The 54,612-nt window shown below is 74.1% G+C and carries 52 protein-coding genes and 1 riboswitch (2 of these 53 only partly in view); of the genes, 20 read left to right on the top strand and 32 right to left on the bottom strand.

Annotation, left to right across the window (positions count from 1 at the left end):
- Positions 1–1,543: the 3' portion of a DNA repair helicase XPB gene (locus ACIRPH_RS18510; RefSeq protein ID WP_402915861.1), read on the top strand. 104 nt of this gene lie to the left of the window's left edge; the window shows 1,543 of its 1,647 coding nt (coding positions 105–1,647); its start codon lies off the left edge, out of view; the stop codon is at positions 1,541–1,543.
- A gap of 294 nt (positions 1,544–1,837) precedes the next feature.
- On the opposite strand, the gene ACIRPH_RS18505 is transcribed toward ACIRPH_RS18510, so the two are convergent.
- The 4 genes from ACIRPH_RS18505 to ACIRPH_RS18490 form a co-directional block, all read right to left on the bottom strand.
- Positions 1,838–4,216: an ABC transporter permease gene (locus ACIRPH_RS18505; RefSeq protein ID WP_402915859.1), complete on the bottom strand. Its 2,379-nt coding sequence runs from the start codon at positions 4,214–4,216 to the stop codon at positions 1,838–1,840.
- Complete coding sequence (locus tag ACIRPH_RS18500; RefSeq protein WP_402915857.1) at positions 4,213–4,941, bottom strand: ABC transporter ATP-binding protein; 729 nt, start codon at positions 4,939–4,941, stop codon at positions 4,213–4,215. Before ACIRPH_RS18500 ends, ACIRPH_RS18505 begins: the two co-directional genes overlap by 4 nt.
- On the bottom strand, positions 4,938–5,465 hold the full coding sequence (locus tag ACIRPH_RS18495) for a PadR family transcriptional regulator (protein WP_402915855.1): 528 nt from the start codon (positions 5,463–5,465) through the stop codon (positions 4,938–4,940). Before ACIRPH_RS18495 ends, ACIRPH_RS18500 begins: the two co-directional genes overlap by 4 nt.
- Before the next feature lie 336 nt (positions 5,466–5,801).
- Positions 5,802–6,038 carry a hypothetical protein gene (locus tag ACIRPH_RS18490; RefSeq protein ID WP_402915853.1) on the bottom strand — a complete coding sequence of 79 codons (237 nt, stop codon included), beginning with the start codon at positions 6,036–6,038 and terminating at the stop codon, positions 5,802–5,804.
- Positions 6,039–6,372: 334 nt separating this feature from the next.
- Between ACIRPH_RS18490 and ACIRPH_RS18485 the strand changes: the two genes are divergently transcribed.
- On the top strand, positions 6,373–7,377 hold the full coding sequence (locus tag ACIRPH_RS18485) for a R2-like ligand-binding oxidase (RefSeq protein WP_402915851.1): 1,005 nt from the start codon (positions 6,373–6,375) through the stop codon (positions 7,375–7,377).
- Positions 7,378–7,543: 166 nt separating this feature from the next.
- Here the strand turns inward: ACIRPH_RS18485 and ACIRPH_RS18480 are convergent, their stop codons facing one another.
- From ACIRPH_RS18480 to ACIRPH_RS18460, 5 genes are all read right to left on the bottom strand, one after another.
- Positions 7,544–7,723, bottom strand: a complete 180-nt coding sequence (locus ACIRPH_RS18480; RefSeq protein WP_402915849.1) for a BldC family transcriptional regulator — start codon at positions 7,721–7,723, stop codon at positions 7,544–7,546.
- Complete coding sequence (locus tag ACIRPH_RS18475; RefSeq protein WP_402915847.1) at positions 7,720–9,039, bottom strand: methyltransferase domain-containing protein; 1,320 nt, start codon at positions 9,037–9,039, stop codon at positions 7,720–7,722. Before ACIRPH_RS18475 ends, ACIRPH_RS18480 begins: the two co-directional genes overlap by 4 nt.
- A complete protein-coding gene (locus tag ACIRPH_RS18470; RefSeq protein ID WP_402915845.1) occupies positions 9,036–9,347 on the bottom strand; it encodes a hypothetical protein in 312 nt (103 codons plus the stop codon). The genes ACIRPH_RS18475 and ACIRPH_RS18470 overlap by 4 nt, the downstream gene beginning before the upstream one ends.
- A 21-nt stretch (positions 9,348–9,368) precedes the next feature.
- A complete protein-coding gene (locus tag ACIRPH_RS18465) occupies positions 9,369–9,509 on the bottom strand; it encodes a hypothetical protein (RefSeq protein WP_402915843.1) in 141 nt (46 codons plus the stop codon).
- A gap of 64 nt (positions 9,510–9,573) precedes the next feature.
- On the bottom strand, positions 9,574–9,924 hold the full coding sequence (locus ACIRPH_RS18460) for a hypothetical protein (RefSeq protein WP_402915841.1): 351 nt from the start codon (positions 9,922–9,924) through the stop codon (positions 9,574–9,576).
- A 512-nt stretch (positions 9,925–10,436) separates the two neighbouring features.
- Here ACIRPH_RS18460 and ACIRPH_RS18455 point away from each other — a divergent pair.
- The 3 genes from ACIRPH_RS18455 to ACIRPH_RS18445 all read left to right on the top strand — a co-directional run bounded on the left by ACIRPH_RS18455 (position 10,437) and on the right by ACIRPH_RS18445 (position 11,964).
- Positions 10,437–11,300, top strand: coding sequence for a helix-turn-helix domain-containing protein (locus ACIRPH_RS18455; RefSeq protein ID WP_402915839.1), 864 nt, complete (start codon positions 10,437–10,439; stop codon positions 11,298–11,300).
- Positions 11,297–11,482, top strand: coding sequence for a DUF397 domain-containing protein (locus ACIRPH_RS18450; RefSeq protein ID WP_402915837.1), 186 nt, complete (start codon positions 11,297–11,299; stop codon positions 11,480–11,482). Before ACIRPH_RS18455 ends, ACIRPH_RS18450 begins: the two co-directional genes overlap by 4 nt.
- Before the next feature lie 197 nt (positions 11,483–11,679).
- Positions 11,680–11,964, top strand: a complete 285-nt coding sequence (locus ACIRPH_RS18445; protein ID WP_402915835.1) for a DUF397 domain-containing protein — start codon at positions 11,680–11,682, stop codon at positions 11,962–11,964.
- A gap of 47 nt (positions 11,965–12,011) precedes the next feature.
- Here ACIRPH_RS18445 and ACIRPH_RS18440 read toward each other — a convergent pair whose 3' ends face one another.
- A complete protein-coding gene (locus tag ACIRPH_RS18440; RefSeq protein WP_402915833.1) occupies positions 12,012–13,091 on the bottom strand; it encodes a zeta toxin family protein in 1,080 nt (359 codons plus the stop codon).
- Positions 13,092–13,346: 255 nt separating this feature from the next.
- Between ACIRPH_RS18440 and ACIRPH_RS18435 the strand changes: the two genes are divergently transcribed.
- The 3 genes from ACIRPH_RS18435 to ACIRPH_RS18425 all read left to right on the top strand — a co-directional run bounded on the left by ACIRPH_RS18435 (position 13,347) and on the right by ACIRPH_RS18425 (position 17,458).
- Positions 13,347–13,778, top strand: coding sequence for an NUDIX domain-containing protein (locus tag ACIRPH_RS18435; protein WP_402915831.1), 432 nt, complete (start codon positions 13,347–13,349; stop codon positions 13,776–13,778).
- Between the two features lie 117 nt (positions 13,779–13,895).
- The gene (locus tag ACIRPH_RS18430) at positions 13,896–15,644 is read left to right on the top strand and encodes an ABC transporter ATP-binding protein (protein ID WP_402915829.1); all 1,749 of its coding nucleotides are present in this window, start codon (positions 13,896–13,898) and stop codon (positions 15,642–15,644) included.
- On the top strand, positions 15,641–17,458 hold the full coding sequence (locus ACIRPH_RS18425; protein WP_402915827.1) for an ABC transporter ATP-binding protein: 1,818 nt from the start codon (positions 15,641–15,643) through the stop codon (positions 17,456–17,458). Before ACIRPH_RS18430 ends, ACIRPH_RS18425 begins: the two co-directional genes overlap by 4 nt.
- Positions 17,459–17,661: 203 nt before the next feature.
- Here the strand turns inward: ACIRPH_RS18425 and groL are convergent, their stop codons facing one another.
- The 6 genes from groL to thrC form a co-directional block, all read right to left on the bottom strand.
- Positions 17,662–19,293, bottom strand: a complete 1,632-nt coding sequence (groL, locus tag ACIRPH_RS18420; RefSeq protein WP_402915825.1) for a chaperonin GroEL — start codon at positions 19,291–19,293, stop codon at positions 17,662–17,664.
- A gap of 439 nt (positions 19,294–19,732) precedes the next feature.
- The gene (locus tag ACIRPH_RS18415) at positions 19,733–20,533 is read right to left on the bottom strand and encodes an ABC transporter permease (protein ID WP_402915823.1); all 801 of its coding nucleotides are present in this window, start codon (positions 20,531–20,533) and stop codon (positions 19,733–19,735) included.
- Complete coding sequence (locus tag ACIRPH_RS18410; RefSeq protein WP_402915821.1) at positions 20,530–21,501, bottom strand: ATP-binding cassette domain-containing protein; 972 nt, start codon at positions 21,499–21,501, stop codon at positions 20,530–20,532. The genes ACIRPH_RS18415 and ACIRPH_RS18410 overlap by 4 nt, the downstream gene beginning before the upstream one ends.
- 519 nt (positions 21,502–22,020) lie before the next feature.
- Positions 22,021–22,620 carry a PadR family transcriptional regulator gene (locus ACIRPH_RS18405; protein ID WP_402915819.1) on the bottom strand — a complete coding sequence of 200 codons (600 nt, stop codon included), beginning with the start codon at positions 22,618–22,620 and terminating at the stop codon, positions 22,021–22,023.
- 249 nt (positions 22,621–22,869) lie between these two features.
- Positions 22,870–23,148, bottom strand: a complete 279-nt coding sequence (locus ACIRPH_RS18400) for a ubiquitin-like small modifier protein 1 (protein ID WP_267947919.1) — start codon at positions 23,146–23,148, stop codon at positions 22,870–22,872.
- An 80-nt stretch (positions 23,149–23,228) separates the two neighbouring features.
- Positions 23,229–24,488, bottom strand: coding sequence for a threonine synthase (gene thrC, locus ACIRPH_RS18395; protein ID WP_402915817.1), 1,260 nt, complete (start codon positions 24,486–24,488; stop codon positions 23,229–23,231).
- A 13-nt stretch (positions 24,489–24,501) separates the two neighbouring features.
- A riboswitch (SAM riboswitch) is annotated at positions 24,502–24,643 on the bottom strand.
- A gap of 304 nt (positions 24,644–24,947) precedes the next feature.
- On the opposite strand from thrC, the gene ACIRPH_RS18390 reads away from it, so the two are divergent.
- The gene (locus ACIRPH_RS18390; protein ID WP_402915815.1) at positions 24,948–26,390 is read left to right on the top strand and encodes a trehalose-6-phosphate synthase; all 1,443 of its coding nucleotides are present in this window, start codon (positions 24,948–24,950) and stop codon (positions 26,388–26,390) included.
- A gap of 192 nt (positions 26,391–26,582) precedes the next feature.
- Here ACIRPH_RS18390 and ACIRPH_RS18385 read toward each other — a convergent pair whose 3' ends face one another.
- Positions 26,583–27,182, bottom strand: coding sequence for a GrpB family protein (locus ACIRPH_RS18385; protein ID WP_402915813.1), 600 nt, complete (start codon positions 27,180–27,182; stop codon positions 26,583–26,585).
- A gap of 518 nt (positions 27,183–27,700) precedes the next feature.
- The gene (locus tag ACIRPH_RS18380; protein ID WP_402915811.1) at positions 27,701–28,867 is read right to left on the bottom strand and encodes a S8 family serine peptidase; all 1,167 of its coding nucleotides are present in this window, start codon (positions 28,865–28,867) and stop codon (positions 27,701–27,703) included.
- 230 nt (positions 28,868–29,097) lie between these two features.
- On the opposite strand from ACIRPH_RS18380, the gene ACIRPH_RS18375 reads away from it, so the two are divergent.
- Together ACIRPH_RS18375 and otsB are read left to right on the top strand one after the other, a co-directional pair.
- The gene (locus ACIRPH_RS18375) at positions 29,098–29,382 is read left to right on the top strand and encodes a DUF3263 domain-containing protein (protein ID WP_267947912.1); all 285 of its coding nucleotides are present in this window, start codon (positions 29,098–29,100) and stop codon (positions 29,380–29,382) included.
- 292 nt (positions 29,383–29,674) lie between these two features.
- Positions 29,675–30,502, top strand: a complete 828-nt coding sequence (otsB, locus tag ACIRPH_RS18370) for a trehalose-phosphatase (RefSeq protein WP_402915809.1) — start codon at positions 29,675–29,677, stop codon at positions 30,500–30,502.
- On the opposite strand, the gene ACIRPH_RS18365 is transcribed toward otsB, so the two are convergent.
- Positions 30,471–31,502 (bottom strand): serine hydrolase domain-containing protein, encoded by a 1,032-nt coding sequence (locus tag ACIRPH_RS18365; RefSeq protein ID WP_402915807.1) that lies wholly within the window; start codon positions 31,500–31,502, stop codon positions 30,471–30,473. The two genes, otsB and ACIRPH_RS18365, sit on opposite strands and share 32 nt — an antisense overlap.
- Before the next feature lie 210 nt (positions 31,503–31,712).
- Between ACIRPH_RS18365 and argJ the strand changes: the two genes are divergently transcribed.
- Positions 31,713–32,873 carry a bifunctional glutamate N-acetyltransferase/amino-acid acetyltransferase ArgJ gene (argJ, locus tag ACIRPH_RS18360; protein WP_402915805.1) on the top strand — a complete coding sequence of 387 codons (1,161 nt, stop codon included), beginning with the start codon at positions 31,713–31,715 and terminating at the stop codon, positions 32,871–32,873.
- A 242-nt stretch (positions 32,874–33,115) separates the two neighbouring features.
- Here the strand turns inward: argJ and ACIRPH_RS18355 are convergent, their stop codons facing one another.
- Positions 33,116–34,714 carry an MFS transporter gene (locus ACIRPH_RS18355; RefSeq protein WP_402915803.1) on the bottom strand — a complete coding sequence of 533 codons (1,599 nt, stop codon included), beginning with the start codon at positions 34,712–34,714 and terminating at the stop codon, positions 33,116–33,118.
- A 146-nt stretch (positions 34,715–34,860) separates the two neighbouring features.
- Between ACIRPH_RS18355 and ACIRPH_RS18350 the strand changes: the two genes are divergently transcribed.
- Positions 34,861–35,523, top strand: coding sequence for a TetR/AcrR family transcriptional regulator (locus tag ACIRPH_RS18350; protein ID WP_402915801.1), 663 nt, complete (start codon positions 34,861–34,863; stop codon positions 35,521–35,523).
- Positions 35,524–35,694: 171 nt separating this feature from the next.
- Here ACIRPH_RS18350 and ptsP read toward each other — a convergent pair whose 3' ends face one another.
- From ptsP to ACIRPH_RS18320, 6 genes are all read right to left on the bottom strand, one after another.
- Positions 35,695–37,395, bottom strand: a complete 1,701-nt coding sequence (gene ptsP / locus ACIRPH_RS18345; RefSeq protein ID WP_402915799.1) for a phosphoenolpyruvate--protein phosphotransferase — start codon at positions 37,393–37,395, stop codon at positions 35,695–35,697.
- A gap of 527 nt (positions 37,396–37,922) precedes the next feature.
- Positions 37,923–38,963: a zinc-dependent dehydrogenase gene (locus ACIRPH_RS18340; RefSeq protein ID WP_402915797.1), complete on the bottom strand. Its 1,041-nt coding sequence runs from the start codon at positions 38,961–38,963 to the stop codon at positions 37,923–37,925.
- Between the two features lie 110 nt (positions 38,964–39,073).
- The gene (locus ACIRPH_RS18335) at positions 39,074–39,517 is read right to left on the bottom strand and encodes a PTS sugar transporter subunit IIA (RefSeq protein WP_402915795.1); all 444 of its coding nucleotides are present in this window, start codon (positions 39,515–39,517) and stop codon (positions 39,074–39,076) included.
- A complete protein-coding gene (locus ACIRPH_RS18330) occupies positions 39,507–39,815 on the bottom strand; it encodes a PTS lactose transporter subunit IIB (RefSeq protein WP_267947903.1) in 309 nt (102 codons plus the stop codon). The genes ACIRPH_RS18335 and ACIRPH_RS18330 overlap by 11 nt, the downstream gene beginning before the upstream one ends.
- Positions 39,812–40,921 (bottom strand): mannitol-specific PTS transporter subunit IIC, encoded by a 1,110-nt coding sequence (mtlA, locus tag ACIRPH_RS18325; RefSeq protein WP_402915793.1) that lies wholly within the window; start codon positions 40,919–40,921, stop codon positions 39,812–39,814. Before mtlA ends, ACIRPH_RS18330 begins: the two co-directional genes overlap by 4 nt.
- A gap of 145 nt (positions 40,922–41,066) precedes the next feature.
- Positions 41,067–41,828 (bottom strand): DeoR/GlpR family DNA-binding transcription regulator, encoded by a 762-nt coding sequence (locus ACIRPH_RS18320; protein WP_267947901.1) that lies wholly within the window; start codon positions 41,826–41,828, stop codon positions 41,067–41,069.
- A 335-nt stretch (positions 41,829–42,163) separates the two neighbouring features.
- Here ACIRPH_RS18320 and pfkB point away from each other — a divergent pair, with 335 nt between their 5' ends.
- The 3 genes from pfkB to ACIRPH_RS18305 all read left to right on the top strand — a co-directional run bounded on the left by pfkB (position 42,164) and on the right by ACIRPH_RS18305 (position 43,796).
- Positions 42,164–43,105, top strand: a complete 942-nt coding sequence (gene pfkB / locus ACIRPH_RS18315; protein ID WP_402915790.1) for a 1-phosphofructokinase — start codon at positions 42,164–42,166, stop codon at positions 43,103–43,105.
- 63 nt (positions 43,106–43,168) lie between these two features.
- Positions 43,169–43,438 carry an HPr family phosphocarrier protein gene (locus ACIRPH_RS18310; protein ID WP_267947899.1) on the top strand — a complete coding sequence of 90 codons (270 nt, stop codon included), beginning with the start codon at positions 43,169–43,171 and terminating at the stop codon, positions 43,436–43,438.
- 157 nt (positions 43,439–43,595) lie between these two features.
- Positions 43,596–43,796, top strand: a complete 201-nt coding sequence (locus ACIRPH_RS18305) for a hypothetical protein (protein WP_402915788.1) — start codon at positions 43,596–43,598, stop codon at positions 43,794–43,796.
- Between the two features lie 33 nt (positions 43,797–43,829).
- Here ACIRPH_RS18305 and ACIRPH_RS18300 read toward each other — a convergent pair whose 3' ends face one another.
- From ACIRPH_RS18300 to ACIRPH_RS18285, 4 genes are all read right to left on the bottom strand, one after another.
- A complete protein-coding gene (locus ACIRPH_RS18300) occupies positions 43,830–44,939 on the bottom strand; it encodes a protein-L-isoaspartate(D-aspartate) O-methyltransferase (protein WP_402915786.1) in 1,110 nt (369 codons plus the stop codon).
- Between the two features lie 436 nt (positions 44,940–45,375).
- Positions 45,376–45,840, bottom strand: a complete 465-nt coding sequence (locus ACIRPH_RS18295) for a MarR family transcriptional regulator (protein ID WP_402915784.1) — start codon at positions 45,838–45,840, stop codon at positions 45,376–45,378.
- 133 nt (positions 45,841–45,973) lie between these two features.
- Positions 45,974–46,729 (bottom strand): SDR family NAD(P)-dependent oxidoreductase, encoded by a 756-nt coding sequence (locus ACIRPH_RS18290; RefSeq protein WP_402915782.1) that lies wholly within the window; start codon positions 46,727–46,729, stop codon positions 45,974–45,976.
- 166 nt (positions 46,730–46,895) lie between these two features.
- Positions 46,896–48,152, bottom strand: a complete 1,257-nt coding sequence (locus tag ACIRPH_RS18285) for an MFS transporter (protein WP_402915780.1) — start codon at positions 48,150–48,152, stop codon at positions 46,896–46,898.
- 143 nt (positions 48,153–48,295) lie between these two features.
- Between ACIRPH_RS18285 and ACIRPH_RS18280 the strand changes: the two genes are divergently transcribed.
- The 3 genes from ACIRPH_RS18280 (at position 48,296) to ACIRPH_RS18270 (ending at position 51,841) form a co-directional block, all read left to right on the top strand.
- A complete protein-coding gene (locus ACIRPH_RS18280; RefSeq protein WP_402915778.1) occupies positions 48,296–49,222 on the top strand; it encodes a LysR family transcriptional regulator in 927 nt (308 codons plus the stop codon).
- A 73-nt stretch (positions 49,223–49,295) separates the two neighbouring features.
- A complete protein-coding gene (locus ACIRPH_RS18275) occupies positions 49,296–50,549 on the top strand; it encodes an MFS transporter (RefSeq protein WP_402915777.1) in 1,254 nt (417 codons plus the stop codon).
- A 257-nt stretch (positions 50,550–50,806) separates the two neighbouring features.
- A complete protein-coding gene (locus tag ACIRPH_RS18270) occupies positions 50,807–51,841 on the top strand; it encodes a nitronate monooxygenase (protein ID WP_402915775.1) in 1,035 nt (344 codons plus the stop codon).
- Positions 51,842–52,034: 193 nt separating this feature from the next.
- Here ACIRPH_RS18270 and fes read toward each other — a convergent pair whose 3' ends face one another.
- Together fes and ACIRPH_RS18260 are read right to left on the bottom strand one after the other, a co-directional pair.
- On the bottom strand, positions 52,035–53,408 hold the full coding sequence (fes, locus tag ACIRPH_RS18265) for an enterochelin esterase (protein ID WP_402915773.1): 1,374 nt from the start codon (positions 53,406–53,408) through the stop codon (positions 52,035–52,037).
- A 153-nt stretch (positions 53,409–53,561) separates the two neighbouring features.
- Positions 53,562–54,032, bottom strand: a complete 471-nt coding sequence (locus ACIRPH_RS18260) for a MarR family winged helix-turn-helix transcriptional regulator (RefSeq protein WP_402915771.1) — start codon at positions 54,030–54,032, stop codon at positions 53,562–53,564.
- 58 nt (positions 54,033–54,090) lie between these two features.
- Here ACIRPH_RS18260 and fepB point away from each other — a divergent pair, with 58 nt between their 5' ends.
- Positions 54,091–54,612 carry the 5' portion of a Fe2+-enterobactin ABC transporter substrate-binding protein gene (fepB, locus tag ACIRPH_RS18255; protein WP_402915769.1) on the top strand. Its footprint extends 468 nt past the window's final position, so 522 of the gene's 990 nt are visible here — the first part of the coding sequence; its start codon is at positions 54,091–54,093; its stop codon lies beyond the right edge, outside the window.

Raw genomic sequence — 54,612 nt, 5'->3', positions numbered from 1 at the left:
GCGCGCGCCCGAGCACGTGCACACCTACCGGATCACTCCGCTGGCGCTGTGGAACTCGCGCGCCGCCGGACACGACGCCGAGCAGGTCGTGGACGCGCTGATCCGCTTCTCCAGGTTCCCGGTGCCGCACTCCCTGCTGGTGGACATCGCCGAGACCATGCAGCGCTACGGGCGCCTGCGCATCGTCGGCGACCCCGTGCGCGGGCTGGTCCTGGAGTCCTCGGACAGGGCCGTCCTGGAGGAGGTCGTCCGGGCCAAGAAGCTCAAGGGCATGCTCGGCGAGCGGCTGGACGAGGACTCGGTGGCCGTGCACCCCAGCGAGCGCGGCAACCTCAAGCAGGCGCTGCTGAAGATCGGCTGGCCCGCGGAGGACCTGGCCGGGTACGTGGACGGCGAGGCGCACGCCATCGGCCTGGACCAGGACGGCTGGGAGCTGCGCGGCTACCAGAAGGAGGCCGCGGAGAGCTTCCACGCGGGCGGCTCCGGCGTCGTCGTGCTGCCGTGCGGCGCGGGCAAGACCGTGGTGGGCGCGGCGGCGATGGCGCTCACCGGGGCGACCACCCTCATCCTCGTGACGAACACCGTCTCGGTCCACCAGTGGAAGACGGAGCTGCTGAGGCGCACGTCCCTCACCGAGGACGAGATCGGCGAGTACTCGGGGACGCGCAAGGAGATCCGGCCGGTCACGATCGCGACCTACCAGGTGATGGCCGCCAGGCGCAAGGGCGTGTACACGCACCTGGAGCTGTTCGACGCCCGCGACTGGGGGCTCGTGGTCTACGACGAGGTCCACCTGCTGCCGGCGCCGATCTTCCGGATGACGGCGGGCCTCCAGGCCCGGCGCCGCCTGGGGCTCACCGCGACGCTGGTGCGGGAGGACGGCCGGGAGGGCGACGTGTTCTCGCTCATCGGCCCCAAGCGCTACGACGCCCCGTGGAAGGACATGGAGAACCAGGGGTGGATCGCCCCCGCGGACTGCGTGGAGGTCCGGGTGGACCTGTCGGAGTCCGAGCGCCTGGCCTACGCGACCGCCGAGCCCGAGGACCGCTACCGGTTCTGCGCCTCCTCCGAGACGAAGACCTCGGTGGTGCGGCAGATCGTGGAGCGCCACCCGGAGGAGCAGGTGCTGGTCATCGGCTCCTACATCGACCAGCTGGACGAGCTGGGCGCCTCCCTGGGCGCCCCCGTGATCAAGGGCGAGACCAGGAACAAGGAGCGCGAGAGGCTGTTCGACGCCTTCCGCTCCGGCGAGCTGCGCACGCTGGTGGTGTCCAAGGTCGCGAACTTCTCCATCGACCTGCCCGAGGCGGGCGTGGCGGTGCAGGTGTCCGGCTCCTTCGGGTCCCGGCAGGAGGAGGCCCAGCGCCTGGGACGGGTCCTGCGGCCCAAGACCGACGGACGCGCGGCGCGCTTCTACGCGGTGGTCGCCAGGGACACCCTCGACCAGGACTACGCCGCGCACCGCCAGCGCTTCCTGGCCGAGCAGGGGTACGCGTACCGGATCACCGATGCGTCGGACCTGCTGTCCGGCGAGGAGATCTAGGGGAGGGGCCGGGGCCGGACGGGCCCTCCGCCGATGACGTGGGCCCACCCCCGGTGGCAGTGAGCGCCCCTGCCCCCGGTGAGCTCGTACCCATAGCCGGTCCCGACGCCGAACCCCGCCAGGAGTACGGAATCACGGCAGAGGGGGGCGGGAGGGGCCCTCGCCTCCGGGGACGGGAGGGGCCCTCGCCTCCGGGGGCGGGAGGGGACCCGCCCCCGGGAGCAGGGGCCGGGCCCGGGCGGCGGGCCCCGGTCCTCCGTCACCGGGGACCCGCGGCGCCCGGCCGGGCCCCGCTCACTCCGAGCGCAGGCCCTCCGGGCGCATGGTCCGCAGCAGCGCGGGCACCGCGAGCAGGGTGGTCAGGGCCGCCACGCCCACGCCGGCGCCCGCGATGACGAGGGTCTCCACCGGGATGAAGCGCACGGGGAGCCCGGCCACCCTCTGGACCATGACCCCGAGGGCGGTCCCGGCCGCCGTGGCCAGCACGATGCCCAGGAGCACGGGCAGCGTGGTCTGCCACACCACCGAGGCCACCAGCGTCCTCCGCCGGGTGCCGAACGCGGTGAGCACCGCGTGCACCCGCCGGCGCTCCCGGACCTGCTCGACCGTGCCCACCACCAGCCCGGCGGCGATCACCGTCAGGCAGGCCAGGGCTCCGGCCACGAGCGCGTCACGGATGTCGGCCATGGCCGGGTTGACCACGGTGGTGATCGGGACGTCCAGGCGCGAGGTCGGGTCCAGGTACCCGACGGTGTGCCTGAGGCCCTCCTCCATGCCGGGGACGGCCGGGTCGGCCCTGATCCAGACCGTGCTCCGGACGGCGATCCCCTCGGGCGCCGCGGCGGCCTCCGGGGTGGCGAGGACGACGTCCCGCGCCGTCAGCCCTAGCGCGCTCCAGGGGTGTTCGACCAGATCCCCCTCGAAACCGGAGACCGGGGGCAGCACCCAGGGGGTCTCCGTCGCGTCCTCCCTCGGGCGGACCATGAGGGTGTCGCCGGCCTCCAGCCCGGGCAGCGCGCTGAAGACGTCCCCGGGGGAGCAGGCGGGCAGGTCGGCCATCTGCCGCAGGACCTCGCAGTCGGCGATCCGGACCGTGACGCCGGTACCGTCGCCGGTGGCGCCCCACACCGTACGGAAGGCCGCGGTCTCCTCCACGCCGGGCACCCGCGCCACGGTCCCGGCGGGGTCGTCGTCGGCGGGGGGCATCCACAGGTCCGCCTGGAGCTGGAACCGGGACGGACCGAACTCGCTCTCCTCGTACGCCTCCTGGGCGGTGTCCGCGAGGGTCACCGACGCATCGGCCCAGGCGTTCGCGAACAGGCTCTGCAGCGCGATGGCCCCCGCGACGGTCACCACGATGCCGCTGACCGCCCGGGTGGGACCGCCGCCCGCCGCGGCCAGCCGGCGCTGCGCGAGCTGGAGCGAGAGGGGGCCGCCCGAGGCGCGTCGGAACAGCCGGTCCACCAGCCAGGGCAGCACGGCGGTCGTGCCGAACAGCGCGGCCAGGAGCCCGATCGCCGTCATCGGCAGTCCCCCGACCCCGTCCAGGCCCAGGCGCTCCGCCGTCTGCAGGTCCATGCTCAGCCAGATCAGGGCCACGCCGAGCACCAGGAGCAGCAGACGCCACCACACCCTGGGGCGCGGCCGTTCGGCGCGGCGCACGGTGCCGAGCGGTTCGACCACGACCCCGCGCAGGGAGGCGAGCACCACCCACAGGGCGAGCAGCGGAACCCCGCCGAACACCAGCGCGCCGAGCACGGGGTGCGGTGCCACGTCCCCGGCGTACAGACCGGGCCCCACCCCCACCGCCTCCACGATCGGACGCCCGGCGAGGAAGAGCACCGCCCCGAGCACCAGGCCGAGCCCGACACCGGGAAGGGTCTCCCCGGCCGCGACGCGCCGGACGGCCCGGCGGTCGGCCCCCATGAGCCGCAGCGCGGCCAGGCGGCGCTCACGCCGTTCACCGCCGAAGCGCACCGCCGCGCCGAGGAAGACCACGACGGGGGTGAGCATGACGACCACGCCCACCATGCCGAGGAGCACGACGACCGGCCCCCGCACGACGGGGCCCGGCTCCCCTCCGAACTCGGTGATCCGGATGCCGGCGTTCTCCACGGCCAGGTCCTCGCTGCCGAGGTAGTAGGCCAGTTCGTGCGGTCCCCGAAGCCCTTCGGGGCCGATCTCCCCGACGACGGGGTGGTCGAACCGGCTCCGGAGGGCCTCTGTGCCCGGGGCGTCGAGCAGGTCGGCCAGCGCGGGGGAGAGGAGGAGCTCGCCCGGCCCGGGGATCTCGGCCACGCCGGGCGGGAGCGGGGGATCGGACCCCTCGGCCCGGAGGAGCCTCCCGTGGACCTCCTGCCCCTCGTGGACGGTGGTGGCGATGCCGATCAGCAGGGTGTCGTCGCCCGCCGGGGGCGCGGGGTGGGGGGCCACCTGGTGGTCCATGCGGGCCGCGTTCCGCTCGGACAGGTGGTCCAGGGCGGTCGGCAGCCCGGCGGCCAGGAGCAGCCCGGCGGTGGCCGCGCCGACCCCGATCGCGGTGAGGACGGTCCGGAGGACGACCTCCCGGCCGCCGCGCAGGGCGAGCTGCGCGCCCAGCAGGAGTTCGCCGAGGGGGGACGGGCGGTCGCGTTCCGGACCGGTTCCGGCGGGGGCTCGGTCCCGGGGGCTCATCCCGGCCCCCCGACGTCGAGGGTGCGGCCGTCCCGGCAGACGACCTCGCGGTCGGCGTAGGCGGCCACCCGGGCCTCGTGCGTCACCACGACCACGGCGGCCCCGGACTCCCGGGCCGCCTCGGTGAGCATGCGGATCACCCGTTCCCCGTTCAGGGAGTCGAGGGCGCCCGTGGGTTCGTCGGCGAACACCACCCGGGGGCGGGTGACGAGGGCGCGGGCCACCGCGACCCTCTGGCCCTGGCCGCCCGAGCACTCGCCGGGGGTCTTGTGCGCGAGTTCGCCCACGTCCAGCCGGTCCAGCCACTCGGCTGCGTCGTGCTCGGCCCGGCGGCGGGACCGCCCGCCGAGCCGCAGGGGGAGCGCGACGTTCTCCAGGCAGGAGAGTTCGGGGACGAGCTGGCCGAACTGGAACAGGAAGCCGAACTCCGAGCGGCGCAGCGCGCTGAGCCGGGTGTCCGAGGCGGCGGCCAGGTCCTGGCCGTCGTACTCGATGGACCCGGCGTCCGGCCGCACCACGCCGGCGAGGCAGTGCAGGAGGGTGGACTTCCCCGAGCCGGAGGGGCCCATGACGGCGACGACCTCGCCGGGGTACAGGACGAGGGAGGCGTCCTCCAGGGCCCGGGTGAGGCCGAAGGACTTGCGCAGGCCGGAGCCGGTGAGCAGGGGGGCGCCGGGGTCCTCGGGGAGGCGGCCGGGAAGGGCGCGGGAGGCGGGTCGGCTCATCTGCCGCGCACCTCGTCGGCGAGGTCGTTCAGCCGGGCGGCGGTCAGTTCCAGCCACCGCAGGTCGGCTTCCAGGTGGAACAGGGCGTGGTCGCAGATGAGCTGGTCGGACAGGTCTCCGCCGGTCTTGCGGCGGGTGAGTTCGCGCATCCGGCGCAGGTGCTCGGCGCGCTGGACGTCGAGGATCCCGTCGGCCGAACGGCCGGTGAGCAGGGCGAGCACGACCTTGGTGTACAGGGTGCTCTGGAGGTAGGGATCGGGGTTCTCCGGTGTGGCGAGCCACTGTTCGACGTCGGTGACCCCGGAGTCGGTCACGGTGTAGCGCTTGCGCTCGGGGCCCGCGCCGGCTTCGACCGCCTCCACCTCCACCAGCCCGTGCTTGAGCAGGCGGGAGAGGGTGGCGTACACCTGCCCGTAGGCGAGCGGCCGTTGGCCGGCGAAGCGCTCGTCGTAGGCCCGTTTGAGGTCGTATCCGTGCTGGGAGCGTGTTTCGAGCAGCCCCAGGAATGTCTGGCCGAGAGTCATGCCGGCGACTATACACGCCGCGTATACTCGCTTTGTATAGCTGGGCCGCCAGACAGGTCGGCGGGAGCGGGCGGCGCCCACCCCCGATGATCTTGTCCTTGTGGCCGATCCCGACGCCGAACCCCGCCAGGAGTACGGGGTCACGGCGGAGGGGCGAATGGGGAGGTTGGGGAGGGCGGGGAGGGGCGCGGTCCCTCGCCTCCGGGGACGGGAGGGGACCCGCCCCCCGGGAGCAGGGGCCGGGCCCGGGCGGCGGGCCCCCGGTCCTCCGTCACCGGGAACCCGCGGCGCCCGGCCGGGCGCGCCTTCTCCGGGCGCGGCGCCGGGCCCCGGCCGTCAGACGGAGGGCAGCCCGCCCATGACGTAGGTGCCCGCCGCGATGCCCCACGCCACCAGGGAGTAGCTGAGGGTGCGGGTGCGCAGGATCCGGTCCCCGCGGACCGACGGGGCGGTGAAGGCCGCCACGAGGAGCACCATCCCGAGGAGCGCGGGGATGGCGGAGGCCAGCGCGAAGAGCTGGGTCTGGGCGGCGCAGGCGGCGTAACCGGCGGTGCCGGGATCACCACAGAACACGTCGTCCCCCGATCGGATCGTTCAGTGCGGGCGGTACTCCCCGACCGTACCGTTTCGGCGGGGGGCGGCTCGCCGTGATGCCGACCGGGCCGCCGCACGGGGGCGCGTCGCCGCACGGGAAGCGGACCGCCGCACGGGGGCGCACCGCCACCCGGAGGGGCGCGTCGCCGCACGGGGAAGCGGATTGCCGCACGGGGGCGGACCGCCGCACGGGGGACCACCCTTCCAACCGAACCGAATTCGGTTTTCGCGGGGCGGATGCCGCCGAAGCCCTTTACACGAGAGCCTTCCGTGTCCAATCATGAGGGGCAGTCCACCCCCTGGAGGTCCTCCCGTGCCCGACGAGCCCGCCCCCGCCACCGGAACGCCGACCCCCTCCCCCTCCGGACATCGGACGGGGTTCCACTCCCTCCGCAACGGCGGCCTGAACTGGGACTCCCTGCCCCTCAGGCTGTTCGCCAAGGGCAACGCCCGCTTCTGGAACCCGGCGGACGTCGACCTCTCCCGGGACGCCGAGGACTGGAAGGGCCTCGGCGGGGAGGCGCGCGAGCGCATCCTCAGGCTGTGCGCGTTCTTCGTGGCGGGCGAGGAGGCCGTGACCGAGGACCTCCAGCCGTTCCTGCGGGCGATGGCGGCGGAGGGCCGGCTCGGGGACGAGATGTACCTGACCCAGTTCGCCTTCGAGGAGGCCAAGCACGTGCAGGCGTTCCGGCTGTGGCTGGACGCCCTCGGGGTGCAGGAGGACCTGCACGGGTACGTGGACGACAACCCCGGCTACCGGGCGCTGTTCTACGAGGAGCTGCCAGGTTCGCTGGAGGCGCTCCTGGAGGACCCCGGCCCGCGCAACCAGGTGCGGGCGTCGGTGACCTACAACCACGTCATCGAGGGCTCGCTCGCGCTCACCGGCTACTACGCGTGGAACCACGTGTGCACCGTCCGGAACCTGTTCCCGGGGATGCGGGAGATCGTGCGGCGGATCGGTGACGACGAGCGCCGCCACATGGCGTGGGGCACCTTCACGTGCCGCAGGCACGTCGCGGCCGACGACGCCAACTGGGACGTGGTGCGGGAGCGGCTGGACGAGCTGCTGCCGCACGTGATGTCCACGGTGGAGCGGGGCGAGGAGTTCCCGGGGTCCTCGGGGACGCGGCGCTACGAGCTGCCGCCGGGCGAGCTGCTGAGGTACGCCGGGGACCGGGCGCTGCGGCGGCTCGGCGCGATCGAGTCCGCGCGCGGGGTCCCGCTGTCCCGGATCGACGTGGACGCCGCCCCGGAGGAGCTGGAGGAGAGGTTCGGCGAGGAGGACCGGCAGGCCATGGCCGGGCTGGCCGGGGGGTAGGGGCGGGCCCGCGCCCGCCGTCCGCCTCCCGGCGGGGCCGCCCCCGGCCGCCCCCGCCCGGCTCCGCGAGGGGGCGGTGGGACAGGGGGCGGACGGCGGGAGGCGGGAGGCGGCGCGGTGGCGGTCCCGTGCGCCCCGCCCCGGTCGGAGCCGGGCGCACGGGGGTTCACCTGCGGTCGAGCAGTCGCCTGACCTCGCTCTCGTGGTAGCGCCGGTGTCCGCCCAGGGTCTTGACCGAGGTGAGGTGTCCGGTCCTGGCCCACTTGGCGACGGTCTTGGGGTCCACCCGGAACAGCCGCGCCACCTCGGCGGGGGTGAGCAGTTCCCCGAACTCGGTCGCGCTCACCGGGGCTCCCCCGATCGGTCGGAGCGGTCCGGGTGGCCGGGGTGGTCGGGGTGGACCTGGCGGCCCGAGCGGTCCGGTTGGTCGGGGTGGTCGGGGTGGACCAGAGGGCCGGGGTGGTCCGAGCGGTCCGGGTGGACCGGAGGGCCGGGCCGGTCCGGGCGGCCGGGCCGGTGGGCGGTCCACAGGACGGCCTCCGGCTCGTGCAGCCACACGGACCGGCTCCCGCTCTCGTCGTCCACCGTCAGTCCGAACTCCGCGACGCCCGGCTCCCCCTGCTCTCGCCACCGGGTGAGCGCCTCCTCGAACTCGTCCACCAGGCGCCGGGTCCCTCCGCCCTGTTCCACGCACCCGTCCGGGTGCAGCCGCGCCCACGCCCCGCAGCGGGTGGACACCACCCACATGAACAGGTCGGATGCGCCCGGCTCCCGGCCCATGCCGTGCGCCCAGTCGGGCACGAGCAGCGCCAGGAGGAGGCCGCCCTCGCCGTCGAGGAGGTAGCGGGGGTCCCCCTCCGCCCGGGTGGTGCGGTCGGGGACCGCGTCCGCGTCCGGGATCCGCCCGCCGGGCCTGCTCTGGCCGCGCGCCCACATGAACGCGAGGCTCCCCTCGAAGCGGCCCTCGGCCGGAAGCCCCCCGCCGCGCTTCTCCAGGACCGCGAGCGCGCCGGACGGCGCGCCCGGGGTGGGCGCCCACGGGGTGACGAGCAGACCGCGCGGGTGGAGCTGGGCGAGCCACCCCGCCGGGACGTCCGCCACCTGGCACGTGGCGACGACCCGGTGGAACGCCGGGGCAGCGGACAGGCGGGCGTGCTCCGCGTCGGCGTGCACGGCCTCCGGCGCGTACCCGGCGGCGTGCAGCGCCGAGCGGGCCGAGGCGGAGACGGCCGGGTCGACCTCCATCGTGGCCACGCGCTCGTCCCCGACCAGTTCGCACAGCAGCGCGGCGTTGAACCCGGTCCCCGTGCCGATCTCCAGCACCGAGTGCGCGGGTTCGATCCGGGCGGCGGCGAGCATGCGCGCCATGATCGTCGGCGCGGAGCTGGAGGAGGTGGGCAGGCCCATGCCGCCCTCGCGGCCCCCGTCGCGCTGGGTGGTGAGCGCCTGGTCGGTGTAGGCCGCGCGGAGCCAGGCGGCGGGGTCCTCGGCGCGGTCGTAGCGGGTGCGGTCCTCGCCCCACACCACATCGGGCAGGAACTCGTGCCGGGGCACCCGGAGGAACAGCGACGCGATGTGCTCCGGTGCGCCGTCCGCGCGGAGCCGGTCGGCCAGGGCCCGGGCGAGGGGGAGGTGGTCCGTGCTGTGGGTCCTGGACGTCACTTGTCCCGCACCTTCCCCGTGCCGTTGCAGCCCGTGCAGGGAACCCAGTCGTCGAGCGCCTCGCGCGGGGACCGGCCGTCGGTCGTGACGAACTTTCCGCCGATCCCGCTGCACATCGAGCAGTCCTGCTCGGCGGTCGGGCCCCACCGGTCGGACGCGGGGGCCGGGACGGCGGGCGCGGGGGTCGAGACGGCCGGCGCGGGAGTCGGGACGGCGGGCGGGACGGCTGCGGCCGGGGTTGGGGTCGGGGGTGGAATCGTCGCTGTGGTCGTGCCCGTGATGGTCATGGTGGCTGTGGCTGTGGTCATGCTGACCTGCTCTCTGTTCGGTCACCCTCGGGTGACGGTGACGGCGTCGCCGCAGTGGCGGCACCGCATGGTCCGGATGTCGGGGTAGCGCGGATCGGCCGGGTCCGCGATGTAGTCGTGCTGGCCGCTGGTGGTCTTCTCGCACCTGGTCCTGCCGTCCACGCCGTGCTCCTCGGGGGAGGTGTGGAAGGGCGCGCCCCGGCCCCCGCTCAGGGCGCGCCCGGTCTCAGAGGACGGGGACGGCGCGGATCGCCGCCGCCCACACGGCGCGCAGGCCCCTGGCCGGGACGCCGGGGTCGCCGGACGGGTCCGAGCTGCCGGACGGAGCAGAGTTGCCGGACCAGGCTGCGGGGACTCGGCCTGCTGCCCCGGCCACCGTCGTCGGGGTGTCGGCGGGAAGGTTCTCCAGTGGAGACTGCCAGGTCAGCGGGTGCGGGTGGGGGTCCGGGCCGGGAACGGTCACCACTCGCGTGACCGGCCCCCGGCGGGCCGCGTAGACCGCGTGGCCCTGGAGGTCGGGGCCCAGGTAGGTGACGGCCGCCCCGTGGGCGGTGGCCCACGCGGAGAGAGCGGCCATGGTCGGAAGCTCGCGGAGGTCGCACACCCGGGTCATGCCGCCGCCCCCTGAGCCTCGTCCTGCCGAGCGATCGCGATCAGCACGACCAGGCCGCGCTGCGAGGCGTCGACACGGCGACGCCTCGCGGACAGGGGGATCACAGGAGCGAGGCCGCCCACACGCGGACGCTCCGGTGGGGGCGTCGACGCCTGAAGCTCGGTTCGGCTGTTCGGCCAGACGATCGGGATGGGCCCGGTGACCACATGCGGGCGGGGCGGCTGAGAGATGTGCCGGTCGATGTAGCGGCGGCCCCGGGTTCCGCGCCGACGCACAGCGTGCGCGAGGACACGGACTGCAAGCCCCGACACAGACATGAGGGGCACCAGAAGGCACACAAATATGGACATAGGGATGCTCTCGCTTCTCTTCGTGTTAACGAGATCACTGCAGGTGATTCGATAGTGCACGAGAATCAGACTCTTCACAAGAGAATCTGCGAGATTCTCTTAAAATTACGGCGCTAGCATTGCCCCATGCGATCCCCTACCTACTCGCCGACCGTGCGCCGACGACGGCTCGGAATGCAGCTCAGACGTATGCGCGAGGCCGCTGGCCTGACCGGTTCCGAGGCTGGGGAGCGTGCCGGGATCTCCCGTGCCGCTCTCGGGAAGATCGAGACAGCTGAGACTCGACGAGTGCCCGCTCGTCAGGTCGCCGCGCTCGCAGAGGTCTACGGAGCCACTCCGGCCGAGACGGACGCGCTCCGCGAGCTAGCTGCGGACGCTGGCGAGCGCGGCTGGTGGTGGAAGTACCGCGACGTGTTCGGCCACGACTCCCTACCGGACTTCGAGGCCGAGGCATCCCAGATTCATACCTACGAGACCGCTACCATTCCGGGTCTCCTCCAGATTCCCGAGTACGCCGACGCAATCTTTCGAGGCGGGCCACTCACTGACCTTGAGCACATCCAGCGTCAGGTTGAAGCACGCATGGCGCGTCGCGAGATCTTGCACAGGCACGAGCGCCCAACGCACCTGTGGGCAATCATCGATGAGGCGGCGCTCCGGCGTCCGATCGGTGGTCCTCAGGTGATGCGCGCCCAGCTGGAGTACCTGGAACGCATCGGGCAGTATCCGAACATTGACATCCAGGTACTCCCGTTCAGCGTTGGCGCACACCCTGCTCTCGGCATCCCGTACACAGTTTTGGAATTCCCGGAACCCTTGGATCCCACGATCGTGTACACAGACGCGATCGGCAGTGGACTGTTCGAGGAGGACCCCGCCGAAGTTGCCCGCTACTCGACAACCTTCCGCCACCTACAGGCAAGTGCATCGAATACCGTCGAGTCTGCCCAGATCATCGCGGGCATACGAGAAGAGAGCACGGCAGCATGACCACCACACCTGAGTTCCGCAAGTCGAGCTACAGCAACCACAACCAGAACTGCATTGAGGTCGCAGACCTCCCCGGCAAGCACCTGGTTCGCGACACCCAGAATCGCGACCTTGGGCACCTCGGGTTCACCGGGCCGGAGTGGGCGGCGGCCCTCGGTGTCATCCGCACCGACAAGGTCTGACACATCCCACAACGCAAGCAGGCCCCCCGCCCGGGTCCGGGCGAGGGGCCTGTTGCACCTGAGTGCTCTCGCAATAGAGCATCCGAACCGAGTCTATCCGGGACAGACCCGCCCGTTAGGGTTCGGAGGAAATCACTCCCAGGGCCCTGACCGCATCTGGCCACCGACGCCACCACGTCAGCGGGTACACCCAGGAGATGAGCGAACTCGCGCCCTTCCGGTCCGGTCACAGCGAAGCCACCCCGCAGAAGCTCGTGGACATCACCTTCCACAAGTCCAGCTACAGCGACCGCAGCGACTGCGTCGAGGTCGCCTTCCGCAAGAGCAGTTACTCCGGTGCCCGCGACCAGAACTGTGTCGAGGTCGCAGACGTGCACGGCGCGAGCCTGGTCCGCGACACCCAGCACAGGGAACTCGGCCATCTCGCCTTCCCCTCCTCCGAGTGGCGGGCACTGCTCGGCACCGCCCGGCGCGAGAAGTAGCCCACGGCGCGGAGCCCCCACCCGCACCGGCGAGGGCTTCCGTATGTTCATCCCGTGACGTCGCGCCACAGCTCACGCCGGCCGCGCTCGGCCTCCAGGGCGATCCGGCCGAAGGGCTCGGTGCGCCAGTCGCCGTCCCGCAGGTGGTTGGCGTAGAGCACCTCGCCGTCCCGGGAGAGCACGTAGAGGGAGTCCACCAGCCGGTGGGTCTCCAGGAACTCCACCGTGTTGGGCACGCCCAGGTAGAAGCGGTCATGGTGAGACTCCGGCATGACCCGGCCGAAGCCCTGGTGGGCGCGGGCCCGCGCGTGGCGGTCCGCGATCGCGAAGCGGCTGTTGGAGGAGTGGGTGGCCACGAACGCCACCTCGACCCGGTACCCGGCCTCGCGGAACCCCTCCACCCAGGAGGCCGCCCAGTCGGCGCGGCCGAGGGGGTGGCTGCACACGACGTCCGTCCGCCCCGACCGCACGTGCTCCAGGGCGAGCCCGTGCAGACCGGCGACCTGGCGTGCCAGCGAATCCGAGGCGGCCGCGTCGTCGGCGGCCATCGCCCACTCGTAGTCGGGCGCGAGCCTCAGCAGGTCGTCGCCGTCGTAGCTGACGGTGCCCTCCGGCAGGGCGGGCAGGAGCAAGCGTTGCAGGGTCGACTTGCCCGCCCCCGGCTGGCCACCGAGGAGCAGCAGCCGAGGGTGCTCCCGCGCGCCACCCGTGAGGCGGTCGCGCAGGGCCAGGTCGAACAGCGCGCCCAGGTCCGCGTCGTCCAGGACGCGGCCGGGGTCCCGGGGCGTGGCCCCGTCCGGAACCGGCACGGGCTCGGCGCGCAGCGCGGCGACCACGGCGGGCAGTTCCGCGTTGACGGCGTCGATTCGGTCCGGGAGGAGGAACGGCAGGCGCGCCTCCTCCGTCAGGAGCGCGGCGGCCCTCCCCCTCAGCTCGGGCCGGGTGTCCGCGCGGCTCAGGCAGGCCCCGACCGCCGCGCTGTACAGGTTGTACGCCTGTTCGCGGGCCTCCCGGCAGGCGTCGGACTGCGGGGGTATCCCGCCGCCCGCGGCGACCCCCGCGAGGAGGGGTCCTGCGGTCGCTCCCGCGGTCCCCGCCGGGGCCGTTCCTCGGGTCCGCGTCTCCATGCCGTCCGCCCCTCCCGGGCCCCGGGGCCCGCGCCGTCCGCCGCTGACTGGATGCTAGTGCGTCACGTCACCCCCGGGGCGCGGGTTCGGCGGTTCCTCCCCCGCTGCGCGTCCCCCTCCCCCGCCCTCCCCTACGCACAGCCCTCCCCCACACCACGGCCCCCTTCGCCCCGCCGTCCCCCTCCGTCCCGCAGTCGCCCTCCGCCCCGCCGTCCCCCTTCGTCGCGCAGTCCCCCTTCGCCCTACAGTGGGCCCATGACCTCGACTCCGCCGGCGCAGCCCGGCACCCCCGCCGTGATCGACGCCCTGGCCTGGGTACACGTGAGGGACGGACGTCTGCTGTGCGTCCGTACCGAGGGCGTCGACCGGTTCTACCTCCCGGGCGGCAAGCGCGAGCCCGGCGAGAGCGACGAGGAGGCCGTGGCGCGCGAGACCGACGAGGAGGTCGGCGTGGTGCTCCGCCCCGGAACCTTCCGCCTCGTCACCGTCATCGACGAACTGGCCTACGACAAGGCGCCGGGAACGCGGGTGCGGCTGTCCTGCTACTCCGCCGAGCACGACGGCGAACCCGCGCCCGCCAACGAGATCGCCGAGCTGGCGTGGATCGGCTTCGACGAGCGCGACCGGTGCGCCCCGGCGGTGCGCCGCCTGGTCGAGCTGCTGCACGGGCAGGGCTCCGTCAGGTGACCCCGGCGGGTACGTACGCCCGGCGATGAGACCCCTTCCGACCAGGGACGATACCCCTGACCTGGCCCGGAAAAATGAGTGGACCCGCCCAGGTTCTCTGGTTACAGTCCGAGAACTGTGCGCGTACTTCCTCAGCCTCCGGGCATCCCCGACCACCGTTCGGCCAACCGCTTCCTGCTGTGGCTCGCCCGATCGGAGTGGCGCCCGCTCGCGTGGGCGGGGGGCGTGGACAGCCTCTACCGGCTCTGCGGCGTCCTCATGTCCGCGGCGATCGGCGCCACCCTGGACTCCGGCGTGGCCGAGGGCGACCCGGCCTCGCTCCTGGCCTGGTTCGGCGTCCTCACCGGGCTGACCCTGCTGAGCACGGCCCTGGTGCCGGTCGGCATCCGGGCGATGGCGTTCAACTGGTACACGTCCGCGTACCGTACCGTGCAGGTCGTCATCGAGCGGTCGGTCGCCCTGGGCCCCACCCTCACCCGGCGGCTCCCGTCCGGCGAGGTGGTCGCGGTCGGCACGGACGACATCGACCGGGTGGGCGACTTCTACGAGAACTCCGCGCTCGTCCCCGCCTCGGTGGTGACGATCGGCGCGGTGAGCGTTCTCATGCTGTCGTCGCACGTCACGTTCGGCCTGATCGTGCTCGTCGCGGTGCCGGTCATGGTGGTCGGCATGGTGCCGCTGCTGCGCCCGTTCTCCGAGCGCCAGGAGCACCACCGCACCAGGCAGGCCGAGCTGACCACGAGGGCCACCGACCTGGTCGCCGGGCTGCGGGTCCTGCGGGGCGTGGGCGGGGAGCGCACCGTCGGCGACCGCTACCGCGAGGAGTCCCAGCGCGTGCGCGCCGCCGGCGTGCGGGTGGGGTGGATGGACGCCGCCCTCCAGGCCGTCCGCGAGCTGTACCCGGGCCTGCTGCTGGTGGGCATCGTCTGGTACGGCGCCCGGCTGGCCCTGGCCGGGGACATCACCGTGGGCCAGCTCGTCGCCTTCTACGGGTACACGGGCAACCTGGCGGTGGCGATCCGGTACCTGATGCACGCCTCCTCCCTGTTCATCTCCGCCCGGGTGGCGGCGGACCACGTGGTCCGCGTGCTCTCCCTGGAGCACGACCACCCCGACCCCGAGCACCCCGCCGAGGCCCCGGCCGCCCCGTGCGACCTGCGCGACCCCGTCAGCGGGGTCGTGGTGGCCGCCGGGCGCACCACCGGCGTGGTGTGCTCCGACGCGGCAGGGGCGACCGCCCTGGCCGAGCGCCTGGGCCGGTACCGCGAGGACGAGGCGGACGGCGCGGACGCCCTGCTCGTCGAAGCGGCGACCGGCCGCGAGGTGCGCCTGCGCGACCTGCCGCTGCGCGACGTGCGCCGCCGCGTGCTGGTCGCGTCCAACAGCGCCCACCTGTTCTCCGGGCGGCTCCGCGAGGAGCTGTCCCCGGACGGCGGGCTGTCCGACGACCGCCTCGCGGCGGTCGTCCGGGCCGCGTACGCCGACGACGTGGTGCGCCAGTCCCCGGCGGGGTTCGACGCGCTCCTCACCGAGCGCGGCCGCGAGTACTCCGGCGGACAGCAGCAGCGGCTCCGGCTGGCGAGGGCGTTCGGGCTGGACCCCGAGATCCTGGTCCTGGTCGAACCCGCCTCCGCCGTCGACGCCCACTCCGAGGCGGCCATCGGCGCGCGGCTGGCCGCCGAGCGGAAGGGGCGCACCACCGCCCTGTTCACCACCAGCCCCCTCCTGCTCGACCACACCGACCACGTGCTGTTCGTGGACGGCGGGCGCGTCGTCGCCGAGGGCTCCCACCGGGACCTGCTCGCGAGCGCCCCCGGCTACGCCGACACCGTCCTGCGCACCGTCTCCACGAGTGGAAAGCCATGACCCGGACCACCGAACCCTCACCCGCCCTCTCCGACGGCTTCGGGCTCCCGCTACCGCCGTCGCAGACCTCGGCCCTGCCCGTGGCACCCGTGTCCATGGTCTGGGCACGGCTCCGCCGGGCCGGTCGCGACCACGGCGGGCGGCTGCTCGCCGTCGTGGTCCTGTACGGGATGGCGGCGCTGGCCGCGCTCGTCGCCCCGTGGGTGCTCGGCATGGTCATCGACGCGGTCCGCGGCGGGGCCGACCCCGGCCGGATCGACCTGCTGGCCGTGGTGATCGTCGTCGGCCTGCTGTTCCACGCCGGGTTCACGCTCGTGTCGGTGGCCCAGTCGATCCGCTTCGGGGAGGGGGTGCTGGCCGAGCTGCGCGAGGAGTTCGTGCGCGCGGTCCTGCGCCTGCCGCTCGGAACGGTGGAGAGCGCCGGGACCGGAGACCTGGTGGCCAGGTCGGGCCGCGACATCGGGCACCTGAGCTACACGGTGCGCCGCTCGGTGCCGGTGATGGCGGTGAGCACCGTGACGGTGGCCGTCATCGTCACCGCGATCAGCCTGCTGCACCCCGCGCTGCTCCTGGCCTGGGCGCCGTCCCTGCTGATCATCTGGGTGTCCACCCGGTGGTACGCCCGCCGCGCCCCGGACGGCTACATCCAGGAGCTGGCGACCTACTCCGACCTGACGCAGAGCGTCACGGACACCGTGGAGGGGGCGCACACCCTGGAGGCGCTGGGACGCCAGCTCCGCCAGACCGAGCGGGCCGAGGCCAAGATCCGCCGCACCTACCGGGCCGAGCGGTACACGCTGTGGCTGCAGAGCATGTGGTACCCGCCGCTGGAGTTCGCGTACCTGTTCGCGACCGCGTGCACGTTCCTGGTGGCGGGGTACCTGCACGCCGTCGGCGTGCTGACCGTCGGCCAGATCGCCACGGCCGTGTTCCTGTCCGTGCAGATGGCCCGGCCCGTGGAACAGCTGGTGGACCAGGTGGACAGCCTGATGATGGGTTTCACGAGCCTGCGGCGCCTGCTGGGCGTGCGGCTCGCCGAGGAGCGGCCGGGGCTCTCCGAGGCGGACGCCGGCCACGTGCCCGGAACGGTGGAGGTGCGCGGCGCGCGGTTCGGCTACACCGACACGGAGGTCCTGCACGGGGTGGACCTGGTCCTGCGCCCCGGCGAGCGGCTGGCGGTGGTCGGGCCGAGCGGCGCGGGCAAGTCGACCCTCGGCAAGCTGATCGCGGGCGTGCACGGGCCGACCGCCGGGAGCGTGCGCGTCGGCGGGGTGGACATGGCGGGGCTGTCACCGGAGCTGCGGCGCGAGCGGGCGATCATGCTGAGCCAGGAGAGCCACGTGTTCCGGGGCACCGTGGCCGAGAACCTGGCGCTGGCCCTGGACGCCGCCGAGGCGGACCGGGACCGGCTGTGGGCGGCCCTGGCCGCCGTGGACGCCGACGCCTGGGTCCGGTCGCTGCCGGACGGGCTGGACACGCGGGTGGGGTCGGGCGACCTCGCGCTGGACCCGGCCCACGTGCAGCAGCTCGCGCTGGCCCGGGTGGTGCTGGCCGACCCGGAGGTGCTGGTGCTGGACGAGGCGACGTCGCTGATGGACCCGGGTTCGGCCCGCCACCTGGAGAGGTCCCTGGCCGGGGTGCTGTCGGGGCGGACCGTGGTGGCGATCGCGCACCGGCTCCACACGGCGCACGACGCCGACCGGATCGCCGTGGTGGAGGACGGCCGCGTCAGCGAGCTGGGCAGCCACGACGAGCTGCTGGCACGCGGTGGCTCGTACGCCGACCTGTGGCGCGCCTGGCACGGGGCGGTCTGAGCCCGCGTACACGGCTACAGCCGTCCGGGGCCCGGACCCGGGCCCGTTCCCGGGTCCGGGCCCGTGCCGACGCCGCCCGACGGTCCCCGGAGGCTCCGGCCCCCGTCGTCCGGCCCCGGACACAGCGAAACCGGGCGGCCCCGAAGGGCCGCCCGGTCGTCGCGGGCGAGGTCGCGTACCGGACCCCAGAACTCCAGGAGGTCCTAGAAGTCCATGCCGCCCATGCCACCGGTCGGGTCGCCGGCCGGAGCCGCCGCCTTCTCCGGCTTCTCGGCGATGACGGCCTCGGTGGTCAGGAACAGACCGGCGATGGAGGCCGCGTTCTGCAGAGCGGAGCGGGTGACCTTGGTCGGGTCGATGACGCCGTCCTTGAACAGGTCGGTGTACTCACCGGTGGCGGCGTTGAGGCCGAAACCGGGCTCCAGGTTGCGGACCTTCTCCGCCACGACGCCGCCCTCGAGGCCGGCGTTGATGGCGATCTGCTTGAGCGGCTCCGCGATGGCGCGGCGCACGATGTCGGCGCCGATGGCCTCGTCGCCGTCCAGGTCGAGCTTGGCGAACGCGGGGACGCTGGCCTGCAGCAGCGCGACGCCACCACCGGGCAGGATGCCCTCCTCGACCGCGGCCTTGGCGTTGCGGACGGCGTCCTCGATGCGGTGCTTGCGCTCCTTGAGCTCCACCTCGGTCGCGGCGCCGGCCTTGATGACGGCCACGCCGCCGGCCAGGCGGGCGAGACGCTCCTGGAGCTTCTCGCGGTCGTAGTCGGAGTCGGTGCGCTCGATCTCGTTGCGGATCTCGTTCACGCGACCGGCGATCGCGGTGGCGTCACCGGCGCCGTCCACGATGGTGGTCTCGTCCTTGGTGACGACGACCTTGCGGGCGCGGCCGAGCATGTCGAGCTCGGTGTTCTCCAGCTTGAGGCCGACCTCCTCGGTGATGACCTGGCCGCCGGTCAGCACGGCGATGTCGCCGAGCTGGGCCTTGCGGCGGTCACCGAAGCCCGGGGCCTTGACGGCGACGGACTTGAAGGTGCCGCGGATCTTGTTGACGATCAGCGTCTGGAGGGCGCCGCCCTCCAGGTCCTCGGCGATGACGACGAGCGGACGACCGGCCTGGAGGACCTTCTCGACGACCGGCAGGAACTCGTTGTTGTTCGAGATCTTGGAGTTGACGATGAGGATGTAGGGGTCCTCGAGGACCGTCTCCATGCGCTCGAGGTCGGTGGCGAAGTAGGGCGAGATGTAGCCCTTGTCGAAGCGCATGCCCTCGGCGAGCTCCAGCTCGAGCCCGAAGGTCTGCCCCTCCTCGACGGTGATGACGCCTTCCTTGCCGACCTTGTCCATCGCCTCGGCGATGGTCTCGCCGATCTGCGGGTCGCCGGCGGAGATCGAGGCGGTGGAGGCGATCTGCTCCTTGGTCTCGATGTCCTTGGAGAGGTTGCCGAGCTCCTCGTTGATGCGGGAGACGGCGGCCTCGATGCCGCGCTTGAGGCTGATCGGGTTGGCGCCGGCGGCGACGTTGCGCAGCCCCTCGCGGACGAGGGCCTGGGCGAGCACGGTGGCGGTGGTGGTGCCGTCACCCGCGACGTCGTCGGTCTTCTTGGCGACCTCCTTGACCAGCTCGGCCCCGATCTTCTCCCACGGGTCCTCGAGCTCGATCTCCTTGGCGATGGAGACACCGTCGTTGGTGATCGTGGGGGCGCCCCACTTCTTCTCCAGGACGACGTTGCGACCCTTCGGGCCGAGCGTGACCTTGACGGCGTCCGCGAGCTGGTTCATGCCGCGCTCGAGGCCGCGACGGGCCTCCTCGTCGAACGCGATCAGTTTGGCTGCCATTGGATTCTTGTCCTCCCGTGACCGGGCTGATACGCGATGGGACGAGGCATGCGCCCGCGACGGACGACCGGAGCGCTCCGACAACCCTGCTGTCGGGAACCGCGGTCTCGCAGCCTCGATCCGGTTAGCACTCAAGGAAGGCGAGTGCTAACCAGGTCCCTTTTTAGCACTCGACCATGGAGAGTGCAAACGATGTGGTCACGATTTCCCCTCCCCTCCTACCAGCCCCTACCTGCGCATACACCCCGTGAAGAGCGGATTTCCGCGCTCAGCGGACAGGCTCCGCCACCGTCCGTGCCTGCGCGAACGGCCCGCTTCGGCCCGGGGCCCGTGCGGATCGAAGCCCGGTGCGGGCCCCGGACCGAAGCGGGGCGGAGGCCCGGAACAGGCACCCGGGCACGGTCCGAAGCGAAGCGGAGGCCCGGAACAGGCACGGCCCTCAGGAGCCGAGCCTGCGCATCGCCCGCGATCCGAACGCCAGCGCGGCGGCCGCCAGCGCGACCGCGACGGCCCAGCCGATCCCGACCGACAGGCCCCAGTCGCCCGCGAACAGGGCCCGTTCGGCGTCCACGACGTAGGCCACCGGGTTGACCCGGGACAGGCCGTACAGCCAGGACGGCGCCAGCTCCATCGGCAGCAGCACGCCGGACAGCAGCATGAGCGGCATGATCACCGTCTGGAGCACCGGAGCGAACACGTACGTCTGCTTCACCGCCAGGGCCGTCAGGTACGACAGGGTGGACAGGCCGATCCCCAGGACGGCGAGCAGGAGCAGGCCGACCACCGCGCCCGCCACGGAGACCCGGAACCCGAACGGGATCACCAGAACGATGATGAGCACCATCTGCGCCATCATCTGCGCCACGTCCCGCAGCACCCGGCCGAGCAGCAGCGACACCCGGCTCGCCGGGGTGGCCAGCATCCGCTCGTGCGCGCCGGAGGCCATCTCCGGGAGCAGGCCGAACCCGGCGAACCCGGCGGTGAACAGGGCGAGCATGACCAGCAGGCCGGGCACGAACCACTGCCAGGGGTTCTCGCCCTCGGCCCCCGCCAGCCCGGTGAGCAGGGGCGCGAACAGCACCAGGTACAGGACCGGCTGGAGCATCCCGAAGCCCAGGAGCAGGGGCCGGTGCAGCAGCGGGCGCATCTGGCGGACGAACACGGTCCAGGTGTCGCGCGCCACGCCCGACCCGCGCGCCGGGGCCGCCCCGGCCGTCCTCGGCAGTCCGCTCACGCTCATGCCTCCTCCTCGCGCAGGCTGCGCCCGGTCAGGGTCAGGAACACGTCGTCCAGGGTGGGCCGCTGCACCCGCACGGAGAGCAGCGCGACCCCGGCCGCGTCGAGGGTGCGCAGCAGTTCGGGCAGGACGCCGTCGCCGCGCTCCACGCGGAAGCGCACCTCCGGGTCCCGGCCCACGGCGGCGACCACCTCGGCGGGTCCGGCGGAGGGCACCCGTTCGGCGATCCCGGCGCCCGTGCGCGCGTCCTCCCCGCTCCCCACGGAGAAGGTGACCAGGTCCCCGGACACCTTGCCCTTGAGCTCGTCGGCGGTGCCGTCGGCGATGACGCGTCCGTGGTCGATGACCAGGACCCGCTCGGCCACGTCGTCGGCCTCGTCGAGGTAGTGCGTGGTCAGCACGACCGTGGTGCCGAGCCGTTCGCGCAGCCGGGCCACGTGCTCCCACAGGTTGGCGCGGCTGTGCGGGTCGAGGCCGGTGGAGGGCTCGTCCAGGAACAGCAGGCCGGGCTCGTGGACGAGCCCCATGGCGATGTCGAGCCTGCGGCGCTGGCCGCCGGAGAGCTTGCCCGCCTCCCGGTCGGAGGCGCCCCCCAGGTCCAGCAGGTCGAGCAGCTCGTCGGCGCGGCGGCGAGCGGTGCGGCGGTCGAGCCCGTACAGGAGTCCCTGCGTGCGCAGCTCCTCCCCGACCCGCTGGTCGCCGCCGGCCCCGTTCCCCTGGCCGACGAACCCGATCCGGCGGCGCACCTCGGCGGGCTCGGTGCGGATGTCGCGCCCGGCGACCGTGGCGGTCCCCGAGGTGGGCTCCAGCAGTGTGGTGAGCATGCGCAGCGTGGTGGACTTACCGGCCCCGTTGGGCCCGAGGATCGCGACGAGTTCGCCCTCCTCGACGTCGATGTCGACGCCGCGCACGGCCTCGACGACGTCCTTGCCGACCCGGAACGTCCGGGCCAGCTCGTGCGTGTGGATCATCCCGCCTCCTTATTCAAACTTGAATGCGGCGACGAGTCTGCCCCATCTCCGGCGGATGTTCAAACTTGAATATCAACATCGACGACTGTCCCTGCTCAGACGCGCGGACGGCACAGGGAGCGGTGACGGGGCAGTGCGAGAGGACGGCTCGGAGGCGGGTTCCGCCGGGCCGGGCACGGAGGGCACGCGGAAGGACGCCCGGGAAGGGCGAGGGGCGTCCAGGTCACGGGAAGCGCGGAAAGCACGGGAAACGCGAGAGGCGCGGGGGCGAAGTCGCGCCGCGGGGCGGCCGTGCCGAAGGGGCCGGGGAGCCGGGACCGGGCGCCCCCCGGGACGGTGACCCGGCCCGGGGGCGGCCCCCCGGGGGCAGGCCCGGCCACCCCGGGTCCCGGTGGCGGGGCACGGCCGGGCACGGTGAGCGGAAGGCACGGAGGCACGACGGCCACGGAACGTCCGGGCACGGTCGGCCACGGGAACGGCGCGCGAGCGGGTCGGCGTACGGGGCCGGGCGGCCGGGGGTCAGACGTCGTCGCGTACCGGCGGCAGCCCGAAGGCGCGGGGGCTGTCGTCGGCCATCGTGTACTTCCCGGCCTCCAGCGAGGCGATCAGCCGACGGGTCCACTCCGCGCCGGCGTCCATGGTGAGCCGCCACAGCGTGAACAGCTCGCGCACGTGCGGCGGCTTGCCCCACTCGGCGTCCGTGGCCCGGACCGCGTCGCCCAGCCCCGGGGACGCCTCCTCCAGGGCGGTGAGCCGCTCCTTGAGCAGCCCGACCGCCTCCGCGCGCGGCAGCGAGGTCATCAGGGTGATCCCGGCGCACAGCAGGCCGTGGTCGTCACCGGTGTGGCGCAGGGCCTCGCCCATCAGCCGGCGGAGTTCGGCCTCCCCCTCGTCGGTGAGCGCGTAGGAGGTGCGGCCCACCTCCTCGTCGCCGGGGGCGGTGAACTCCCGCAGCCTTCCCTCGGAGGTGAGCTTGTTGAGCGCGTGGTAGATGGACCCCCACTTGACGTTGGCCCAGTCCTTGGCGCCCCAGGACATGAGTTCGCGGCCCACCCGGTACCCGTGGGTCCCCCCGTGGATCCGCACCGCGCCCAGCACCAGCAGCCTCGTCGCCGACATCGCCGTCCTCACTCGTCTCCCTGCCCCCAGAATACGAGGCGGGGCGCGCCCGGCCCCTCCCGGTGCTCCCGCCCCGGCGGACGGACCGGGCGCGGGCGCGGGGCACGAACGGCCGACCGCGACCGGCGGGCGCAGGGAGGACCCGGACACGCCGCGAGGGGGCGGCCCCTCCCCCGCGCGTCACGGCGGGACGGGCCGCCCCCTCGCGGGCGGTGGCGGGCGGCGCCGGGACGGCGCCCGGCGGACCGGTCAGCAGCCCCCGGCGACGGCCGGGATGATGGAGACCTTGGCGCCGTCGGCGATCTCGGTCTGGAGGCCCTTCTCGAAGCGCACGTCCTCGTCGCCGACGTACACGTTGACGAAGCGGCGCACCTTGCCGTTGTCGTCGAGGATGCGGGCGCGGATGCCCGGGTAGTTGGCCTCCAGGTCGTCCAGGAGTTCGGCGAGGGTGCTGCCCTTCGCCTCGACCTCGGAGGCGTCGTCGGTGTAGGTGCGCAGGATGGTGGGGACACGGACGCTGGCGCTCATGGCGGTGTTCTTCCTTCTGGTGTGGGTCGGCGGGCCGTCGTACGGCCCCGCCGGGAGGGACTGTGCTCGCGGGGCGGCGGTCAGGCGAGGCCCGCGTCGGCGAACGCGCTCAGGGACGGCTTGATCGTGGCCGTCACGCCGGCGTCCACCGCGTTGAGGGTCTTGAGCCCGTCCCCGGTGTTGAGCACCACGGTCCGCGCCTTCGGGTCGAGCCTGCCCTCGCGCACCAGCTTGCGGAGCACGCCCGTGGTGACGCCGCCCGCCGTCTCGGCGAAGACGCCCTCGGTGCGGGCGAGGAGCTTGATGGCGTCGACGATCTCGTCGTCGCCCACGTGCTCCACGGAGCCGCCGGTGCGCTGGGCGATGTCGAGCACGTACGGGCCGTCCGCCGGGTTGCCGATCGCCAGCGACTTGGCGATGGTGTCGGGCTTGACCGGCTGGATGACGTCGATGCCCTTCTCCCAGGCCTGCGCGACCGGGGAGCAGCCCGTGGCCTGGGCGCCGAAGATCCGGTACGGGCGGTCCTCGACCAGGCCGAGCCCGATCAGCTCCTGGAAGCCCTTGTCGATCTTGGTGAGCTGGGAGCCGGAGGCGATCGGGACGACGATCTGCTCCGGCAGCTGCCAGCCGAGCTGCTCGGCGATCTCGTAGGCCAGCGTCTTGGAGCCCTCGCCGTAGTAGGGGCGCAGGTTGACGTTGACGAACCCCCAGCCCTCGCCGGCCGGGTCTCCGATGAGCTCGGAGCAGAAGCGGTTGACGTCGTCGTAGTTGCCGTCGATGGCGACGACCTTGCCCCCGTAGACGGCGGCCATGACGACCTTGGCCTCCTCCAGCCCCGCGGGGATGAACACGCAGGACTCGAACCCGGCGCGCGCGGCGGCGGCGCCGACCGCGCCGGCCAGGTTGCCCGTGGAGGAGCAGGACAGGGTGGTGAAGCCGAAGGTGCGCGCCGCCTCGACCGCGATGGCGACCACGCGGTCCTTGAAGGAGTGCGTGGGGTTGCCGGAGTCGTCCTTGACGTACAGGGAGTCGATGCCCAGCTCGGCGGCGAGGCGGTCGGCCTTCACCAGCGGGGTCAGGCCGGGGGCCATGTTGGGCAGCTCGGCCACGTTGTCCGGGACCGGGAGGAGGGAGCGGTAGCGCCAGATGCTGTTGGGGCCGCTCTCGATGTCGGCGCGGGTGACGTCCCCGAACTCGTAGGCCACCTCCAGGGGGCCGAAGCAGAACTCGCAGGCGAACTTGGGGGTGAGTTCGTAGCGCCGGCCGCATTCGCGACAGGAGAGCGCGGTTCCGGGGCCGAAGGCGCGGACGGAGGTGGGTTCGGCGGCAGTGATCGCCATAGCGAGGCGTCTCCCCTCATCTTCCCTGGCGGACACCTTGTCCCCAGGCCGGAGTTGGCACCTGCCCCAGCCGCCTCACGGGTTCGTGAGTAGTGCGTGCTGGGATGGTTGCCGGGGCTTCGCAGGGCCGGTCCCTCCACCCCTCTGGATGAGCAATATGAAGTTGTGGGCGGTCCTGTCGGATCCGCACGGTCACTGTAACGGACTCGTCGTCCGGTTTTCCACGGCTGGTGATCCGGGTAACACGAACCCGCTCACATGCTGAGACGCCGCCGGTCGGCGCTCCGGGGGCGCGCGTGCCGTGTTTCGGGGGCGTGACGCCCGGCACCGTCGGGCCCCGAGGGGTTTGGGGCGGCTGTCGACCGGCGAGACATAGGGTGCGATCCGCTTCCGCGCAGGCCGCGTCCGACCGCCCCGTCGGCGGCGACGGCCCATCCGCACCTTCGAGAGGACGACCACGTGGACAAGGACAAGGCCCAGATCCTCATCGCCTCCAACCGGGGGCCGGTGTCCTTCTCCACCGGCGACGACGGTTCGCTGGAACAGCGCCGGGGCGGGGGAGGTCTCGTGTCCGGCATGATCTCCGTCGCCACGGAGATCGACAGCCTCTGGGTGTGCGCCGCCCTGTCCGACACCGACAGGAGGGCGGCCGAGGAGGCGCCCGGGGCCCGGCTGGACCGCGCGCACGACCTCGACGGCATGCGGGTCCACATGCTGGACATCCCCGAGCGGACCTTCCAGGGCGCCTACACCGGGGTCGCCAACTCGACCCTGTGGTTCGTGCAGCACATGCTGTACGACATCCCGAACAAGCCCTCGTTCGGCTCGGAGTTCCGGCGGCAGTGGGACGACTACACCGCCTACAACAACGCGTTCGCCGAGGCCCTGGTCTCCGGCGCCGCGGACGGCGCCCGCGTGGCCGTGCAGGACTACCACCTGGCGCTGGTGCCGCGCATCCTGCGCGCCCGCCGCCCCGACCTGCGCATCGCGCACTTCTCCCACACGCCGTGGGCGCCGCCGGAGTACTTCCGGATGCTGCCCGAGCACGTCGCCCGCGAGCTGCTGGAGGGCATGCTCGGCGCGGACCGGCTCGGTTTCCTGAGCCCCCGCTGGGCGGACGCGTTCCTGCGCTGCTGCGCGGAGATCCTGCGCGCGGAGGTGGACTTCGCGCGGCGCACCGTGGAGTACGGCGGCCGGCTGGTCGGCGTGGGCGTGCACGCGCTCGGCGCGGACGAGGAGGGGCTGCGCGCGAGCGCCGCCGAGCCGGCCGTGGCCGCGCGCGGCGAGACCCTGCGGGAGGCCGTCGGCGACACCCGGCTCATCGTGCGGGTGGACCGCACCGAGCTGTCCAAGAACATCGTGCGCGGGCTGGAGGCGTACCGGGAGCTGCTGACCTCCCACCCGGAGTGGCGCGGCCGGGTGACGCACCTGGCGTTCGCCTACCCGAGCCGCGGGGACGTGCCCGAGTACCGCGAGTACACCGACGCGGTGCTGCGGACCGCCAAGGAGATCAACGAGGAGTTCGCGACCCCCGAGTGGACGCCCCTGGTGCTGGAGGTCAACGACGACTACCCGCGGTCGCTGGCGTCGTTCCGTATGGCCGACGTCCTGCTGGTCAACCCGACCCGGGACGGCATGAACCTGGTGGCCAAGGAGGGGCCGGTGCTGTCGGAGCGCGACGCGGTGCTGGTGCTCTCGCGCGAGGCGGGCGCCGCCGACGAGCTGGGGCGGCACGCCCTGCTGGTCAACCCCTACGACACGCTGGAGACCGCGGAGGCGCTGCACCGCGCCCTGTCGATGCCCGAGGAGGAGCGCCGCAAGCGCCGGGAGGGGCTGGTGGAGGCCGCCGTGGCCCTGCCGCCGCGCCGGTGGTTCCAGGACCAGCTGCGGTCCCTGGACTGACCGGGGGCGGCGGGCGGGCCGACCGCCCCGGGCCGGACGGCGCGGGTCCCGGGGCGCGGATGCCCGACGGGGCCCGCCGGACGCCCGCGCCGGAACCCGTCGTCGGGTCCCCGGGGCAGACCGGAGGGGGCCGGGCCCACCGGAGGGGCCGGCGGGGCGCCCCGCACGGGTGCGCGCCCCGCGTCGCGCGGATCAGTCGACCGGGGACGCCGTCCGCCGCGCCCGCGCCTCGGCGAGGAGCTGCTCCACGACGGCGGTCTTGGCGTCGGAGTAGTCCTGGATGCGGTCCCAGGTGCGCTCGGCCAGCTCGCGCTTGACGGCGGTGTAGCGCTCGCGCGCGTCGGCGTCGGCGACGAGGTGGTCCCGGAAGAGGCGCATCCGCTCCACCTCCTCGCAGCCCTCCCCGAACACGTGCAGGTTGAGGTTGATGTCCGGCCCCTTGAGGACCCGGTGCTCGTACCAGTCGGGCTCCCTGATCACCACGGAGTAGCCGGCGGCCAGCAGGTCGGGCAGGTAGGAGGGCTCGTCGGCGGGGTCCGCGACGACCAGCAGCAGGTCGACGCACGGCTTCGCGGCCATGCCGGGGACCGCGGTCGATCCGACGTGCTCGAAGAGGAGCACGCGGTCGCCGAGGGCCGCGCGGACCTTCTCCGACTCGCGTTTGAACAGGTAGGGCCATTTGGCGTCGTACTGGGAGATGTGGACGCGGCCGTTGACGAGGTTGCGGGAGTCGGGGGATGCGACCGGCGGAGCACCTCGTGAGGGCAACGGCGATGCTTCGAGGGGAGACATTCTCCAAAGCCTTGTCCCCCTGGGAGCCCGCGTCAAGAGCGTCCGAGCGTGCTTACATATGCACGCGCAGACGTCACATCACGGGCTGTGGGCCGGGTGTGACGAGACGCGACGCTTCTCGTCCCCGGAGGGCCGGAAGGGCCTTCCGGCAAGGCTTCGCGGGGGCCGATCGCGGGCCCGGGACCCGGATCCGGCACGGCCCTTCGCGCACCGCCCGGCGGGGGGCGGCGGCGGGCGGAGGACGGCGTCCACCGGTCCGTGCGGGGTCGCGCGGCCCGGGGGCGCACCGCACGGCGGACCGCGCCCGTGCACTCACGGAGGCCGCCTCCCGCCTCCCGGGGGGGGCGCACCGCACAACGGACACCGCACGTGCGCTCACGGAGGCCGCCTCCCGCCACGGGGACGCACCGCACGGCGGGCACCGCCGCCCGCCCCGGGGGCGCGTCACGCGCGAACGGAGCCGCACACAGCGGCGCCCGCCCCCGTGCGGGGGCGGGCGCGGCGGGCGGCGGCCCGGATCAGTTGCCGCGCGTCTTGCGGCGGCGGCCGCCCCTCGGCTTGCGGCGACTCGCGGGACCGGCCTCGGCGGCCCGCTCGGCGGCGATCTGCTCGTCCTCCTCGCGGCGCTCGGCCTCCACCCCGTAGGGGTCGGCCGTGCTGCGGCGGATCCACACGACCAGCAGGACGATCCCGAGGATCACGACGGCGCCGACGGTGACGAACCACGCCCAGACGGGCACGCCCCCGGACCGCTCCCCCTCGTTCACGAGGTCCTCGTCGATGAGGGGGATGTCCTGCGCGGTCCCGGCCGCCTGCGTCTGCGCGCTGGGCAGGTGCAGGGCGGGCAGCCCTCCGGGCCCCTGCTGGGCGCCCTCGACCATGGCCTCGCGGACCTGTTCGGGGCGCAGCTGCGGGAAGTCCGCGCGCAGGAGCGCGGCCGCGCCGGCCGCCATGGCGGCGGCGTACGGGGTACCGGTCACCTGGACCTGTCCCATGTCGGGCCCGGCGGTCTCCAGGTCGGCCCCGGGGGCCGTCAGCCCGACGCCCGCGGCCTCCGGCGAGCCCGGGATGAGCTCGCCGCTCTCGGCGGTGCCGGCGACCGTGAGGACGTTCGCGTCGTCACGGCCCCCGGCCGGGCCCACGACCAGGGCGCCGTTGCGGACCGCGTCCTGGGTGGCGCCGGTCAGGTCCACCGACTCGTCGGTCTCCGGGAGCAGGATGACCTGGGCGCCCTCCTCCGCGGCGAAGCGGATGGCGGCGGGCAGCTCGTTCCCGGTGGGCAGCACCAGGAGCTCGGCGGCGGGCGCCACCCCCAGCACGCCGCCGTCGGCGTCCATGCCGTGGCCGTGCCCCGCGACCAGGGCGGCGGCGCCGCTGCCCGCGTCCTGGTCGCCGCCTTCCCCGAATTGCGTGTCGACCGTGACGTTGTCCACCAGGTCGGGGTGGTCCTCGTAGACGGCGATCCCGGGCAGCGCCACGGTGATGCCCTGGCCCTGGGTCTCCTCCCAGAGCTCCTGGGCCCCGATCGCCTGGAGGCCCCACTGCTCCGGGCTCAGGTCCGGTTGGCCCTCGGCCGCGGCGGGGACCGCCGTCAGGCCGAGGACGGCGACGGCCGCGCAGGCCGCGGCGGTCCCACCAAGAACATGGCGTGTGTGTGTCCTGTCACGACTGTTGCCCCCGAGCACGTCTGGCTCCCTCGAACGATGCGGTCGACGTTCCACCCGGCCCTCCCCGGACCTCCCCAATCCTGTCATGGGCACAGGATTCAGGCGTGGACAAGTGACCTCAGGGGTAGAGAACGTAACTGTATCCCTGCTGCCAGTCCTGCGTTTTCGGGTCCGCATACGGCATGTCGAGTCGCTAGCATGAGTCGCGCCGATCCGGACAAACCAATTTCCCGTCCAGGGGGTGTCCCATGCCGAATATCGGTCCGACCGGAGACGGTCAGTCGGCCCTCGCCGAACGCGAACAGCGCATCCTCGCCTTTGAACGCCAGTGGTGGAAGTTCGAGGGCTCCAAGGAGCAGGCGATCCGTGACGAGTTCGGGTTCTCAGCGACCCGTTACTACCAACTGCTGAACGGGCTGGTGGAGCGTCCCGAGGCCCTGGCGTTCGACCCGATGACGGTCAAGCGCCTGCGCCGGCTGCGCGCCGACCGCCGCCGGCAGCGCAACGCACGCCAGCTGGGCATCCAGCTCTGACCCCCTTCCGCCCTCTCTTTTCGGTCGCGTGAACGCGGTACCCGCCCGGGGCGACGATCTCACCCCGCGGACGGCGTTCTCCACCGGATCCCCCGGGCGTGTCGCGCGGGCCGACCCCGGCGCGCCGCCCCTCCCCTATCGGGGACGCCGACCGCCGCCGGGGACCCCGCCGCAGGGCGGGCGCCCGTCCGCGCGGCCCCGGTCGGGACGGAGCGCACGGGCGGTCCGGCGCTCCACCCGCCATGACCCGCCCGCCCCGCCCTGGTGCGCGGCCCCACCGGAAAGGCCCTCCATGACCCTGCCCCGACCGAGCACGGACGCCGGACGCGCCGCGCTCGACGCCCTCGTCGCCGACCCCGCACGCGCCCTGGCCGCCTTCGACTTCGACGGCACGCTCTCACCGATCGTGGACGATCCGCGCGAGTCCGCGCCCTACCCGGGGATCGTGGACACGCTCGCCGACCTGGCCGGGCTGATCGGCTCGGTCGCGATCATCACCGGGCGGCCCGCCGCCGCGGCGGTCGCCATGGGCGGGCTGGAACAGGTTCCCGGCATCACCGTGCTCGGCCACTACGGGGCCGAGCGCTGGGAGGGCGGAGAGGTCCTGGCCGCCGACCCGCCGCCCGGCGTGGCCCTCGTCCGGGAGGAGCTTCCCGGCCTGCTCGCACGGGTGGGCGCGCCGGAGGGCACCTGGATCGAGGACAAGGGCCGGTCGTTGAGCGTGCACACGCGGCGCACCGCCGACCCCGACGGCGCGCTCGCCCTGGTCGCCCCCGCCCTGGCGGAGCTGGCCGAGCGGGCGGACCTCCGGCTGGAGCCGGGGCGGATGGTGGTCGAGCTCCGTCCACAGGGTGTGGACAAGGGCGCGACGCTCACCGCGCTGGTCGAGGAGACCGGTGCGGGCACGGTGCTCTACGCCGGGGACGACCTCGGCGACCTGCCCGCCTTCGCGGCCGTGGCCGCCCTGCGCGGGAAGGGCCTGCCCGGCCTGACCGTGTGCTCCTCCTCGGACGAGGTGACCGCGGTGGCCGAGGCCGCCGACCTGGTCGTGCCCGGTCCCGCCGGACTGGCCGAGCTCCTCGGGGAGCTCACGGCGGCGATCCGTGGGCCTGGGGCGTGAGCGCCGAGCGCGCCGCCGAGCGCAGGTCCCCCAGCCCGACCCGGTCGCGCCCGTAGTGCACGGCGTTGGTGAGCACGCCCACGTACCGGCCGCTCTCCGGGTGCAGGAACAGGCTCGTCCCCGTGAACCCGTTGTGGTGGACCACCCCCTCCGGGGTGATCAGCCAGCCGAGCCCGCGCCACAGGCGCTGGCCGGCGTCGACGTGCGGCTGCCAGCTCTCCCGCACGAACGCCGAGGGCACGGGGCCGGGCCCGCCCCCGTGGAGCCGCAGCACCTCCCGGGCGTACGCGCCCAGGTCGATGGCGGTCGAGAACACGCCCGCGTGCCCCGCCACACCGCCCATCAGCGCCGCCGCCTCGTCGTGCACCACGCCCCAGGCGGGCGCGGCGCCCGGCAGCCGGCGCTCGGTCGGCGCCACGGCCGGTGACCTCGCCAGCGGCCCGTAGGCGGTCGAGCGCATCCCCAGCTCGTCCCACAGGTCGCCGGCGAGCCGGTCCAGGCCGGTGTCGTGGAGGCGTTCCAGGAGCAGGCCGAGCAGGATGAACCCCCGGTCGACGTAGCGGTACCCGGGCTCCTCCAGCGGATCGGCGAGGATGGCCTCGGCCAGGTCCTGGCCGGCGCCCACGTAGCGCTCCAGCCACGTCACCGGGTTGAGCCTGGCCGTGTGGGTGAGGATCTGGCGCGTGGTCACCGCAGCGCCCGGCAGCCCCTCCGCGTCCAGGTATTCGGACATGGGGGCGTCCAGGTCCAGCACCCCCTCGGCGACCGCCCGGCCGACCAGGGGCCAGGTCGCCATCACCTTCGTCAGGCTCGCCACGTCGTAGGCGACGTCCGGAGCGGTGTCGCTCTCGCCGTCGGTCCGCCCCACCGCGACGAACTCCCACATGCCGCCGGTGCCGATGACGGCGGCGCCGCCGGGCAGCCACCCGGCGTCCACCATCACCTTCAGCACTCCGCGGATCCGCGCCCCGGTCTCCGTGAGCCAGTCACCATCACGCACAACACGTCTCCCCCCGGTGTTCTCCCCCTCGGCGGATACCCCGTTATCCGGTCGTTGTCACACGGCCGCCCAAGGGGCACAGGACGAAACCCCTGCAGGTCAGGACCGTAATGCGGTCCCGTGTCCGCGGGGGCGCGGACCGGGGCACGGGGCGCGTCCGACCGCGTCGCCGCGGAGTAGTGTGGCGCCGGAGAAGCCCCGAGGAGGACCATGAGCAGCCAGACCCCCGTACCCGCCGGTTTCCGCGGCGTGGCCGGAAACATCGGGATCAAGGACCCGAAGGACGACTTCTTCGCGGTTGTGTCGGAGGTCCCCGCGAACGTGTCGGCCGTGTTCACCAGGTCCCGGTTCGCCGGGCCGAGCGTGCTGCTCAGCCGAAGGACGGCCGCGGACGGCCGGGCGCGCGGCGTCACCGTGATCGCCCGCAACGCGAACGTGGCCACCGGCCGGGTCGGCGACGACCACGCCCGCGAGCTGCAGGAGGGCGTGGCCCGCGCCGCCGGGGTCGCCCCGGAGGACATCCTGGTCGCGTCGACCGGTGTGATCGGGCGCCCCTACCCGATGGAGAAGGTGCGCGCGCACATCGCGGGGCTGCCCGCGGAGTTCCCCCCGGCGGACCTGGACCGCGCGGCGGGCGCGATGATGACCACCGACACCCACCCCAAGGCCGCCTCCGCCCGGGTGGGCGGCGCCACCGTCACGGGCATCGCCAAGGGCGTCGGCATGATCGAGCCGAACATGGCGACCATGCTGGCCTGGTTCTTCACGGACGCCGAGCTGGAGCAGCCGGTGCTCGACGGGGTGTTCCGCCGGGTGGTGGACCGGACGTTCAACGCGCTGAGCATCGACACCGACACCTCCACCAGCGACTCGGCGGCGGTGTTCGCGAACGGGCTGGCGGGCCCGGTGGACACCGCCGAGTTCGAGGCCGCCCTGTACGGGGTGGCCCTGAAGCTGGTGCGCATGATCGCCTCGGACGGCGAGGGCGCGGGCAAGCTCCTGGAGGTGCGCGTCACCGGTGCGCGCGACGACGCGCAGGCCAAGGTCGTCGCCAAGGCCGTCGTGAACTCGCCCCTGGTCAAGACCGCCGTGCACGGCGCCGACCCGAACTGGGGCCGGGTGGCGATGGCCGTCGGCAAGTGCGAGGAGGAGACCGACATCCTGCCGGAGAACGTGCGGATCGTCTTCGGCGACGTGGAGACCTACCCCGCCGAGCCCTCGGACGAGGTCCTGGAGCGCGCCTCGCAGCACATGAAGGGCGACGAGGTCCTGATCGGCGTCGACCTGGGGATCGGCGGCGGGGAGTTCACCGCCTACGGCTGCGACCTGACCGAGGGCTACATCCGGATCAACGCCGACTACACCACCTGAGCCGGCGGGGCCGGGGGACCGCCCTCCCGGCCCGGCCCGCCAGGGGCACGCACCGCAGGGGCGGGGCACCACAGGGGCGGGGCACCGCAGGCCGGGCCCGGGGGACCGCAGGGGCGGAGCCCCACCGGCCGGGCCCGGGGGACCGCGGTCCCGGCACGCACCGCGGGGCCGGCGCCCGGCGGAGGTCCCGCCGGGCGCCCGCCGTCCCGTGCGCGGCGGGGCCGGGGCCCCGTCGGCCGGGCTCAGATGTGCACGGCCGGGCCGTCGGTCATCCTCCCCGAGCGCATGAGGAGCGACAGCGCCGCCGCCGCCAGCATGACCGCGGCGGCGATGGTGAACGCCAGGTGCAGACCGTCCATGAAGGCGAGGTTGCTGGCCCGGGTGAGGGCGGCCGCGACCTCCGGGGCGGCCCCCTCCGGCAGGACCGCGCCGCCCTGGGCCACGACGCTCTGCATGTCGGCGAGGTCGTCGGCGGAGGGCTCGGCGAGCCCCGCGCCCGCGAAGTGGCCGGGCAGGGTGGAGACGATGGTCGCCGACATGACCGCGCCGAGCACCGCGGTGCCGAGGGAGCCGCCGAGCTGCATGGCGGCCTGCTGCACCGCCGAGGCGACCCCCGCCAGGCGCACGGGCGCGTTGCCGATGATCGCGGCGGTGGCGCCGGTCATGATCAGGCTCAGTCCCGTGCCGAGCAGGACGAAGGCGGCCGACATGTACACCACGCCGGTGTCGGTCTCCAGCCGGGACAGCATGAACATGCCCGCCGAGGCCAGCAGCAGGCCGACCGTCGTGGGCGGACGGGCCCCGACGCGGTCCAGGACCCGTCCGGCGACGGGCGAGGTGACCGCCATGAGCGCGGTCATGGAGATGAGCTGGAGCCCGGTCCGGGCGGGGCTCATGCCCTGGATGCCCTGGAGGTAGAAGGTGATGAAGAACAGCGACCCCATCAGGCTCAGCGCCATGGCCACCGTGAGGAGCGTTCCGATGGAGACCGACGGGTTGGCGAACAGCGCGAGGGGCAGGAGCGGCTGTTCCGGTCTGCGCTCCCAGAGCAGGAAGGCGCCGCCGAAGAGGACCGCGACGGCGAGCGAGGCCAGCGTGACCGGGTGGCCCCAGCCCGCGGCGGGCGCCTCGACGAGGGCCCAGACCAGGGCGAAGATGGCGACGCTGATCAGCACGATGCCCGGGACGTCCATGCGGCTGCCGGGGTCGGTCGCGCGGTTGGCGGCGAGCAGCCACAGGCCGAGGGCCAGGGCGGCGGCGCCGACCGGGACGTTGATGTAGAAGACGGCCTCCCAGCCGAAGGCGTCCACGAGGACGCCGCCGAGGATCGGGCCGCCGGCCGTGGCCGCCCCGATGAGGCTGCCGAAGACGCCGAAGGCCCGGCCCAGCTTGCTGGGCGGGAACCCGGAGCGCAGCAGGCCCATCGCCGAGGGCAGGAGCAGGGCTCCGAAGATCCCTTGCAGGACCCGGAAGACGATGAGCATGGCGACACCCGCGGACAGCGCGATCGCCACGGAGCTGAGCACGAAGCCGACCACGCCCACCAGGTAGGTGTTGCGGTGGCCGAACCGGTCCCCGATCTTGCCCGCGGTGATCAGGAAGACCGCCAGTCCGAGCAGGTAGCCGTGGGTCACCCACTGGAGCTCGGCGAGCGAGGCCCCCAGGCTCGCGCCGATGGCGGGGTTGGCGACGGCCACGATGGTGCCGTCCAGCGCCACCATCATCACCCCGAAGGCGATGGCGACCAGGGTCGCCCAGGGGCTCTCCCGGAGCCGCCCCCGCGGAGCGGGCGGACCCGCGCCCTCCGCTCCCGTCGTCGCCGGTTCCGTCGCCGCCGTCATGTGGCCCCCCGCTCGTCGTCCGTGTGCGAGCGTGATTATGGCAGCGGCTGACAGATTACAGCAACTGCTTTTTGTCAGCGACTGACGTAATCTGGTTCACTGCTGTATCCTCGTGGCGAAGCAACCGACACGCGGGAGGCCGCTCCATGGCCGCGACGAGCGCCGAGCCGTGCCAGACCCCGGCGGAGACCGGGCTGCGCGAGCGCAAGAAGGCCCGGATGCGGGAGTCCCTGCTCGACGCGGGACTGCGGCTCTTCCACGAGCACGGCTACCAGGGGACCACCACGGAGGAGATCGCGGCCTGCGCCGGGGTCTCCCAGCGCACGTTCTTCCGCTACTTCGCCTCCAAGGAGGACGTCGTCCTGGAGGCGGTCGAGGGCGTGGACGAGTACCTGTACAGCGCCCTGCGCTCCCGGCCCGCCGACGAGCCCCCGTTCACGGCCCTGCGCAACGCGATGCACGAGCACTGGGGCTACCTCGACCGCGAGTCCCTGCACATCCAGGGCAGCGCGATGGGCGTCATCACCGGCAACCCCGAGCTGATCGACCTCAACGCGCGCTACTGCCTGAGCAGGCAGCTGCGGCTGGCCGGGGTGATCGGCGAGCGCACCGGCACGGACCCGGACACCGACCCGCGCCCGGGCGTGCTCGCCGCCGTGTTCCTCTCCGTCATCACCAGCGCCCACCAGGCGTGGTGCGGCTCCGGGTCCAAGGACACCGACGACCTGGCCGAGGCGATCCGCGACCGGCTCGCCCTGGTGCCCGAGGTGGTCTGCGGAGCCTGGGAGCCCGACGCCACCGCGACCTGACCCCTCGGCGGCGCCGGGCGCGGCCCGGACACGGGGGCACCGGGCGGCGGATTCCGGCAGGGGCCCGGACCCGGCACGCGGGACCCGGGGCCGTCCGGCCCGGCGGCACACGAGAGCGCCCACGTCCCGGCGGGACGTGGGCGCGTGGGGCTCCGGACCGGTGTCAGCGGGTCAGTCCACGGTCTCCGGGTGGGCGGCCGAACGCACCGCCTCGCGCGCCCGCTCGGCGCTGGAGGCGGCCGTCGCCAGCTCGGCCAGACGGCGGCACTCCCCCTGGCTGTGGCGGGCCAGGGCGTGGCGCACCGCGGGGAGCGCGGGGGCCGACATCGACAGGCTGGTCGCCCCCAGTCCCACCAGCACCAGGGCGAGGAGCGGGTCGGCGGCGGCCTCGCCGCACACGCCCACCGGCCGCCCCGACCTCTCGCCCGCCGCGCCCACGGCGCCGACCAGCGCCAGGAGGGCGGGCTGCCACGGGTCGAGCAGGTCGGGCAGGGTGCCCAGGGTGCGGTCGGCGGCCATCGTGTACTGGGCGAGGTCGTTGGTGCCGATCGACACGAAGTCCACGCGGCTCATCAGCCGGTCGGCGAGCAGCGCCGCACCCGGGACCTCGATCATCACCCCGGCCTCGCGGATCCCGGCCTCGCGCGCCAGCGCCACGAAGTCGGATGCCTCGTCGGGCGTCGACACCATCGGCGCCATCACCCGCACCCGCGCGCCCGTCTCCCGGGACGCGGCGGCGATCGCGGCGAGCTGGTCGGTCAGGAGGCCGGGGTGCACGCGGGAGGTCCGGAACCCCCGCACGCCCAGGGCCGGGTTGTCCTCGTGGCCGGTCTCCACGAACGCCAGAGGCTTGTCCGAGCCCGCGTCCAGGGTCCGCACCGTGACGGTCCGCCCCGAGAACTCCTCGAACAGCCGCGTGTAGGTGTCGGTCTGGGCGGCCACCGTCGGCGGGTCGGCGCGGTCCAGGAACAGGAACTCGGTGCGCAGCAGGCCCACGCCCTCGCTGTCGTGCGCGCCCGCCTCCTTGGGGTCGCCCTCCCCCGCGTTGAGCAGCAGGGCGACGGGGACCCCGTCCTCGGTGCGGCCGGGGCCCGTGGACTCCGCGAGCAGGGCGCGCCGGCGCTCGGTGCGCCGCAGCATCCGGTCGGCCGTCTCGGCGTCGGGCTCGGGCTCGACGGTTCCCGCGTCGCCGTCCAGCGCCACCGGGACCCCGTCGCGCAGGGTCTCGGCCCCGGAGCAGCCGACCACGGCGGGGATGCCGAGCGCGCGGGCCAGGATCACGGTGTGGCTGGTGGGTCCGCCGAGGCGTGTGACGATCCCGAGCACCTGCTCGGGGTCGAGCCGGACGGTGTCGGCGGGGGCGAGGTCATCGGCGACCAGCACGTGCGCGACACCGGGGTCGGGCAGGCCGGGCATCGGAAGGCCGAGGAGCAGGGCGGTCGCGCGGTCGCGGATGTCGGCGAGGTCGGCGGCGCGCTCCGCCAGGTAGCCGCCGGCGGCGAGCATCAGCTCCTGGTAGGCGCCGCACGCGGAGTGCACCGCCCACGCGGCGGGCTCGCCGGCCCCGGCGCGCTCCTCGACCCGCCGCCCCAGCTCGGGGTCGCGTGCCATGAGCGCCAGCGCGCCCAGCACCGCGGCGGCCTCGCCGGTGAGCTGCGCGGCCTGCGCGTCGAGCAGGTCGGCGACCTTCTCCAGGGCCCCGCGGGCGGTGGACGCCTCGGTCCCGGGGTCGCCGGGCTCGGGCCGCTCCGCGGGGAGGGCGGGCGGGTCGGCCATCCGGGCGACCGGCCCGACGGCGACGCCGGGGCTGGCCGGGATGCCCGACAGCCGGGTGGCACCGGCGGTGGGCGAGGGGTGTTCGGTCTGCGCCATGGTCGCTCCGTACGTCGGTGGGCGGTGGGCGGCCCGGGAGGGGGACGGGCCGAGGGATCTGTGCCCCGTATCGCGCCGCGGGACTCCTGAACGGGTGCGGTCGGAGGGCGGGGCGGGTGCGGGCCGGGTCGGGGTGGCTTGGGCCGGGTTGAGGCGGCTTGGGCCGGGCTGGGCTGGTGGGGGTCGGTCGGGGTGGTGCGGGTCGGGTCGGCTGGTCCGGGCGGTGCGGGCCGGACTGGCTGGTTGGGGCGGTGCGGGCCGGCCGGGCCGGTGCGGGGTCAGGGCACCGGAGGGGCCGGGGAGGAGGTCGGGGATCGGGGGCCGGGGGCCGGGGCGCTCCGCCGGGGCGGCGGCTGCCGGGCAGCACGGCGCCGGACGGGCCTTCGGCCCCCCTGTATCAAGCAAACCCCGGAACGGCCGCGCCCGGTAGGGGCTGTGGACAACCCCGCCGGGGCGGCGCCCGGCGGCCCGGCCCCGGGGCGGAGGCCCGTCACCGCCTCCGTCCCGGGTCCGCGCCCGTACACGGCCTACGGCTGGATGGTGACCTTGATGGCGGTGCCGGAGGCGACCGTCTCGATGGCCTTGTGCACGTCCGACAGGGCCATGCGCTCGGTGATCAGGTCGGCCACGGGGACGGCGCCGGACGAGATCAGCTCCAGGGCGCGGCGGTTGTGCTCCGGGCTGGAGCCGTTGGCCCCGAAGATGGAGATCTCCCGGTAGTGCACCAGGTTGGAGTCCAGCTGGATGATCGGCGCGTCCTTGGGCAGGCCGCCGAAGAAGCTGATCCGGCCGCTGCGCGACACCATGCGCAGGGCGTCCTCCTGGGCGCGCCCGGAGGCGGCGGCGGTGATGACCACGTCGGCGCCCCGGCCCCCGGTCAGTTCGAGGACCGTCTCGACCGCGTCGACCTCCTCGCCGCAGATGGTGGCGTCCGGCTGGACGATGTTCGCGGACATGTCGAGGCGGCCGCGGTTGATGTCCACGAGGAACACCTTCGCGGCGCCCTTGGCGCGGGCCAGCCGGACGTGCAGGCAGCCGATCGGGCCGGCGCCCATGACGACGACCGTGTCGCCCTCGCCGACCCCGGCGATCTCCTGGCCGTTGAGCACGCAGGCGAGCGGCTCGGCGACGGAGGCCTCCGCGAGGTCGATGTTCTCGGGCACCCGGTTGACCCCGTCCACGGCCAGGACCGACTCGGGGATGATCATGTACTCGGCGAAGCCGCCGTCGTAGTGGTAGCCCATCGACTCCTGGTTGGAGCACACCGTGAAGCGGCCGTCGGCGCACTCGACGCAGGTCCCGCAGGGGATGGCCGCGATGACCTGGACGCGGTCGCCCTCGGCCCAGCCGCTGACGCCCTCGCCCACCTCCACGATGCGCCCGGCGATCTCGTGGCCGATCACGCGGGGCGGACGGATGTGGTGGTGGCCGTGCCTGGAGATCTTCACGTCCGTGCCGCAGGTGGAGCAGTTGGCGACGGCGATCTTGAGCTGTCCGGGTCCGGCGGTCGGCTCGGGGGCCTGCTCCAGTCGGATGTCACCGGGCGCGTAGAAGCGGGCGACGAGCATGTTCGGGCCTTTCTGGTGGTGCCCCGCCGGGCCGGGTCGCGGCCCGGCGGGTGAAGTGGTGGACTGACCGGCCGGTGGGCCGGCGCGGGGGGCCTCGTGGGTGGGGCCGCTCAACCGCTCCGGCCGGGGCCGAGCAGGTCGATGACCTCGTCCGGGGTGGCGGCGGAGCGCAGGCGCGCCGCCTTCTCCGGGTCGGTGAGGACCCCCGCCAGGGACGAGAGCACACCCAGGTGCTCCTCCCCGGAGGCGGCGATGCCGATGGCCACGTACACGGTGGGCCCGTCCCAGTCGACCCCGTCGGGGAACTGGAGGACGGCCAGCGCGGTCTCCTTGACCAGGGCCCGCCCGGCGTCGGTGCCGTGCGGGATCGCCACGCCCTCGCCCACGAAGGTGGGGACGGACGCCTCGCGTTCGTGCATGGCGGCCACGTAGCCCGGTTCGACGGAGCCCAGCTCGACCAGGAGCGCACCGCACTGGTCGATGGCGTCGGCCTTGTCGGCGGCGACACGGCCCAGGCTCACCGCGTCGGCGGTCAGGGCGAGGTCAGTCGGCAAGGGTCTCCCCGTTCCGGATGGCCTGCTCCAGACGCGCGAAGGCGGGGTCGCCCAGGAACATCTGGAAGCCGACCACGACGGTGTCGGGCACCCGGGTCTTCGCACGCGCGACCAGGCCCGCCTGGCACAGGACGACGTCGGCGGTGTCCGGGATGCGGTCCACCGCGGAGTGCTCGACGGTCACGCCGTGGGGCGAGAGGGTCTTCTTCAGCTGGGAGGTCAGCAGGACGCTGCTCCCCATGCCGGCGTCGCAGGCGACGACGACCTTCTTGATGTCCGACCCCTGGATGCTGCTCATGCTGTGGTCTCCTGGTTCTCTGCAGCGGCCTGCTTGGCCTTCTCCTCCTTCTCCGCCTTCCGCTCGGAGCGGCCGAAGCCGAGCAGGAGCGAGGCGAGGACGAACGAGACGATGGTGGCGGCGACGACACCGGCGAGGACGCCGAGGTGGCCTCCGGGCGGGGTGACGGCCATGAGGGCGATGATGCTGCCGGGCGACGCGGCCGAGACGAGCCCGGCGTCCATGACCATGAAGGTCGCGACACCGGACATGCCGCCGCCGATCACGGCGAGGATCAGCTTCGGCTGGGCGAGGATGTACGGGAAGTAGATCTCGTGGATGCCGCCGAAGAGGTGGATGACGATCGCGCCGGGCGCGGTGGCGCGGCTGACCTTCGGGCCGAAGAGCATGCAGGCCAGGAGGATGCCCAGACCGGGGCCGGGGTTGGCCTCGATGAGGAACTCGATGGCGCTGCCCTCGGCGAGCGCGCGGGCCGAGCCCAGCGGGGTGAAGACGCCGTGGTTGATGGCGTTGTTGAGGAAGAGGACCTTGGCGGGCTCGACGATGATCGACACCAGCGGCAGCAGGCTCATGTCGATGAGGAACTGCACGCCCGCGCCCAGGGCGTCGGCGATGGTGCGGACGACCGGGCCGATGACGTAGGCGCCGAGGATCGCCAGGAGCGCGGCGAGGATGCCCGCGCTGAAGTTGTTGACCAGCATCTCGAAGCCGGCCTTGATGCGCGGCTGGACGACCCGGTCGAACTGCTTCATGAGGAAGGCGGCGAGCGGGCCCATGGCCATCGCGCCCAGGAACATGGGGATGTCGGCGGAGACGATGACGCCCATGGTGGCGGCCGCGCCGACGACGCCGCCCCGCTGCGCGTACACCAGGGTTCCACCGGTGTAGGCGATCAGCAGCGGGAGCAGGAACTTGATCATCGGGTCGACGAGCTGGCCCAGGTACTCGTTGGGCAGCCAGCCGTCGGGGATGAACAGGGCGGTGATGATGCCCCAGGCGATGAACGCGCCGATGTTGGGCATCACCATGCTGGCAAGGAACCCGCCGAAGCGCTGGACGCCGGAGCGCACCGCGGTGAGTCTGCCGCTGCTCTGCTGTGTGGACATGGGGGACCTCCTGGGAGGTTCGACGGGCGGTCTGCCGCGCCGGTGTGGGGAGAAGGTGACGGGGTGGGGCGCCCGGGAGGGGCGGGGCTGCCGGTTCAGGACGGTGAACCGTCGTCCCCGGCGCCTTGCCGGGCGCCCGGTCTGGTCAGACCACCTGGACGCGGGGTCCGGAGGCCTCCAGTTCTTCGGCGAGCCCTGTGGCGAGCCCGGTGTCGGTGATGACCAGGTCGAGGTCCTCGACCGCGGCGAAGCGGGCGAAGTGGTCGTTGCCGACCTTGGTGTGGTCGGCGAGGAGCACCGAGCGCCGTGCGGACTTGATCATGGCGCGCTTGACCTCGGCCTCCGCGGGATCGGGAGTGGTGAGCCCGCGTTCGACGGAGACGCCGTTGCTGGCGATGAAGGCCACGTCCACGTAGGACTCGGCGAGGGACCTCAGTGCCCAGGCGTCGACGGTCGCCTGCGTGCGTGTGCGCAGTCGGCCGCCGAGCAGCATGAGGTTGATGTTGGTGCGCGGAGTGAGCGTCAGCGCTATGGACAGGGAGTTGGTGACGACGGTGAGCTCCCGGTCGGCGGGAAGCTGTTCGGCGAGGCGTCCCGTGGTGGAGCCGGCGTCGAGCAGGATCGCGCCCTCGTCGGGGAGTTCGGCCAGGGCGGCCTTGGCGATGCGCTCCTTCTCCTCTGTCATCACGGAGTCGCGCACATTGAGCGTGGGCTCGAAGCCCAGCCGCTCGACGGGGATCGCGCCACCGTGGACCCTGCGCAGCACACCGTGGCGCTCCAGCGCCGTGAGGTCGCGACGGATGGTCTCGTAGGTCACGTCGAACTCCGCGGCGAGCCCCGTCACGTCGACCCGGCCGTCACGGCGGGCGCGCTCGAGGATCACCTTCTGGCGCTCTTCCGCGTACATGTTGGATCACCTGTGTTTCGGTGTGGTTTTCGTTGAGTTTAATCGTGTTGCCTGGGACACACAAGGGGTACCCCTACCCAATATCCCAGCAATCTCGCCGAAGACCCCTGCCCGGAGCGCGCCGATCGGGCAGCCTGACCAGGGAGAGCGGAGCGTGAACATCTGAGCACCCCCGGAGGCGCCCGGCCCGCGAACCACACATCGGACCCCACGCCCCCGCCTCCGAACCGGAAACCCGGACACAATAGTGTTGACATACACAGACAAACACACATAATCAAAGGCAGTCCCACATCCGGGCCGGGCTGGGCGCGGACACCTCGAAGAGAGAACCGATGATCCTGACCCTCACCCCCAATCCGAGCGTGGACCACACCCTGGAGGTCGAGCGCCTCATACGCGGCGAGGTCCTGCGGGTGTCCGCCACCCGTGCACAGGCGGGCGGCAAGGGCGTCAACGTCGCACGGGCCCTGCGCGTGGCGGGCGTCCCCACGAGGGCCGTCCTCCCCGTGGGCGGAGGCGGCGGCGCCGAACTCGTCACCCTGCTCGGCGACCTGCCCTGCGTCACCGTCCCCATCGCCGGGGAGACCCGGGCCAACGTCGCCGTGACCGAGACCGACGGCACCACCACCAAGCTCAACGCCCCCGGCCCCACCCTGACCCCCGGTGAGACCGACGCGCTCCTGGCCGCCCTGGAGGACGAGCTGTCCGCCGGTCCGGAGTGGGTGGTGGCGAGCGGAAGCCTCCCGGCCGGCGCGCCCGACGACCTGTACGTGCGCGTGGCCGAACTCGCCGCCTCCTACGGGGTGGCGCTGGCCCTGGACACCTCGGGCAAGCCCCTGGAGGCGGCGGCCCGCGCCGGGTCGGTGGCGCTGCTCAAACCCAACCACGAGGAGCTGGCCGGGCTCATCGGGCGGGAGCTGCCGACGGTCGGCGACGTCGTCGGCGCCGCACGCGAGGTCCTGGAGTGGGGCAACCGCTCCGCCCTGGTGACGCTGGGGGGCCACGGTGCGATACTCGTGGACCCCGAGAACACGTGGTGGGCGCGCGGCCCCGAGGTCCGCACGCGCAGCACGGTCGGCGCGGGCGACTGCTCCCTCGCCGGGTTCCTGGGCGCGGGCGGCTCCCCCGTCGAGCGGCTGCGGCACGCCGTGGCCTGGGGCACCGCCGCGGTGTCCCTGCCCGGAACGACCGTCCCCTCCCCCGGGGACGTGGCCTCCGACTCGATCACCGTGGTCGCCGACCCCGACCCCCTGTCGCCCGTCGACCAGCTCTGACGTTCCGAAACCGTGAACAGGCCGGGCCCTCCCCCGGCCGACGACTACTCCCCGAGGACTGACATGCCCCAGCGCACCGTGGCCATCGGCTCGCCCCAAGGCCTGCACGCACGCCCGGCCTCCCTGTTCGTCCAGGCCGTCAACGCGTCCGGCCTGCCCGTCACCGTCGCCCGCGAGGGCGGCGACCCGGTGGACGCGCGCAGCGTGCTCGCGGTGATGGCGATGGGCGCGAAGCACGGCGAGACCGTGACCCTCGCCGCCGAGGAGTCCGAGACCTCCGACAAGGTCCTGGACGAACTGGTGGAGATGCTGGCCACCGACCTGGACGCCTGACCCGGGTCGGGAACCCGGAGCCCGGCACCGTCGCGAGGCGGTGCCGGGCTCCGGCCTGTCCGGGGTGTCCGGGATGCCCCCGGGTGTCCGGCGGTGCCGCGCCGGAGAGGGCCGGTTCGCCCTGGCCGCGCCCTTCCGCCGGGGCTACGGTTGCGCCATGGACTCCTCGCGTGACGACACCGCCCTCCGCCCCTCCGGGATCTGTCGGCGTGGGCACCACGACTGGAAGCACGACGCCCCCGGGGCGAAGCGGAAGATCTGCACCCGGTGCCGTTCCATGTCGATGACCAACTACTGCGACTGCGCCGAGTGCCAGGCCGCCGACCCGGACGCCGCCGCCGTCGGCCCCGTCTTCTGACCTGGCCCCCGCCCGCGTCCCGGTCGGACTCCGTCAGGGCGCGACGGGGTGGTCCCAGTGGCGGCCGACCGCCTCGCACGACACCCGGTGGAAGTCCCGTCCGGCGTCGGCGTCCAGGGTGAAGGCGTCCAACGGGGGAAGACCGGCTTCCCGGAGCCGCCGGTAGGCGTCCGCCAGTTCTGCGCCCAGGTCGCGGTCGCCGCCGCCGGTCACGGTGCCGTCCGGCCACACGTACGCCCACGCCGGTCCGGCGCCCGTCCACACGATCCGGCCGTGGCCGCCCCGGAAGGGGCGTACCCCGGTGCCCAGGCGCACGCCGGGCAGCATGAGCATGAGCCGGGTCAGCGTTCCCGAGCCGATGAGCTCACCCGAACCGACCGGGAAGCCGGGGGCCTGTGCCGGCGGTCGCCCGAGTCCGGGGAAGGGGAGGTCGCCCGGACGCTGCGTGCGGTCGCGCATGAACGCCGCCTCGCGCACGAACGGCCCCGCCCCGCGCCGCCCGCGCACCGTCAGGGCGGCGATCGGTGTGCTGTGCGCGGCCGGGTGCGGGCTCCAGGGGAGCACGAGCACCGCCCCGTCGGCGGCGGCGGTGAGCCAGGATTGCGGTATGCGGGTCGCCGCGCAGGTGGCGACGACCGCGTCGTAGACCTCGCCCGTGGGCGGCTCGGCGCCGGTGCGCACGGTGACTCCGGTCCCGGTGAGCCGTTCCCTCGCCAGGGCGGCGACCCCGGGGTCGATCTCGACGCTGGTCACCGCGCCCTTCTCCCCCACCAGGGAGGAGAGGATCGCGGCGTTCCAGCCGGTGCCGGTGCCGATCTCCAGTACCCGCGCCCCCTCGCCCACTCCGGCGGCGGTGAGCATGTCCGCCATGACCTGGGGTGCGGAGGAGGACGAGGTCGGTTCGTTGCGCGGGCCGCCCCCGCCGTCGTTGGCCTGGGTGGTGACCGCGTCGGTGCCGTAGACCAGTCGCGCCCACCTGTCGGGGTCCGCGGTCCGGTACAGGGGGAGGCCGGTCGCGTCGGGCCAGACCATGTCGGGGATGAAGCGGTGCCGGGGGTGGGCGGCGAACGCGGCGCGGATCGCCTCGGGGGTGTCGAGGCGTTCCACCAGGGCGGAGTGGAGGGCGTCGAGGTCAGCTGTCACTTCTCTCCCGTTCCCTTGCAGCCGGTGTCCCATCCCCGCGTGGCGGGGAGCACTGCTCCGTGCTGGCGTGCGATCAGCTGGAGCCTGGTCCATCCCGCGTGCGCGGGGAGCACATGCTCGCGCTCGAAGAGGACAACAGCAAGGCGGGTCCATCCCCGCGTGCGCGGGGAGCACGCCGACGTCCTGGACGGCAAGGAATCGCTGCCGGGTCCATCCCCGCGTGCGCGGGGAGCACAGTCGATGACCTGGCGTCCCATCTGCGGCGAGCAGCCATTTCTCCGACTTGTCGGGAGTCGGACACCGAACTCGAAAAGCCTCGAACGGCGAAGAACAGCATGACGTCGGCGGAAGCCTCGGGCCCGGCCGGCCCACGGAATCCGATGATGCCCCATCGCCCCGCCGGGCGCACCAGGGACGGCACGGTGGAACCCGGGGGTCAGACCTCGCCCCCGGTGTTGCGGATCATCCGCCGGAGCACCTTGAGCGCGGTGACGTAGTCGGCGTCGTCGATGCCTTCGTGGATCGCGTCGCGGATCGCCGGGGCGTTCCGCTTGAGGCCGACGCGGGCCTCCTCCCCCGCCTCCGTGATCCACAGCCGCCCCTCGCCGTCGCGGGTCAGCCAGCCGCGCCCGAGCAGCGGCTCCGACTCCGCCGCGAGATCGTCCTCGGGCCTGAGGTAGGAGGCCATGGCCTCGCGCAGCTCGGGAACGGTCCTCCCCCGTCCGTCGGGCGACAGGTCGTTCTCCGACAGGTTGCGCAGCAGCCAGAACTGGGGCTGGGTGTAGCCGAGTTCGGCCTGGCGCGCGCGGGTGAACGCGATGAGGGACTCGTAGGCGACCCCCGTCCAGTACGCGGCCGGCTGGGCGGCGAGTCCGGCGTCGGAGGGGTTCTGCGTCGTCATGGCGGGGGCCTTCCGAGGAGGATCGGGCGAGGCCCCCACCGTAGAACCTCAACATTGGTTGACATCAAGGCCCCGGCCCGGCCCCGCTGCGGCCCGGCCTCCTGACGGGGGACGGACCGCAGCGGTCGCCGGGTCAGCCCTTCACACGGTGGACCTTGTGCTGGGCTGCCTGGGCACGGGGGCGCACCACCATGAGGTCGATGTTCACGTGCGGGGGCCGGGTGATCGCCCACACGATGGTGTCCGCGACGTCCTCCGCGCTGAGCGGGTCGGGCACGCCCTCGTAGACCGCCGCGGCCCTGTCTGCGTCCCCCCGCAGCCGGTTGAGGGAGAACTCCTCGGTCATGACCATCCCGGGGGCGACCTCCAGCACCCGGACCGGCTCCCCGCACAGCTCCAGCCGCAGCGTGGCGGCGACGGAGTGGGCCCCGTGCTTGGCCGCCACGTACCCGCCGCCGCCCTCGTAGGCCACGTGCCCGGCCACCGAGGACACCACCAGAACGGTCCCGTCGCCACCGGCGATGAGCTTGGGCAGCAGCGCCTGCGTCATGTTGAGGACGCCGATGACGTTGACCTCGTACATGGTCCGCCAGTCGGCGGGGTCTGCGGTCGCGACGGTCTCGGTCCCGATGGCGCCGCCCGCGTTGTTCACCAGCACGTCGCACGAGTCCAGGGACTCCGCGAAGGCGTCCACCGCCGGGCGGTCGGTGACGTCGAGGACGTGGGCGCGGGCGCTGTGGCCCTCCTTGACCAGTTCGTCGGCCAGCGCCTCGACGCGGTCCGCGCGGCGGGCCACGAGGACCACCTCGTAGCCCTCCGCCGCCAGTCCGCGCGCGGTGGCGGCCCCGATCCCGCTGCTGGCTCCGGTGACGACGGCGGTCGCTGTCATGGTGGTTCCCTCCCGGCGAAACTGCTTGTCGCGCCGAGCGTATCCGGTGGCCTCCCCGGGTGGTCCCGGCAGGTCGGACCGGCCGGGCCGGGACCCCGTGGCCGAGGGCCCGCGACCGAGGAGCCCGGGGCCCCGGGCGGCCCCCGGCGGGGCCGGGCCCCGCCTCTCAGCCGGGGTTCGACGGCGCCCGGCCAGCCAGGGCGGCCACCAGGGCTCCCAGGGCCAGGGCCCCGGCCAGCCAGGTCACCGGCGCGGTCCCGGCCGCGTCGAGGACGCGCCCGCCCGCGAACGCGCCCAGCGCGATGCTCGCGTTGAAGACCCCGACGAAGACCCCGGAGGCGGTCTCGCGCTCCCCCTGCGCCGAGGCCATCAGCCAGGACTGGACGCTCACCGACACTCCCCCGTAGGCCAGCCCCCACACGGCCACCAGCGCACCGGCCGCCATGACGCCCCCGCCGAGGAGCGGCACGAGCAGCACCGATCCGGCCAGCAGGGCCGCGATCACCGCGACGGTGGCACGGGGCGACCGTGCGGCCCGGGGACCCGCCGCGAAGTTGCCGAGCACGCCGGCGACCCCGTAGACGAGCAGCATCGTGCCGACGAGCCCGGCTCCGAGGCCCGCCGTGTCGGCCAGGACCGGCCGGACGTAGGTGTAGGCGGCGAAGTGGCCGGTCACCAGCAACCCGGTGACCAGGAGAGCGGTGACCACACGGGGGTCGCGGAACAGGCCCGCCGCGCCCCCGGACCTCGCCGCCCCCTCCGGGGGGAGCGCGGGGAGGAGGAGCGCCAGGGCGACCGCCACCAGCAGGGCCAGGCCCGCGAACGCCGCGAAGGCCGCCCGCCACCCGGCCAGGGCGCCGACGAACGCGCCGACGGGCACCCCCAGGACGGACGCGACCGCGATACCGGCGAAGATCACGGTCGTGGCCGCGCCGACCGACCCGCCGGGCACCAGCCGCGGGGCGAGCGGCGCGGCCAGCGCCCAGACCCCGCCCATGCCGACGCCCACCAGGACCCTGGCGGCGACCATCACCGCGAAGTCCGGCGCGAGGGCGGACACCAGGTTCGCGGCGCAGAGCAGCAGCAGGAACCCCACGAGCGCCGTGCGGCGGTCAGCGCGGGCGACCGCCGCCGGGACGAAGGGGGCGGAGGCCGCCGCCACCAGGCCGGTGATCGTCAGGGTGAGCCCCGCGGTGCCTCCGGTGACGCCCAGGGAGTCCCCCATCGGCGTCAGCAGGCCCACCGGCAGCATCTCGGAGGTGACGACGGTGAAGGTCGCGGCGGCCACGGCGGCGACCGCCGCCCACCCCCGGGCCGGGGAGGCCGGAGGCGGGGGCGCCGGGCGGCCCCGGTCGGACGGGACGGGTGGTGAGGGCTCGTGACGCTGCCCCTCGGGGTTGTCCCCGGTACGCGCGGTGCTCATGGGCACCAGCCAAGACCCGGGAGGCGGCCGGAACAACGGCGAACCGCTCATGCTTCCATGAGGGGGGTTCATCGATCCCGGTGCGCGGCCCCGGGACGTGACCGGCGCCACGGCGGCGCGCACACGAGCGGGGGCGGGGCCGGTTGAAGGGCATCGAGATCCGGGAGCTGGAGTGCTTCCTGGTCCTGGCCGAGGAGCTGCACTTCGGCCACGCGGGCGAGCGGCTGTTCGTGTCACAGAGCAGGGTGAGCCAGTTGCTGCGCTCGCTGGAGAACCGGGTCGGCGCGCCCCTGGTCGACCGGACGAGCCGCCGCGTGTCGCTCACGCCGTTCGGCGAGGAGTTCCTCGCCGCGCTGGGGCCCGCCTACCGCACCCTCGCGGCGGTGGTGGACGGGGCCCGCGAGCGCGCCCGGGACGGGCGGCGCCGGTTGCGCCTCGGCTTCCAGGGCTCGGTGAACGGTCCGGTGGCCACGGCCGTCCGGGTGTTCGAGGAGCGGGACCCCGACTCCCGGGTGGACATCGTGGAGATCACGCTCTCCGACCCGTTCGGGCCGCTGCGCGAGGGCGAGGTCGACGCCGCCGTCGTGCTCCTCCCCGTGCGCGAGAGGGACCTGGTGGTGGGGCCGGAGTTCTCCCGGCAGCCGCAGCGGCTCGTGCTCCCCGCGGACCACCAGCTGGCCTCGCGGTCCCGGGTGGGCGTGGAGGACATGGCGCGGGTGCCGCTCGTCCCGGTCCGGAACGCGCCCGACTACTGGCTGCGCGTGCACTCCCCGACCGTCACCCCGCTCGGGCGGACGATCCGGCACGAGTCCGGGGTGGACACGCTCCAGGAGGGGTTGTCGCTGGTCGCCGCCGGCCGGGGCGCGATGCTGCTGTGCGGGTCCACCGCACGGCACCACGGCCGGGAGGACATCGTGTTCGTGCCGGTCAGCGGGCTCCCCGAGTCGTCGATGGGGCTGGTGTGGCCGCGCGGGAGCACGCACCCGGGCGTCCCGGTCCTGGCGGGGGCCCTCTCGGACGCTCTGGCCGGTTTCCCACAGGAAAAGGCTGCGGATAAAACAACTGGCTGACGTGGTGGACGCGTGTTAGTTTGACCGGAATTCACGCACGGGAACGACTCACCCCGCCAGGAAAGCACCTTCCATGACCGCCGCGCCGTTACGGGAGAACTCCCTCCTCCGCCGTTTCTCCTTTTTCGTCCTGGCCGCGGCCGTGGCCGATTTCCTTTTCGGCGCGGTCTTCGTCACGGTCCTCCTGGAGCGCGGGGTGGAGCCGTGGCTCCTGGGCTCGGTGCTCGCCGCGGCGCACCTGGTCGGCCTGGTCGTCGAGGCGCCGAGCGGGGCGCTCGGCGACCGCTACGGGCACCGCCGGCTCATGGTGGCGGGACTGGCCCTGTGGGGTGCGGGGTTCGCGGCGTTCGGACTCGCCGACGCGCTCGCCACGACGGCGCTGGGCCTGGGCCTGTGGGCGCTCGGGTACCACCTGTACTCGGGGACGCCCACCGCTCTCGTGGTCAACCGGATCGGCGGCCGGGACCGGGCCGCCCGGATCGCGCGGACGGTCCGGTACGAACAGGTGGCGAGGCGGAGCGGCGCGGTCCTGGGGTCCGCCTCGGTCATGGTGGCGGGCGCCTGGCTGCCCGCCGACCTGCTGGTCGCCGCGGGCGGGGGCCTCCTCGTCCTGCTGGCGGCGCTCGGCCCGGTGTGCTTCCCCCCGTCGCCGGGTCAGCCGGGGCGCCGGGTCCTCGCCATCGTCGCCGAGTCGGCCGCACTGGTGGCGGGCGCCCGGTTCCTGCCCCTGGTGGCGCTGACGGCGTCGATGGCCGTGGGCACCGCCCTCCTGGTGGTGTCCTGGCAGCCGATGCTGGTGGCCGCGCACGGCGACGACGTGCGGCTCAACGGGCTGATGCTGCTCGTGATGACGGCGGCCCTGACGGCGGGGGCCCTGTGCGCGAAGTTCCTGGACCTGCGGGATCCCCGGCTGTGGGGCCCGGCGTGCGCGACCCTGGTGGGCGCGCCCGTGGCCCTGGCCGCGTACGGCGCCGTGCCCCTGTGGACCGGCCTCGTCGCGGGCGAGTTCCTGATCGGGCTGGCGGGCGTGCTGACGGGCGTGTGGCAGCAGACGATGTTCACCGACGCCAACCGCAACACCATGTTCTCGATGCTGGCGATGGTCGCCGGGGCCTTCGTCATGGCGACCACGCTGTCGTTCGGGTGGCTGTGGGAGCTGTTCGGCCTGCCCCGGGCGACGACGGCGCTGGCCTCGGTCGGCGTGCTCCTGGCGGTGGCGTCGGCCGTGTCGGCCCGGACCGTTCCGCCCCCGGCGCGGCACGCCGGGGGCGCGCGGCCCGCCGAAGGGGCGGAGCCCGCCCCGGAGGCGGACGGTCCGCACGGGTGACCCGACGGCGTCCCGGTCCCCGGAGAGGGCCGGGGCCGTCCGGGGAGCGCGCCGCGGACGGCCGTGGAAGAGGCGTCGCACCACCGTTCCCGGCCGCGGCGCGGGAACCCCCTCGAAAAACATTGTTGTGACCCCGGACACCTTCCCCGGAAATGCGCCGCTCCGGACACCGGACGTCCGCGAGGCCCCGAATTCACCGGTCGATAGCATTTCTCCGACGTCCGGGAGGACCGGGAACCGGGAGAAGTGAGGGACACATGAGTCTGGCGGAACTACTGCGGGAGCGCCCGCTCGTCCAGGCGCCCATGGCGGGCGGCGGCTCCACCCCCGCCCTGGCGGCGGCCGTGGACCGCGCGGGCGGGATCGGACACCTCGCCGCCGGCTACCTGTCGCCCGACGCGGTCCGCGACCGGATCCGGCGGGTGCGCGAGGCGGGCGCCGCGGCCTTCGGGGTGAACGTGTTCGTGCCCGGCCCTCCCTCCGACCCGGACGTGGTCCGGGCCCACCGGCTGCGGCTGGAGGCCGAGTCCGGGCGCCAGGGGGCGGCCGTCGGCGCACCGGTCCACGACGACGACGCGTGGGAGGCCAAGATCGACCTGCTGGTCGAGGCCGCGGTCCCGCTGGCCGGGTTCACGTTCGGCTGCCCCGACGCCGCCGTCCTCGACCGACTGCGCGCCGCGGGCACCGCCACCGTGGTCACGGTGACCACGGCCGAGGAGGCGCGGACCGCCGTGGAGCGCGGCGCCGACGGGGTGTGCGCGCAGGGCCTGGAGGCGGGCGGGCACCGGGCGTCGTTCGACCCGGTCCGCGGCGGGGACCGGCCGCTGCTCGACCTCGTGGCCGACGTGGTCGCGGCGGTGGACGTGCCGGTGATCGCCGCGGGCGGCCTCATGACCGGGGAGGGGATCGCCCGCGTCCTCGGCGCGGGTGCGTCGGCGGCGCAGCTGGGGACCGCGTTCCTGCGCTGTCCGGAGAGCGGGGCCAACCCGGCGCACAAGGCGGCGCTCGCCGACCCCGCCTTCGACCGGACCGCGTTGACCTGGGCGTTCACGGGGCGACCGGCGCGGGGGCTGGTCAACCGGTTCATCACCGAGCACCCGGAGAGGCCCTACGCCTACCCGGACGTGCACCACATGACCAAGCCGCTGCGCGCCGCCGCGGCCGGGGCCGGGGACACCGGGGGGATGGCCCTCTGGGCGGGCCAGGGGTTCCGGCGGGCCTCGGACGACCCGGCGGGCGAGGTCGTGGCGCGGCTGCGCCGCGAGGCCGCCGGGGCGGGCGTCCGGATCTGACCCGGTTCGGGGGAGCCGGGGCGGGCACGGGGCCGGCGCCCGTCCCGCGCGGTCCGGGCCCGGCGCACGGGTCGAACCCTGCACGCGGCCCGGGCCGGGAGGTTCCGCGCCGGGAACGGCGGCGTGGTGCGCGGCTCGCGCCGGCGCACGGGTCGAACCCTGCACGCCGTCCGGGGCACACGGCCGTCCCCGGTCACCGCCCCCGGCGCTCCCAGTCGGAGGTGAGGAAGACCAGCCCGTCCGGCAGCCCGGCCCGCCAGCAGGCGCGGTCGTGGCCGCCGTTGTACTCGGTGAGCACCACCGATCCGGGGTCCCGGCCCAGCTCGGCCGCGCGCTCCGCCAGGGCGTCGCGCAGGCGCCTGTTGGCGCCGAGCAGGGCCCACTCGTTGAGGCCCGCGCTGAGGTGGACCCGGCCGGGGACGGTGTCCGCCCCGGCGACCAGGCGCGCCATGCGCTCGCTCTCCCCACCGGCCACGGCGACGTTCGGCCACCAGAACGAGCCCGACTGGGACAGGACCCGGCCGAACCGGTGCGGTGCGCGGTGGGCCGCGTAGAGGGCGGTGAGGCCGCCCAGGCTCTGACCGGCGACGAGGGTGCGCCCGGGGTCGGCGGTGATGTCGTGGCGTTCGCCGAGCCAGGGCAGGAGCTCGCGCCCGAGGAAGTCCACGAAGTCGTCGTCGCAGGCCAGCTCACGCGTCCGGGTGGCGGGGTCCAGGGAGTCGACCATCACGGTCAGGGCCGGGGGCAGGGTCGCGTCGGCGGTCAACCCGTCGAGGAGCGGGGCCAGGGGCAGCGCCTGCCAGTCCTGCCCGTCCAGGAGGACGACGACCGGCCAGGGGCGCCCGTCCGGCGGGGCCTGGGCGGGCCGGTGGACCCACACGGTACGGGTGTTGCCCAGCGTGGCGCCGGTGAGTCGCGCCGCGGTCACCGTGCCGACCGCCGCCGGGTCCTCCCCCTCGGTGCGGGCGCAGGGGCCCCGCCCGCCGGCGGGACGCCACAGCTCGGGCGGGGCGCCGGGCAGGGAGACCACCGACGCGGTGGCGTCCAGGCGCTCCCGGGCGAGGGGGTCGGGGACGGCGTGGGCCAGGGCGTCGAACCAGCGGGCGACGGCGGGGCGGTCCTCCGGGTCGGCGACGGCGAGGGCGCGCTCGCGCCGCAGCCGGGTCATCGCGGACAGGGCCCCCTCGGGCGCGGGCGCGCCGTCGGCGGGCACGGGGGCGACCGTGTAGGAGGCCCGCCAGTCGTCGCGCATCCGGTAGGTCAGGTGCCACACGTCGGTGCCGGGGACACGCTCCATGCGGTTGTGCTCGTAGGAGTCGGCGTCGGCGATCTTGTTCGCGACGAGGACGACGTCGGCGAGTTCGTCCCCGCCCCGCCACAGGAAGGTCACCGTGCGGTGGCCCGTGCCGTCGTCCGCGCCCACCACGGGGGTGCCCCCCGCCTCCGCACCGCGCCAGAACGCCTCGGGGTCGCGGGCGGCCTCGTCCACGCCGGGTGTGGCGACCCGTTCGGGGCGGAGGGTGCGCTTGAGGCGCGGGGGGATCGTGTATGTGGCGGGCTGCGGCATGGGCGGTTCGGCCTCTCCGGCTTCTCGTGTCGTGGGCGGGGAGTGCGGGGCGGACGGAGGCGTGCGGGGCCCGGACGCCGGGGCGGACCGGACCCGTTCCCGGGGCAGGCAGGGCCGGGAACGGGCCCGGGACGGGCCGGACGGCGGCGGACGTCAGTCCTCGGGGGCGGCCTCGACCTCGGCGAGCAGCTCGTACAGGGCGACCACCTGGTCCTCGGAGAGGACCGTCGAGAGCGGCGACCGGGCGTTCAGCCCCGCCCCGATCGCGTCGACCACGCGGCTGCCCTCCTCCGTGGGGCGGGCCACGCGCATGCGCCGGTCGCTGACCGCGGCGACCCTGCGCACGAGCCCGCGCGCCTCCAGTTCGCCCGTGACGATCGACACGCGCGAGGCCGTGCAGCCGAGCTGCCGGGCCAGCGCGCCCTGCGACGAGGTGTCGTGCAGGGCCCGCAGGGCACGCGCCTGGAACACGGTGAGGCCGTGCTCCGCCGCCAGCCCGCCGAGCAGCCGCTCCAGGCGCTGGGCCACGCGGAACAGGGCCTCGCCCGCCGCGCGGGCGGACGGGACCCCGGTGTCCTTGCGGGCCGGAGGGGTGCTTCGGGGGGACGGCCGTGACGTGGTCATCGTTCCTCGCACTCTACCGGATTGACATTTAGGATAGCCATACCTAACTATTCTTGTCATGAAGCAAGCACCTGTCTCCGCCACCCTAACCACCGGCGCGGCCGCCGCGGCCCTCGTCCTCCTCCTCACGGGCTGCGGCGCCGGGGACACCGCGGCGCCCCCCGCCGACGAGGGGGAGACCCGCACCGTCACCCACCTCTACGGAGACACCGAGATCCCCGCGGAACCCGAGAGGGTCGTCTCGGTCAGCGTCACCAGCACGCCCCTCCTCCTGAGCCTCGACGTCCCCGTGGTCGCGTCGGGCGTCGCGGGCACCTCCGCCCTCACCGACGACAAGGGTTTCTTCGCCCAGTGGGCGCGGACCGCCGACGAGCGGGGCGTCGAGCCCCTGCCCGGCCCGGAGGTCGGCCTGGAGGCGGTCGCCGCCGCGGAGCCCGACCTCATCGTCGGCAACGGGTTCGGCGCCGACACCGTCCCCGAGGAGCTGTACGAGCAGCTCTCCGGGATCGCCCCCACCGTCGTGCACGGCGAGTCCGACACGGCCTGGCTCGACACCACCGACCAGTACGCCGAGACCTTC

The organism is Nocardiopsis sp. NPDC101807 (assembly GCF_044766605.1).
Taxonomy (GTDB): domain Bacteria; phylum Actinomycetota; class Actinomycetes; order Streptosporangiales; family Streptosporangiaceae; genus Nocardiopsis; species Nocardiopsis tropica.
Note: the sequence above shows the minus strand (reverse complement) of the source record. Positions and strands in the feature narration are given on the sequence as shown.

Bases quoted from the DNA above. Each gene is read 5' to 3' on its own strand.
- ACIRPH_RS18505 (WP_402915859.1), bottom strand. From the start codon at position 4,216: ATGAGCCCCCGGGACCGAGCCCCCGCCGGAACCGGTCCGGAACGCGAC.
- ACIRPH_RS18500 (WP_402915857.1), bottom strand. From the start codon at position 4,941: ATGAGCCGACCCGCCTCCCGCGCCCTTCCCGGCCGCCTCCCCGAGGAC.
- ACIRPH_RS18495 (WP_402915855.1), bottom strand. From the start codon at position 5,465: ATGACTCTCGGCCAGACATTCCTGGGGCTGCTCGAAACACGCTCCCAG.
- ACIRPH_RS18470 (WP_402915845.1), bottom strand. From the start codon at position 9,347: ATGACCACAGCCACAGCCACCATGACCATCACGGGCACGACCACAGCG.
- ACIRPH_RS18460 (WP_402915841.1), bottom strand. From the start codon at position 9,924: ATGGCCGCTCTCTCCGCGTGGGCCACCGCCCACGGGGCGGCCGTCACC.
- ACIRPH_RS18455 (WP_402915839.1), top strand. From the start codon at position 10,437: ATGCGATCCCCTACCTACTCGCCGACCGTGCGCCGACGACGGCTCGGA.
- ACIRPH_RS18450 (WP_402915837.1), top strand. From the start codon at position 11,297: ATGACCACCACACCTGAGTTCCGCAAGTCGAGCTACAGCAACCACAAC.
- ACIRPH_RS18445 (WP_402915835.1), top strand. From the start codon at position 11,680: ATGAGCGAACTCGCGCCCTTCCGGTCCGGTCACAGCGAAGCCACCCCG.
- ACIRPH_RS18440 (WP_402915833.1), bottom strand. From the start codon at position 13,091: ATGGAGACGCGGACCCGAGGAACGGCCCCGGCGGGGACCGCGGGAGCG.
- ACIRPH_RS18435 (WP_402915831.1), top strand. From the start codon at position 13,347: ATGACCTCGACTCCGCCGGCGCAGCCCGGCACCCCCGCCGTGATCGAC.
- ACIRPH_RS18425 (WP_402915827.1), top strand. From the start codon at position 15,641: ATGACCCGGACCACCGAACCCTCACCCGCCCTCTCCGACGGCTTCGGG.
- groL (WP_402915825.1), bottom strand. From the start codon at position 19,293: ATGGCAGCCAAACTGATCGCGTTCGACGAGGAGGCCCGTCGCGGCCTC.
- ACIRPH_RS18415 (WP_402915823.1), bottom strand. From the start codon at position 20,533: ATGAGCGTGAGCGGACTGCCGAGGACGGCCGGGGCGGCCCCGGCGCGC.
- ACIRPH_RS18410 (WP_402915821.1), bottom strand. From the start codon at position 21,501: ATGATCCACACGCACGAGCTGGCCCGGACGTTCCGGGTCGGCAAGGAC.
- ACIRPH_RS18405 (WP_402915819.1), bottom strand. From the start codon at position 22,620: ATGTCGGCGACGAGGCTGCTGGTGCTGGGCGCGGTGCGGATCCACGGG.
- ACIRPH_RS18400 (WP_267947919.1), bottom strand. From the start codon at position 23,148: ATGAGCGCCAGCGTCCGTGTCCCCACCATCCTGCGCACCTACACCGAC.
- thrC (WP_402915817.1), bottom strand. From the start codon at position 24,488: ATGGCGATCACTGCCGCCGAACCCACCTCCGTCCGCGCCTTCGGCCCC.
- ACIRPH_RS18385 (WP_402915813.1), bottom strand. From the start codon at position 27,182: ATGTCTCCCCTCGAAGCATCGCCGTTGCCCTCACGAGGTGCTCCGCCG.
- ACIRPH_RS18375 (WP_267947912.1), top strand. From the start codon at position 29,098: ATGCCGAATATCGGTCCGACCGGAGACGGTCAGTCGGCCCTCGCCGAA.
- otsB (WP_402915809.1), top strand. From the start codon at position 29,675: ATGACCCTGCCCCGACCGAGCACGGACGCCGGACGCGCCGCGCTCGAC.
- argJ (WP_402915805.1), top strand. From the start codon at position 31,713: ATGAGCAGCCAGACCCCCGTACCCGCCGGTTTCCGCGGCGTGGCCGGA.
- ACIRPH_RS18355 (WP_402915803.1), bottom strand. From the start codon at position 34,714: ATGACGGCGGCGACGGAACCGGCGACGACGGGAGCGGAGGGCGCGGGT.
- ACIRPH_RS18350 (WP_402915801.1), top strand. From the start codon at position 34,861: ATGGCCGCGACGAGCGCCGAGCCGTGCCAGACCCCGGCGGAGACCGGG.
- ptsP (WP_402915799.1), bottom strand. From the start codon at position 37,395: ATGGCGCAGACCGAACACCCCTCGCCCACCGCCGGTGCCACCCGGCTG.
- ACIRPH_RS18340 (WP_402915797.1), bottom strand. From the start codon at position 38,963: ATGCTCGTCGCCCGCTTCTACGCGCCCGGTGACATCCGACTGGAGCAG.
- ACIRPH_RS18330 (WP_267947903.1), bottom strand. From the start codon at position 39,815: ATGAGCAGCATCCAGGGGTCGGACATCAAGAAGGTCGTCGTCGCCTGC.
- mtlA (WP_402915793.1), bottom strand. From the start codon at position 40,921: ATGTCCACACAGCAGAGCAGCGGCAGACTCACCGCGGTGCGCTCCGGC.
- ACIRPH_RS18320 (WP_267947901.1), bottom strand. From the start codon at position 41,828: ATGTACGCGGAAGAGCGCCAGAAGGTGATCCTCGAGCGCGCCCGCCGT.
- pfkB (WP_402915790.1), top strand. From the start codon at position 42,164: ATGATCCTGACCCTCACCCCCAATCCGAGCGTGGACCACACCCTGGAG.
- ACIRPH_RS18310 (WP_267947899.1), top strand. From the start codon at position 43,169: ATGCCCCAGCGCACCGTGGCCATCGGCTCGCCCCAAGGCCTGCACGCA.
- ACIRPH_RS18305 (WP_402915788.1), top strand. From the start codon at position 43,596: ATGGACTCCTCGCGTGACGACACCGCCCTCCGCCCCTCCGGGATCTGT.
- ACIRPH_RS18295 (WP_402915784.1), bottom strand. From the start codon at position 45,840: ATGACGACGCAGAACCCCTCCGACGCCGGACTCGCCGCCCAGCCGGCC.
- ACIRPH_RS18290 (WP_402915782.1), bottom strand. From the start codon at position 46,729: ATGACAGCGACCGCCGTCGTCACCGGAGCCAGCAGCGGGATCGGGGCC.
- ACIRPH_RS18285 (WP_402915780.1), bottom strand. From the start codon at position 48,152: ATGAGCACCGCGCGTACCGGGGACAACCCCGAGGGGCAGCGTCACGAG.
- ACIRPH_RS18275 (WP_402915777.1), top strand. From the start codon at position 49,296: ATGACCGCCGCGCCGTTACGGGAGAACTCCCTCCTCCGCCGTTTCTCC.
- ACIRPH_RS18270 (WP_402915775.1), top strand. From the start codon at position 50,807: ATGAGTCTGGCGGAACTACTGCGGGAGCGCCCGCTCGTCCAGGCGCCC.
- fes (WP_402915773.1), bottom strand. From the start codon at position 53,408: ATGCCGCAGCCCGCCACATACACGATCCCCCCGCGCCTCAAGCGCACC.
- ACIRPH_RS18260 (WP_402915771.1), bottom strand. From the start codon at position 54,032: ATGACCACGTCACGGCCGTCCCCCCGAAGCACCCCTCCGGCCCGCAAG.